We start from the raw sequence: 56,922 nt of genomic DNA, 5'->3' as shown, positions 1-56,922 counted from the left end.
GTCACGCTAATCTTCAAGGCAGAGTAGGTTCATCCCCGGACGTTTTGCCAACACAAGTCCTTTCTGCCGCTATAGCGTTTCCTTATGCCGGGGGCCGTTTCTGTCATTCCAGACGCGGTGCTTCGTTTTTTGCATGGCTTCCATGCAGGCAAACGCCTGTATTTTTTGCGTCTGAATGGACATATCTTGTGCAACACCATTGAAGGAACCTATGAAAATGAAACTTCACGACACCGTTCGCAACTACTTCCGCAATCGCCGCGCTATGGCCGAACTTAGCGCGCTCGACGATAGAAGCCTTTCCGACATCGGCGTTAGCCGCTCGCATATCCGTTCTGCCGTTGAAGGCCGCCGCTAAAAAAACAGGATGGCAACTGTATTTCCCAGTCGGTCTTCGCCGATGACGCAACGGCGTGCCTGACGTCTGCCAGTTCTCCGCCTGAACTGCGCGTTTAAGGGGTGACGCCGGTTCCCGGGGGTTACACGTTACGGTTCAGAGGCCGGAGTGGTGATGTAAAGTCGACTTCGTAGACCGGGCGGTACCAGTATGGTGCGGAGAGGAGGAGAAGTCGATGAGCCGGCCCGCCTGTTCAATCGTGGCCAAAATTCCATCTGTCGAGTAATATCTCCACCTTCGCGCTGTCTCCGGTTTGAGCCCGTTTTCGCGGTTTGCCGTCGAAAAGGGTTTTTAAGGCACAGTCTTTTCCATGCCCGCTCCGTTTCAGCCATGCATCGCGCCACGGCGAGGGTGCTGCACTAAGCAGATCCTCCGTAAAGCCCAAGTGACTGCGGTAAGCATTTTTAAGATTGGGATGGGGCTCGGCCAGTTCGATTTTCAGGCCAAAAGTTCAGGCAATGCAAGACCCAGGCTCCCCAGTTCCTCCGGCAGCTGCAGCCTGTAGACGCCCGCCCGTTTCACTTCGTACGCTTCGAAACGAAGCTCGCGGTTAAGATCGTCGCGTATAGCGTCTCTGCCAATTTTGGGAAAAAGCCGCCGAAATTTAGTGGCAATTGTATCAAAGTGTTCGCTGGGTGCCGAGCCTCAGGCCTGGCGAATTCCTGTCTCAATAAACGTTGGCGAAAATCAAGTCGGCCTAGGCGGCTGCCGCTTCGACACCCTGTTCGAAGTCGTGCAGATGAAGAGCGATTTCGAAACCGCGACGTTGCAGCCAATGCGCCACGACCCTGGCGCGTGCACCAAGCAGGTCGTCCACGAGAATGACCCGCGCTCCGCGCACGGCAATTGTGCGATAGGCAACACCAAGAAGCTGCCCGCCTTCCGACGAAATCGAACCTTGCAGATGGGACGCCGCGAACTCTTCCGGCGTTCGAACGTCGAGAAAATAAGTCGTTCGGGTCGTGTCACGCCGCCAAGTTTCGGCTGTTGCCCGATCGATAAACAGCAGTTTGTCATTGTGGGAGAGTGTTTCCAGGCGCGCCCTTGCGGCATCTTTCGCGTTGTCACTGGCAAGCGCATAGATCCGTGAACGCCCCTTTTCCAGTTCAAACCCGTCATCTGTCCAGCCGCGCGTCCCATCGTGCAAATAGCTGACATCGTTTTCAACACCGGCGTCGATCAATGTCTGCGCCCCGAGGATAGCGCGCGGAAGGCCCGCGCAGGAAACGACAACCCTTGTGCCGGGTGATGGCACGAGGTCGGAAAACCGCAGCAGAAGTTCGGCACCGGGTACGCCGATGGCGCCCGGCACGTGCGCCTTTTCATATTCCGCTATTGTGCGGGTGTCGATGACGACAACGTCCTCGCCGGCTTCCTGCCACGCCTTCAGTTCACGGGCGAAAACCACTGGCGTGTTCTTTTCACTTCTCACCTTTTGGGCGAAAGGAACGCCGGGAATATCGAATGTCGGCAGGGCGTCTAGGCCGCCCTCGTTCCACGCCGGGATTCCACCACGGAGAAAATGAATATCGCTCCATCCTTTGGCGGCAAGCCGTTCCGCCGCCCGCTCGGCACTGCCCTCCCCGTCATCAACAAGAACCGTCCGCACGGCAGGGCGCGGAATGAAGCGGTCGATTTCGGTATCCAGGCTTTCACCCGGAAGGTTGGTCGCAAACAGCGGCGAAGCATACCCCACCTCCCCTGCGGAGCGAATGTCGAGAACGGCAAGTTCCTTGCCATCTCTCAGCCACTCGATGAGGCGGTCTTTGGTTACAGCATGTACGGACATTGCATATCCTCCTGACAAATTCTGGTTTTTCGCATCTGGTTTCAAGCTGTCGGATCGAGCCATAGGTCCCCGAAACTCCAGTTCAGCCCTTGCGCGCCGGTGACGTAGTTCCTGACCCGCTTGTGCGCCACGATCTGGCTTCCCGCCGCTACGAGATCGACGGAGGCGACGTCGTCATGGATGAGATGCTGGAACTTGCTCCAGGTTACCCAGCGCTTCTTGGGATCCGGTTCGATGGCGGCCGCCTCAAGAAGCGCATCCGCCTCTGGATTGGCGTAGTTTGCCGCATTGGAAAATGGCAGTCCGATCTTGAAATTCTTGCTCCAATAGGCACGCTGTATGCCGAGCGACGGGTCGAAGGTGTTGGAGAGGGATTCCACCACCAGATCGAAGGCACGGTCCGTGTAGACAGTTTTCAGATAGGTCGGCAGGTCGTATTTGCGGATTTCGACGGCAATCCCGATCTTTTCGAGCTGGCTGCGAAGAACATCGGCATAGCCCGGCGTCAGATACGAATTGTAGGTCAACCGCACGGGAAAACGCTTGCCGTCCTTCTTGCGCGGATATCCCGCCGCATCGAGTAACTTTTCCGCTTCTTTCGGGTCGTAGGCATATGCCTTGACCGAAGCATCATACCAGTTGGGAAGGGCCGTGCTGACGGGGCTGGGTGATATCTGCGCATAACCGAAGAGCGCCACATTGACGATTTCATCGAGGTTGATCGCCTTCGCAATGGCGAGACGCACATCTTTCTTGCGGAAGATTTCGTTATCGTAATTGAAGAACAACTGCTGCTGCGGACCCGCATAGGCATAGGTGTTCGTATCCAGAACGAGATCGGGGTTCTGCTTCAGCCGTTCGAGATCCGCCAGCGGCACGGGGTTGTCGCCAAGATCGACTTCACCCGTTTCCAGCGCCACGGCCCGTGCGGCCGGGTCGGTGATGATGCGAAGGATGATACGGTCGAGATAAGGTTTGCCCGGATCCCAATAATCGGGATTTCGATCGAAGATCAGATGGCTCCCCGGCGTCCATTCAGTCAGTTTGAAGGGGCCGGTGCCGACAGCGGTCTGAAGCGTCTGGCCATCGGCCGGCTTCAGCTTTTCGAAAATATGCTTCGGCACGATAGGCGATTCCGAACTCGATTGCGCAGCAATCAGAAACGGTGCCGGTTTGGACAGAACGATAATGGCGGTGAGGGGATCCGGCGTCTCCACCGCCTGAACGTTCTGGTACGTGATGCGGCCTCGCGGATGCGCCTCCTTGAGGCGGAAAATCGAAAAGGCAACGTCTTCCGATGTAAAATCTTTGCCGTCATGCCATTTCACGTTGGGCCTGAGTTTGAACGTATAGCGCAGATGATCGTCGGAAACGGACCATTCCGTTGCCAACAACGGCTGCGGATTGAGGTCGAAATCGAATGTCAGAAGACCTTCAACGATCTTCGGGCCGATCGCCTGCCCCGTGCCTGACGATGTGTTGATGGCGAAAAGTGCGTTGCCGGGATCGACACGATAGAGCAGCTTAAGCGTGCCGCCGGAGACGGGCCGGCTCGCATCGCCACTTGCGGCGAAGACCGAACCCGGCAGGGCCGTTCCTGCCGTTGCCAGAAGAAGCATTTTGTTGAACTGGCGGCGTCCTATCGTCATGAAAATCCCCGTTTGAAAACGTCGTTTCGATGAGGAAAGCATCAGGGCAAAGCAGCGCATTACTAAGAAGAAAATTCTTCCTGTCGCCCAAAGAAATCGTTACTTGCGGAATTTTATTCCGATACATAGGGAACGGGGCACCAAAACTTGCGCTGGATTACGGCATTGATCTGGATCTTCGTTGCGTCTCTGGAACCCATGGTGAAATGCGAATAAATCTTGCCGACGGTCGTTTCAGACCTCCTGCGGAAATGTTGTTTCATTGAAAAATCGCAAATGAGAAGGACATTGCTCGGCAGATACCTTGGCGAGGCATATCAAATGGCGGGTATTTCGCAGCTCTTCTAATCCGCACCTCGAGCCCATCCTCCCGCGCCCAACTTTATGGAGTTTCACCCGATGACCCTGTCCAGACCGATCACCAAACCGGAAATCCCAAAGCAGCGCGTCGAGGCTCGTTACGGAACGCAGGCCGATTTTTCTCCGCCTTTCTGGAATGATACGATCGACGCCTTGCTGAACCACCGTACCGCTCGCGCCTATTTGCCGAAGGCTCTGCCGGAGGGCAGCCTGGAACTTCTGGTCGCAGCCGCGCAATCTGCCCCGACATCATCCAATCTTCAGGCGTGGAGTGTGGTGGCGGTGCAGGACAAGGAGCGCAAGGCACGACTGGCGGGTTTCACGGGCGGCAACGCCCATATTAAGGATGCACCTGTTTTCCTCGTCTGGCTAATAGACCTCAAGCGGCTGCGAACGGTCGCTTCAAACCATGGCAACAACGCAGAAGGGCTGGATTACCTGGAAAGCTTCCTAATCGGTGCCATCGATGCGGCACTGGCTGCGCAGAACGCTGTTGCCGCTATCGATTCACTCGGTCTTGGTTCCTGCTACGTTGGCGGTATTCGCAACAGACCGGAAGACGTATCCCGCGAACTGAACCTGCCCGCCGAGACGGTTGCCGTCTTTGGCCTTACTGTGGGCTATCCCGACCCGAACGTGAAGACTGACGTCAAACCGCGCCTGCCACAATCTTCCATCCTGTTTCATGAAACCTATTCGGAGGCCGCACGGGATGATCTCGATTCGTATGACGCGGTGCTTAAGACGTTTCAGGAAAAACAGGGCCTGCCACAAAATGGCTGGACAGCGCCCATTGCACAGCGCGTCAAGGACACCGATGCCCTGAAGGGTCGCGCGGAACTGAGCCAGACATTGCGTCGCCTGGGGTTCGGTATCAAATAATGTCCGAAGAGATTGCTTCCGACTGGGTGTCGCCCCCACGATCCCTTGTTAGCCGTCGCGGTCGAAGACGCGGCCTGCCGATTTTTGCGCGTGTCTTAGGTGCGGTCATAGTTCTGGACGACGAAGCCAGCGCGCATTTCGCAGCGGCAATCGCGAGCCGAGCTCGCAAGCGCCCGGCTGAATGACGCGAAGCCCTCGCGGCTTATCGGGCGCGCAAGACCCCGGACTGTTAGACGCCCGGCCTTGGTCGGGCGTACAGAATGTCAGCTGAAGTCGGCAACAGGCAATCAGCGCTTGATGAAGACACCAGCCTTCATGATCATTGGCATATATGCGCCCTGATGGGTCAGCAATGTGAGATCCTCGAGAGGGTTGCCGTCGACCACAATCAGGTCGGCATAAGCCCCCGGCGAAACTGCGCCGATTTTGCCTTCCATGCGCAACAGGCGGGCTGCGATATGCGTTGCCGATGCGACAACCTCTACTGCTGGCAGGACACGCCCGCGAATAACGAATTCTTCCGACTGATAAACATGCATGCCGCCAAGCAGATCGCTGCCATAGGCCATTTGCAGCCCGGCCTCACGCATGATGGTCAGCGATTCCATGCCTGCCAGACGCACGTCATCTACCTTTGCGATGGAGGCGGCAGGCAGCCCCATGGCGGCGCCTTCGCTGGACAATTTGTCATAGGTAACGAGCGTCGGGACGGCGAAAGCACCTTTTTCGGCGGCAAATTTTGCCGTTTCGCTGCCGATGAGGTTGCAATGTTCGAGCGAGTGAACACCGCATTCCACCGCGCGGCGAATGGCCTGGTCAGTATAAAGATGGGCCGAAACATAGGTTCCGGCATTTTCAGCTTCCTCAACGACGGCAAGGATTTCTTCACGGGAAAAACCGAGGAAATGAATGGGATCCGTGGGCGAAGATACGCCGCCATTGGCCATGATCTTGATGAAGTTCGCGCCGCTCTTCAGTTCTTCGCGCGCCGCTTTTCGCACGTCCGGCACGCCGTCACAGATGCGGCCCAACGCACCGAGCGCAAAGCCGCGTGTGCGCGTCTGGTCGTCATTATAGGGACCGCGATAATCACAGTGGCCGCCCGTCTGGGCCAGCGCCTTGCCGGAAATGTTCAGGCGTGGTGTGGGCCACGCGGCCTCAAGGGTTGCGGCGACGAGACCGGAGGTTGCACCGCCAACATCGCGAACGGTAGTAAACCCTCGCGCCAGCATCTCGCCCATGATTTTGAAGGCGCGCACCGTCACCAGCGCATCTGGCAGCATACCATTCTGGCCGAGATCGGCGGTTGAGGCAACGACGTGAACGTGAGCATCGATCAGGCCTGGCATCAGCGTCTTGCCTGAAAGGTCGATGCGCTGCGCCGAGGCAGAGGCAATGTTCTTTTCCACCTCGCGGATGGAACCGCCCTCAACTAGAACCTGAACGGGTTCGGACGGGCGGTCGGCGGTGCCATCGACGATGCGGGCATTTTCGAAAATAATAGCAGTCATAGGTTCATTCCTGGGAAAGTATCAGCGACGACGCGCTTCCAGATAGGCGGGGATGAGAAGCGGCGCCACGGCCTGCGCCTGGCGCAGATGCTCCTGCGTGTAAGCGCCGCTTTTGTCGAGCAGGTTCATGGTGCCGATTGTCTCGCCATCGTAAACGACGGGAATATTGATGACCGCGCCAAGTCCGAGGCTGAAAATCAGGTCGTGATCGTAAAAGGCCCAGATGATGGCTTCTCTGTCGGGACCCAGAAATGCCTCCTGGCGATCTATTACCTTTTCACCCCAAGGCGTTGGCCCCATCTGTTTGCGGCCGAAGACGGGGTAAGCCTCTTCGTTGGTCGAATAAACACGGGCGACCTCCTGACCGTCCCGGTAGAGGAGAGTGAAGAGGCCAAAGCCGATGGTTTCCGAGAGGTGTTTTTCCAGCGCCCTATACAACGTTTGCGGCTGTCCGGGGCTTGAAAGAGCCGCGAGAAGATTGGTCAAGGTGATGTCTCCGTTTTGGGTGCGGGGGCGATACGTTCGGGCAAAAGACCCTGCGGGCGAAGATGCAGCACGCCCAGAAGCGCCAGTCCGACGAGAATTTCGCGCACCGCGGCGACTTGTCCAGGCTGGAGGCCGGGAAAGATTTCTCCAAGGAAGCGTGTCGCCTCAAGGAAGAATACGACGAGGTAAGCGCCGGCCAGCGCGCCGAGCGGCCGGCCGACACCGCCTGCGGTGACAGCCAGAAAGATGTAAATGGTAATCAGCGGCTGGAAGTGGTCGGGCGAGATATAAGTCTGGAAATGTCCGTAGAGTGCGCCCGCAAGTCCGGCGATCGCCGCGGAAAGCGCGAAGGTCTGGATCTTGAAGCGGGTAACATATTTGCCCGCGAATGTCGCCAGTTCCTGGTCCTCGCGAATAGCTTTGAGAACACGCCCGAAGGGCGATCCATCGATGCGTCGCATGGCGAAGAAGACGATGAGAACGATGACGCTGACGAGCGCAAGATAGAACAGGTTGAAACCGTCTATGCCGAGTTCGGCCCGGAAGGGTGCCGGAATGCCGGAAATGCCGTCGGAACCGCGGGTAAGCCAGCGTTCGTTCAGCGCGACCATGCGCACCACTTCCGCAAAGCCGAGCGTGACGATGGCGAGGTAGTCGCCGCGCAGGCGAATGGTTGCAAAGGTGGCGATGACGCCTGCCAGCGCGCCGATGACGCAGGCGAGCAGCATTGCCAGCGGTAGCGGAACCCCCGCTATCGCCACCAGTGCCGAAACATAGGCACCCACGGCGAAAAAGCCGGCAAGCCCCAGATTGACCATGCCCACGCCACCCCAGATGAGATTGAGGCTGAGCGCCAGCAGACCGTAAATGCCGCCGAGCGTGAGCGTGAAAAGCAGATACGACAGCATCACGTGTTCCTTTCACCCAGTATTCCCGCAGGCCGCAGCGACAGGATAAGCAGGATTGTCGCGAAACCGACGGCGGAACGATAGGTGGCGGGCAGCACGAGAACGGCCAGTTCCTCGCCGATGCCGATCATCACCGCGCCGACGACGGCGCCGGGGATCGAGCCGAGCCCGCCCAGCACGGCGGCGGCGAAGATGGACAAGAGCAGGCGCGAGCCGGTCATCGGATCGATGGCCGTATCGAGGCCGAGCAGCACACCGCCAACGCCCGCCAGCCCTGCACCGAGAGCAACGGTGATCATGGCGATGCGCGAGGGATCCATGCCCAGCAATCTGCCGAGATCGGGATTATCTGCCACTGCCCGCATGGCTTTGCCGAAGCGTGTGAACCGCAGCAAGAGAAACACCGCCGCCATGATGGCAATGGCGATCGCCGCCGTCTGCAGCTGCTGCGGGCCGAGGCGCAGGCCGGAAAAACGCCAGTCGCGTGCGACAGGCAGATCGAAGCCCTGAAGATCATTGCCGAAAATGAAGCGGATGACATTTTCGAGAATGAGATTGACGGCAATTGAGGCGATGGCCACGGCCAGTGCGCCCGATGGCCGAAGCCTTGCGAGCGCCGTCTGCTCTGCCACGAGACCGACGATCCCGCCCGCCACGAAGGCGACGAGCGCCGATGGGAACACACCTAGCCCCAGCCTGGTATTGACATACCAGGCTGCAAAAGCGCCAACCGTGGCATAGGCCCCTATGGCAAAGTTGACATAACGCAGCACGGCAAAGATCGCCGTGAGGCCAAGGGCGGGAATAGCGATGAGCATTCCCGTCATCATCCCGTTGAGTATCGCCTGAGCGAGGGTTGTCATCAATGCCTCACGCGATTTTCAGCAGCTTGAGCTTGCCGTCTTCCACCTGTTCGTAGCGGAACTGGCTGTCGGAAATGTCGCCGGTGTCGGTAAAGTCACAGGGGCCGGAGGCGCCCTCGTAATTGACGGCCTTGCCGGCGGCGATCAGCTTTAGGCCATCGAGCGCGTTATCCACGATTTCGCCGTCCTTGCCCTGGGAGACCGAACGGATGGCGTCGCGAATGGATTTTCCGTCCGCTGCACCAGCCTTCGCCATCGCCATGATGATGAGATTGGTCTGGTCATAGACCTGCGTTGTGTAGGGATCGGGATTTTCGACGCCGATCAGCGACACAAGCCGCTTGTAAGCGGTGGACGACTGCGCGGGTGAAGGCGCAATTGTGTAGATGCCTTCCACTATTTCCGCCGGGACACTGTCGATCAGCTTCTGGTTCACCGAATAGGCGAAGGCGATTTTTTTGCCTTCGTAGCCGGAGCGGTAGATGTCCTTCAGCAGAACGGTCGTATCGGCTGCGTAACCGCCAAGCACGATGACGTCAGGCTCATAGGCGAGCATCTCGTCGACCTCACTGCGATAGGAGGGCTTCTTGTCGTCATAGATCATCGATTTGGTTTCACCGCCCGCAGCTGTCACGGCGGCGGTTATGTTGTTAAACTGGCTTTCGGCAAACGGCGTCTGTGGCGAGAAGAAGAATAGCTTCTTCACGCCCTGTTCGACGGCGAATTCGCCGAATTTGCGGCCCTGAAGAATGGTCGTCGGCTGGGTGCGGATGATGTAACCCTGGTGCGGCAGCGCGGTGATGGCGTCGGCACCCGATACGGTGGCAAGCAATGTACCGGATTCCCAGCAGATCGGCGCAACGGCTGTGGTGACGGAGGATGCCCATGTGCCGAGGATCGCCGAAACCTTGTCGACATCCACCAGTTTGCGGGCGGCGCGCACCCCCGCCTCGGGGTTGGTCTGGTCGTCTTCGGAAATGATTTCGATCTGACGACCGAGGACACCGCCTGCATTGTTGACCTCGGCGGCAACAGCCTGGATGGCCTTGACCATGACCGGGCCGTATGGACCGCCGGAACCGGTCAACGGCGTCAGCGCGCCAAGCCGGATCGGGCCTGTCTGCGCCAGAACGCCCTGCGGCAACAGGCCGGTTGCGGCCAGACCAGCGACGCTGACCATGAAACCACGACGATTGATTTTAAAGCTGCTCATGCGTTGTTCCCTTATTTTTAATAATGAATGTCAGGCAATTCGATGTCAGCCACCCAGAAACAGGCGACGGATTTCGGGGTCGGCGGCGAGTTCCGGGCCGCCGCCGGTGGCGGCGTTGCGACCGGTGACGATGACGTAGCCGCGTGTGGATATTTCGAGCGCCTCAAGCGCGTGCTGCTCGACCATCAGCACGGGCAGGCCGGACTGGTTCAGTTCGATGATAGCGTGAAACAGCTCTTCAGCCGCCTTCGGGGAAAGCCCGGCCGTCGGCTCGTCCAGCAGCAAAAGCTTCGGCTCGGTCATCAGGCCCATTCCCATTGCCAGCAATTGCCGCTGGCCACCGGACAGTGTACGCGCAAGCGCTTTGCGCTTGTCAGCAAGGATGGGATAACGACCATAGACGCTCTCGCGCCTTTGCGACATGCCGGAAGGATTACCGAAGCTGGCGATCTCGAGATTTTCCGCCACCGACATGGTACCAAAGACGTTTTTTTCCTGCATCACAAAGGCGAGGCCGGCTTTCGATCTGCCCAACGCATCTTTTCTGGTCAAATCCGCACCATTCATCACCACGCTGCCGCCTTTCAGCGGAACCAGCCCGGCGATCGCCTTTAGCAGGGTTGATTTCCCCGCGCCGTTGGGGCCGATGATTGTAACGATCTCGCCCGCATGCACCTCGACCGATGCGCCTTTGAGAATTTCCTCGGCGGCCCCGTAACCGGCCACCAGGCCTTCTGCCTTCAACATCGTCAATGCCTTCCGCCCAGATATGCTTCCTGAACCCGCTCGTCGGCGACGACGGTATCGAAACTGCCCTCGGTCAATTTGCGCCCTTCCGCCATGACGATGACCGGGTCGCAAAGGCTGCCAATCAGCTTCATGTCATGTTCGATGAGGCAGATTGTGACACCCTCGGCATTGAGGCTGCGCAAGTGATCGGCAATCTCCGCCGTCAACGTCGGGTTGACGCCCGCCATCGGCTCGTCAAGCAGCACGAGCCGGGGCTTCGCCATCAGCGCACGGCCTATTTCCACCAGTTTTTTCTGCCCGCCCGACAGGGCAGTGACCGGATTGTCCAGAACGTGGGTGAGGCGCAACCGGCGGGCAATCGAGATGGCTTCCTCGGCAAGCTGCTCCTCGCGCCGCTTGCCGGCCGCGCTGCCGGTGATGCTGGCAAACAGGCCTTCGCCCGGATGATCCTGACCATAAAGCATCAGGTGCTGGAAAACGCTGAGTTTGGGAAAACCACGGGCAAGCTGAAAAGTGCGCACCAGGCCCGTCGATACCCTTTCCTGCGGGCTGAGGCGGGTTATGTCGACGCCTGCAAAGCTCACGGAGCCGCTGTCAGGCATGTAGAGACCTGAAATGCAATTAAAAAACGTCGATTTCCCGGCACCATTCGGCCCGATCAGCCCGGTAATCGACCCGTCGATCACCTCGATGTCGACGCCGTTCAGAACCCGCACTCCGTAAAAAGCGCGCTCGAGATTTTTTACCTGAAGAAGAGGCTTCATGGCTGGCGCTCCGCATCATCGGCAAGCGTTGCAAAATAAGCCCTCACCTGTTGTTTCCAGAACGTCAGAAGGTTTTCGTAATAGGTCGGGTCTGCCGGTCGCAGCACCGTCTGGGCAATCATGCCCCGGATCAGGCACATGGTTGCGTTCATGACGATGCGCACGCTGGCCGGATCGACGTTGCGATAAGTCGCAAGCGCCGTCCAGATATCGTCCAGCCTGTCATGGAACTCCTGCACGACCGGAATGAGTCCGTTGCGAAAACCGGTATTGTGGCGCGCTTCCGGAAGGTATTCGAGCGTGACATAGAACAGTCGGTCGAACATCGTCTTCCAGAGATAATCGACGATTTCGTCGGTCGAGCCGCTACCGGACCCGAACGCGTCAGCAAAGTCTGCCAGCCGCCGATTGACGCTGGTCAGGTCATCGGCCACAGCGCCGATGACAAGGTCTTCCTTGCTGCTAAAATGATGGGTTAGCGCGCCGCGAGACACACCCGCCCTGCGGGCAATTTCGGGAGTGGACGTCTTGTTGAAACCCGTTTTGTACAGGAGATTAATCGTCGCATCGAAAATGGCCTTGCGCGTATCCTCAGACCGCTCACTTTGCGTGCGTTTACGCCGAGCCGGCTGCTGCAGCTCCTTCCCAGTTACCATCAGTTCCCTCGTGTCGTTCCGACTACTTTTTGTGCATTTGTTTTTGCTGCCGCATTCCGGGCATAACTCAAATCTGCATTAAACTTACAAACAATCAAGCCTGTTTTTAAAGTGCGCGATTTCTTATTTGAAGGCATTGGGAATTGGCGACAGATCGTCGGGTTCTGGTGGGGCTGAAATCTGCATAGCGTCAGCGCCAGTCCGTTTTGACGCCGCAACACAGACGGCCTCGTTGGCAGGGACGAGGCGTTCTATTTTACGCAGGATCGCAAGGAGTTATGTCTTGTCACGACTGCGCGTTTACATGAAAAGATCTTTGGCTTTTGCCGCATAAGGGAGCGGGACGGCCAGGATTTTTCCTTTGGATTTGACGCGCTTTAGATCTGATTTTTTGCGCTCTACGAGCAGATCAAGTTCATTTTAGCTCAATGGCGCGGGACAAACATGCCGGTGCTTGAAACCTAACGCGAGACGTCGACTCGAGTTCGGGCGAGGGTATCCTCCCCGATAGGCGGGTTTCTCTGCTATGTAACTTTGCCTTGTTTGGCCAGGAAATCAAGAAGAGCGCGCACTCTGGAAGGCAGCGGGCCACCCTGCCCTATATGAATGGCATGAAACTCCTCCCGGTCCCCAGGATTATACTCGTCGAGCACTGGCACCAGTCGGCCGGCCCTCAAATCATCGCGCATCGTGAAGTTGGCGAGGCGGGCAATTCCATTTCCAGCGAGTACCAGCTGGCGCAGCGCCTCGCCGTCATTGGCCTGGACACGGGCGACGACTGGGGCAAAAATCGTCGCGCCTGCCGATATTAACGGCCAGCCATCCATCGAGCGGGTGTAACCAAGGCCCAGCCTGTCATGCCTTTCAAGCTCCTCGATAGTCCGGGGCAGGCCACGCCGGTCGACATAGGAGGGAGCAGCGACGATCGTCATTGCAGTATCGCCAAGCCTGCGCGCGACGAGGCTCGAACTTTTAAGCGGGCCTGCTCGAACCGCAACGTCCATTCGCTCCTCAAGCAGATCGACGACAAGGTCGCTTTGTACGATATCGACGGTAATTTCAGGATATCGCTCCAGGAATTCCGGGAGTATGCCGGCGAGGACATGGGTGGCATAGGAGGCGCTGGTGCTCAGGCGGAGGCGGCCACTGGGCACCTCTCCCGCACTGGCGATCCGCTCGGCATCTTCGATGTCTGCCAGGATACGCGTAGCGCGCTCGAAAAAGACGCAGCCTTCCGAAGTCAACTTGAACACGCGCGTCGAGCGATTGATGAGACGGGTACCCAGCCGCGCCTCCAGTCTCGCGACCAGTTTACTCACCGCCGACGGTGTCATTCCGACGCTGCGAGCAGCTGACGAGAAGCCACCGCGCTCGACAACCTGCACGAAGACTTCCATTTCTCCGGATCGATTGACTTCCGCTCGAGCCATCTGGTCCCTGATTTCACAAATGTTGTTCCCGCCCGCAATCTATATCACGAAAGCCGGATCTCCTATCTCTTCCCCATCAGGTGGCGCAAGTCGCTTCCATTTCTCAAGAAAGGAAGACCAGATGGAATATCGTTCTCTTGGCCGATCAGGCCTCAAAGTCTCGGTCCTGAGCTTTGGTGCAGGCACGTTTGGAGGGGCAGGTCCCCTTTTCAGTGCGTGGGGCACGACCGATGTCTCCGAGGCAAGGCGACTTATCGATATCTGCGTTGAAGCAGGCGTTAATCTGTTCGATACTGCAGATGTCTACTCGAACGGTGCATCGGAGGAGGTGCTGGGTGCAGCGCTGGAAGGTCGTCGCGAGACCGTGCTGATATCGACGAAGACCAGCCTGCCTATGGGAGATGGGCCGAACGATGCGGGTTCCTCCAGGTTTCGCTTGATCAGATCGGTCGAAGACGCACTTCGCCGGCTTCGGACGGACTATATAGACATTCTGCAACTTCATGCCTACGACGCCCGGACACCCGTCGAAGAAGTCTTGTCGACCCTTGATACGCTCGTTCGGGCGGGAAAGGTCCGCTACGTCGGCATTTCGAACTTTTCGGGATGGGAAATCATGAAGTCGCTGGCGGTTGCCGACACGTACGGATGGCCTCGCTACATTGCCAATCAGGTTTACTATTCCCTTCTCGGCCGAGACTACGAGTGGGATCTGATGCCACTGGGTATGGATCAAGGCCTTGGAGCACTCGTCTGGAGTCCGCTTGGCTGGGGGCGGCTTACGGGAAAGATCAGGCGCGGCTCTCCCCTGCCGGAGAGCAGTCGTCTTCACGAAACCGCAAGTTTTGGTCCTCCGGTCGATGAGGAGCATCTCTACCGCGTCGTTGATGCCCTTGAAGACGTTGCAAGACAGGTCGACAAAACAGTTGCGCAAGTGGCGCTCAACTGGCTTACAGGCCGGCCCACGGTGTCTTCCATTATCATGGGAGCGCGAAACGAAGAGCAGCTCCGGCAGAACCTCGGAGCGGTTGGTTGGCATCTCACCGACGATCAGATTGCTCTCCTGGACAATGCGAGCGTCTTGACGCCGCCATATCCGCATTTCCCCTATCATCGTCAGGAGGGCTTTGCCCGTCTTAATCCGCCGATGGTAGGTTCCAAGATGCGTGGATGTTGAGCGTAATGTTGCGATTAATGTGGTGGATCCGGCTGCAAAAGTTATGCAGAAAGACCAACCCACAACAGCTGTGAGAATACCAGCAGCTATTGGCGCTGCGTTACTTTGTCGGCTGAGATCGTGCGCTCAGTTTATGTCCGTCCGGATCACGAAGATAAGCGACGAAGGCCCCGTTCGGGCGCTCATTCGGCGGGCTCTCGATCGATGTGCCGCCGTGCATAACACCGGCGTCGTGCCACGCCAGAACATGCTCGCGGCTCAGGGCAGCGATTCCGATTGTCCCGCCATTGGCAACGGTCGCCGCCTTGCCGTCGATCGGTTTCGTGATCATCAGCCGTCCGCCTTCGTGGACATAAATCAGTCTGCCTCTCGCATCCATCTCGCCGGGCTTGCCGCCCAATGCACCGAACGTGGCGTCGTAGAAGTTTCTTGACCGCTCCAGATCATTACTTCCGATCATGATGTGCGTGAACATGGTCTCATCTCCCGTAAGGCAGCGCGCTGGCAGCAGGGGGCGAGCTCCCCCTGAGCCAGGAGCTCGTTTGTATGCTTTCACCGTACACCGTCCTGAGGGCCTCGCAAAGCATGGCGAATTTGATGGAATTATCGTCCCAAGGCTCTCTCAAAGAGTGGAAGAAATGTATTCAAGAAACCCCAGGCTGTCAGCCTTCCACCGTCTGGCCCGTGCGATGCGAAATCCTACATTCATCGATCAGGTCGCGAATACGCTGCGCGACGAAGATTGCATGCTCGGTAACCTGCGGCAGCCCCATCAGTTCTCCGAAAGTGCCGCGTGCAAGCGGCCCGGCAATAAACAGTGAAGGCGTGCTTTCGCCTGAAGCCGATACGGGATTAGACTTGGCATCAACCAAGATGCCAAGCCCGGTCGGGCAGGGTTGCAACAGGCCCGCCTGCTCAAGTTCTCGAAGCATGGCTTGGCTTTGAAGAATGCCGCCATGCGCCGGGCCCGTGGTGACGACGATCGCATCGACGTCAAGCGTTTCGAGAGACTTGGCGCGCTGGGGTCGCAACGTCACCCTGTAGCCGGCGTCTATCCGTGTCACGGAAGAAAGCGAGGCAGCCCGGACATCCATTTGGCCGCTCGCGATCGCCTGCTCCACAGCAGCCTCGACTTGCGGCGCGATGCGAAAGCGATGCACATCCCAGACCGGCCGCAAGTGTCGGGCAACGCGCCGTCTCTCAATGACAGGCAGATTTCCCCATATGTCCCTCCCCTGCGCCCTCAGCGCATCCGCGACGCTATGCCACGTCATTCCCCGTTCCTCTGCTTCTCGCAGCGTTTGGCGAACCTTATGGAGCAACTTGCTTGCAGAGGTGAACGGTTCAGACAGGAAATCGCCGAAAGGCTCCTGCCCGACGGGGCCATGGCCGCGAGACCGCAAGCCCCTGCGAGAGAACGACGTTATCTGGCCGACATGGCCCCGTCTCTTGAGCGAGGCAACCACATCGGCGGAGGTCAAGCCATTTCCGACGATGAGAACACGATCTCCAGTCTCGACGGCGTCGATCGCATCGGTCACGGTGACATCCGCAATCAGCTTAGGATCATCTTTGAAGGGCTGAAGCACCCGAGGCAAAGAAGGTGGTGGATGGCTGACGGCCAGCACGACTATATCCGCAATGAGCGCTGTACCGTCAGACCCCGCAATCTCATAGCGGTTTCCTTTTTGTGACACCGAGATCGCTTTGGTCCGCCAGTGTCTGATACGGCCGTCATCCAAAAACGGTTGAATCCGTGCCGAGACGTATTCGCCGAAGACAGAACGCTTGGGATAAGGCAAGCCATCGTGTCCTATGAGCTCGGCATCGTCACGGGTCGGAATACCGCCAACATAACGCTCGAAATCATCGGGAATATCCGGAAACAACGTCATTCTTGCAGCGGGAACGTTGACCCGATGCGCCGGATCGGTTGCGCTATAGGCCAAGCCACGGCCCAACTCCGATCGAGGTTCGATGACGACAACGGATGTATCAGTCGGGTATCCGATACCCGCTACCAGATGCATTGCCATTGCCGCGCCGGTGAAGCCACCGCCGACAACTGCCACGGTCAGGCGCGCAGAAGCTATGGGAACAAGAGAATTCATTGCCTCTACGTTCTCCCCAAGGAGATCTGTGCCCTGCACGATTGGAAGGCCCTAAAAAGCGTTTTCCGCTTCCTGCGCTTAAGGCTCATCGTCACCACTATTCTATGTTCCCGAGGTTTCCGGCAAAGCTCCTCGTTACGGGGCGCTTGATTGGAAACGCGCTTGAGGGGCACCGTCTCATCACGTCACTATATCTCATTACTGCTGGCGGATGTAGCAAGATCAATTGCCAACCGGGGCGCCTTGCGCGCCCCGGTCTCCAGAGTTTTCTCAGCTCCAGGCGTGAAGTGGCGGCTTCTCGCCATTGAGGAAGTACTTGCCGAGGATGGAATATTTCCACCGGACCGGATCGTGCAGCGTGTGGGTACGGGCATTGCGCCAATGGCGATCGAGGTGGTGCTCTGCAAGCGTGGAGCGGGTGCCTGCAAGTTCGAACAGCTTGTTGGTCGCCGCAATGGCTATCTCTGTCGAGAGAATTTTCGCCTCGGCCGTCACGATCTGTGCTTCGGCGACCGTGTCAGCATTCGGGTTCCGGATGGCGCGATCGATGGCATAACCGGCTTTTTCAAGCAGCGCCTGGGCCGCATGCAGTCGCAGCGTCAGATCGCCGACAGCCTGGATCGTGTAGGGGTCATCCCAGGCATGATCTACGCCGCTATCCACCCATGCACGGCTCTTGGTGCGCACGAAGGAGATGGTTTCATCGATTGCCGCCTGCGCTATACCCGTATCCACCGCGACCTGGATAATCTGGAAAATCGCACCATCCGCAGTGGGTTCCGCATAACCCTTGTAGCCGGGAACCAGATGGGTTTTCGGCACTTTGACATTGTTCAGGATCACCGTACCGGACAGCGTCGTGCGCTGCCCGAAGGATGACCAGTCGTCGATGACGGTCAATCCGGGTGCATCCCGCTCGGCAATCGCATACCAGGCGCGGCCTTCATCATCGAGCGCAACGATGGGCACGAGATGGGCGAGAAGTGCGCCGGAGGAGTAGAATTTCTGGCCGTTGACGATCACATGGTCGCCCGCATCGACGAACTTCGTTTCGAAGTCCGCCGCCCGCTTGGAACCGAATTCGGAGAAGGCATTGCCGAAGCGTGTGCCGCGCAGCACTTCTGCGAAAAGCAGCGTCTGCTGAGCCTCATCGGAAACCGTGCGGATCGCGGCAACGACGCCGAGATGGTTCTGCGCGATCTGGCCAATCGAGGAATCGGCCGCGGAGACGATCTCGATCACCTTGGCGAGCGTCGCATAGGAGACTTCAGGACCGCCGAACTTCTTCGGCACGGTGATCGACCAGAGCCCGCTTTGCGAGAAGGCATCGAGTTCCTTTACCGGCCAGATGCGATCGCGATCGCGAATGGCTGCGCCGGGGGCAATTTCGGCGGCGAGTTTCTTCGCGACTTCGATCGCTTCGGCATCGCTCTTGATGATGTGTGCCGGCTCACTCGGCCGCGGCACGGCGGGAACGCCTTGAGCCGCATCTTTCGTCTTCACGTTGGAAATGGTCATGCCATGTCTCCTCTTTCCTTTGATTTTCAGTGAATATGCGTGACGAGCACGGCTGGCTTCTGGCCCAGATAGAAGGCTTTCACGTCATCGCGCGCCTTGAGTTCGGCGGCCGTGCCTGACAGCACGCTCACGCCGTTTTCCAGAATGATGGCCCGGTCGGCATAGGTCAGCGCGACTGCCGAGTTTTGTTCAGCGACCAGGATCGAAAGCCCTTCTTCGCGATTAAGGCGCTTCAGCGTGCGGAAAATATCCTGCACGATGAGAGGCGCCAGCCCCATTGACGGTTCGTCGAGGACAAGCAGCCGTGGCCGTGACATCAGTGCCCGGCCGATGGCCGTCATCTGCTGCTCGCCGCCCGAAGTGAGGCCGGAAAGCACCCGGCGCTTTTCCTTAAGTCTTGGGAAATGCGTGTAAATTTTCTCAAGGTCGGTCGCGATTTCAGTGCGCGTGGCGGATCGGCCAAGGCCGCCGGAGACCAGGTTTTCCTCGACCGTCAGTGTCTTGAAGCAATGGCGACCTTCGAGCACCTGCACGAGACCGCGACGGACAAGGCTTGCTGGGGTTTCGCGCGTGACATCACGACCGTCAAACAGGACATGACCGGCGAGCACCTGCCCCCGTTCGGCCGGAAGGAGGTTGGAAACCGCCTTCAGCGTCGTCGTCTTGCCAGCGCCGTTCGCACCGAGAACGGCAAGGATCTCCCCCCGTCCGAGCGAAAAAGTGACCCCATGCAATGCGGTGATGGCATGATTGTAGGTTGCGTGGAGCCCCTCCACGGCAAGCAGCCTGTTCCCCTCGGTCATCACGATCTCCTTGGCGCTTTTCGGGATGTTGTGGCCGGACACGGGGAGACCCTTGCCCGACCACGCGAACATCAGTTCGTCACGGAATTCGCATCTTCCGACGTGCGAAGCTTGATGCCCTTTTCAGCCGCATAGGCCTCGGACGACTTCTCGATGATCGGGCGCAGCAGGGCCCAGTCCGGTGCGATCCAATCGGAAACCACGTTCCACTTCTTGCCGTCCCACTGCTGGAACGTCACGTAGCCGTTACCCTCATGGTTATCCCAGGTTACATTGATCGAGTGGAAGAGATCCTTGGCGCCCAATGCCTCGACACGGGCTGGATCAAGCTGCAGATGCTCGAAGCCCCAGCGAACTTCGTCGCCTGTCAGGGTGCGCTTGCCGAATTTCTCCTGGGCGATCCGCACCGCCTCGACATTAAGGATACCGTTGACGATACCGAGATTGTGATAGACGGAGCCGATGCGGCTCTTGTCATCAAGGTTGCCCTTGCCGGCGTCATAGACGGTTTTCACTATTTCCTTGACCACCGGATATTCGGCACCGGATGCCTGGGTGGTGATGGCGGTATAGCCTTTGGCAGCGTCGCCGGCGGGAATAACGTCCTCTTCCGAGTTGGACCAGACATTGCCGATGATGTGATCCACCGGGAAACCGGTTTTCGCCGCCGTCTTCAACGCCACCGGGTTCATGACGCCCCAGCCGCGCAGCACGACATAATCCGGCTTGGCACGGCGGATCGTCAGCCACTGCGACTGCTGCTCGTTGCCCGGATGCGGGACTTCGATCTGCTGGAGGTCGAAGCCATACTTCTTGGCCAGCAGGTCATAGATCGGGATCGTTTCCTTGCCATAGGGAGAGCCGTGGTAGAGCACGACGATCTTCTTGCCCTTCAGTCCTCCAACCCCGCCTTCCTTGGATGCAATGTAGTTCACGATGCCGGAGGTTTCGCTGTAGGGATTGAGCAGCAGCGGGAAAACATAGGGAAAAACACGGCCATCAGTCGAATCCGTGCGGCCGTGGTTGATGGTAATGAGCGGTACCTTGTCTTGGGTGATGCGGTCGATCATGGCATAGGCTATGCCGACCGACAGCGGGTTCCAGGCGGCAACGCCGGGGTTGCTCTTCAGGCGTTCATAAGCTTCGACCCCTCGCTCAACTTCGTACTGGGTTTCGGCTTCGGACCATGTCAGCTTGACGCCGTTGATACCGCCGTCCCTGATGTTGATGAGATTGAGATAATCGATGAATCCGCCGAAAAAGCCCGTGCCACCGGCTGCATAAGGCCCGACGCGGTAGCTCTGCAGGGGGAAGTACTGTTCATCGGCCATGGCCGGGGAGGCGATGGCGGCGAGGCTGATGCCGGCAGCAAAGGCTGCTGCTTTGATTTTCGTGTAGAAGGTCATATCTGGACACACTCCGTCTGTCGGCTGGCGCTCGGCCATCCGTGTTGGTTTCAGGAATTCATTGCTGATAAGCTTTTCTTGTTGGAAGCCTTTGCCTGTCAGGGCCGGCTTCGAGGGGTTCACGCCCGCCTGACGGCAGCCGTAATGCGTAACTTCAAGCGATCCCACAATGACACGAGGCCGTCAGGTTCCAGGATCAGAAACAGTATGATCAAGGCGCCGAGAACGATGCGCTGCGTCATATCGAGCACTCCGGAATTAAAGACATCGCCTAATAGCAAAGAGCCAAGCCGCGAGAGGAAGAGCGGAAAGACGACGATCAAAGCCGCGCCGAAGAAGGCACCCCGGATCGAGGCAAGCCCGCCGATTATGACGATGAAGAGTATTTGGAACGAGCGGTCGAGATTGAAACCGGCCGGCTCCACCGTGCGAAGATAGGCAAAAGCCCAGATTACCCCGGCAACCCCGACGATGAAGGACGAGATTGCAAAGGCGAGCAGCTTGGTGCGAAGCACCGGAATGCCGATGATGCGTGCGGCGGTCTCGTTGTCGCGCACAGCGATGAAGTTGCGACCGGTCTGCGACGACACCAGCCGATACGCGAGGAACGTGAGGACGGCGACAATGGTCAGCGCGAAGAGATAACGCCCGATCGGCCCTTCGAAAGAAATGCCGGCCAGCGATAGCGCTGGCGCATCGATCACGCCGGATGCGGATTCGTTCGAGAACCAGCTGAATTTCGTCAACGCCCATTGCACGAAGAACTGCGCCGCAAGAGTCGAAACGGCGAGGTAGAAACCGCGCAGTCGCAGGCTCGGCAGGCCAAAAACTATACCGATTGCTGCGGCGGAAAGACCGGCGAGCACAATCGAAACAATAAGCGGCAGCGCATCGATACGCAGATTGAAATTGTATGCCGCGAAGGCACCGACGGCCATGAATGCGGCCGAACCAAGCGAGACCTGACCCGCATAGCCAGTCAAAAGGTTGAGACCAACCCCGGCAAGGCTGAGCGCAAGAAACGGCAGCAGGATTGCCTCGAAGAGGTAACTGGTGCCGACGAACGGCACGACGAGATAAGCAACGGCGAGCACTGCGACCGTGCCGGCATGGCGCGGCAGGGAGAACGACGATGAAAGATCGGCTGTAACGGCGGACATATTAGACCCTTTCCACGAGCTTTTGACCGAAGAGTCCGGACGGGCGGATCAGCAGGAAGGCAAGGGCCACGACATAGGCAAACCACCCCTCGATGCCGCCGCCGAAATATTCGCCGATATAGACCTCGGCGAGCTTTTCCGACGCGCCGACAATCAGACCACCGATGATCGCGCCTAGAATGGAATCGAAGCCGCCGAGAACGAGCACCGGCAGAGCCTTCAGCACTACCAGCGACAGCGAGAACTGCACCCCGAGCCGCGCACCCCAGAGCAGCCCGGCGACCAGGGCAACGAGGCCTGCCGCCGCCCAAACGCTCGCCCATATCCAGGGCAGCTTGAGACCGACGGCAAGCGCCGCGAACTGGTCATCCGCGACGGCGCGGAAGCCGAGGCCGATGCGGGTGTAGCGGAAGAAGGCCGAGAGAGCCGCCACCATGCCAGCCGCGACGACTGCGGCAAAGATGTCGAACTGGCTGATGAAAACGCCACCAACATCAAAGGGAATGTCCTCGATACCGAGATCAAGCCCATGAACCTGCGTACCCCAGAGGAGTTGGGCCGCTCCCTCGATGATGTAGGAGAGGCCAAGCGTCGCCATGAACAGCGTGATCGGTGGCTTGTTGGTGAGCGGCCGAAGCACCGTACGCTCGATCGCAACACCGATGACGACCATGATGGCAAAGGTAATGGCAAAGGCAGCCACAAAAGGCACGCCACGCTCGACAAGGCTGACAAAGGTCAGTGCCGCGAACAGGAGAAGTGCGCCCTGCGAAAAGTTTAGGACACCCGATGTCTTGTAGATCAGCACGAACCCGATGGCGACGAGGGAATACATGACCCCGGAGAGCAACCCGCCGACCAGCACCTCGGTAAAGAACAACCAATCAAACGCAGCCATCAGATACCCTCCCCGTCTTCGTTTTCCGGCGCAGCGCCGAGATAGGCATCGATGACACGTTGATCGCTGGCAATTTCCGCAGGTGTGCCATCGGCGATCTTGCGCCCGTAGTCGAGCACCGCGATGCGGTCGGAAAGACCCATCACCACGCCAATGTCATGCTCGATCAGAACGACGGTGACCGCATATTCGTCACGCGCGAGACGCACATAATCGGCAAGTTCGTTCTTCTCCGTCGCCGTCATGCCAGCCATGGGCTCGTCAAGCAGCAGAATGCGTGGCTCGGCGGCAAGCGCACGCGCCAGTTCCACCCGCTTCTGCAATCCATAGGGCAGCGTGCCGGCAAGCCGGTCAACATGGGGCGTCAGATGCAGAAAATCGATGATCCGCCCTGCCCGCTCGCGGGCATCGGCCTGCTCGCGACGAGCGCTCGGCAGACCGGCTATCTGGCTCAGGAAATTTGCCCGCTCGGCGTAAGCCCGCCCCGTGGCGACATTATCGAGAACACTGAGACCCTTGAACAAGGCGAGGTTCTGGAACGTCCGCGCCACGCCGAGACTGGCGAGCTTCTCAGTCGGCACTGGACGATAGGCTTTGCCATTAATCGCTACATGGCCACGATCCGGGCGGTAGACGCCTGAGATAACATTGATCAGCGAACTCTTGCCGGCGCCGTTGGGCCCGATAATACCCAGGATTTCGCCCTGCCGCACGGCCAGGTCGATATTCTCCAGAGCGACGACGCCTCCAAAGGAGAGGTCAATACCGCGAAGCTCCAGCACGAGTTCTTTGGCGGCGTCCAGCGCGTGGCGTTCTTGCCCGGCATGCTCGCTGGGCAAGGCAATGTGTTGGCGAATGTCCGTTGGGATCGCCACCTCCGCGCCAAGACTTGCAACCAGAAAACTCGATGCTGACATCGTTCAGTCCATGCTCCGCCCAATGGGCACAGGTTTCCAATCACGAAGGCGGTCCCGCCCGTGGTCCAAGCGGCGGCCAAAGGCCGCTGCCGTCCGATTTGCGACATTACTCCGCAGCGATTGCTGCGCTGATTTCCGCCTGTTCCAGTTCGCGCACGAGCGGGATGACATGCTTGCCGAAATACTCGACTTCTTCCTGAAAATGCAGGAAGCCCAGCAGGATAAGGTCAGCCCCGGCGCGTTTGAGGTTCACCACGCGTTCGGCAACCTGCCGCGGCGTGCCGATCAGGTTTGAGCGGAAGCCGTCATTATACTGAACGAGGTCTTCGAAGCTCGACTTCGCCCAGTTGCCCTCGCCTTCGGGAGAAGACTTGCCGGCATTTTTTACCTCATGGCCGAAGGCATTGACCGCTTCCGGATTGGCCTTTTCGATGATCTCGGCAAGCACGGCTCTCGCCTCTTCCTCGGTCTCGCGCACGATGGCGAAGGCATTCACGCCGACTTTGACCGCATGGTTGTTTTCTTTGGCCTTGACGCGAATGTCATTCACCTGCTTGGCGATTTCCTCCGGCGTGTTGCCGTTGGTGAAGTACCAGTCGGATACGCGGGCCGCCATATCGCGAGCCGCACGCGACGAACCGCCCTGGAAGATTTCCGGCTGCGGATCAATCGGCTTCGGCTTGAGGGAGTAGTTGTTGAAGCGGTAGAAATCGCCGCGGAAGGTGAAATTGTCTTCCGTCCAGATGCCGCGCAGAGCCCGGATGAATTCTTCCGAACGGCGGTAGCGTTCGTCGTGATCGAGCCAAGGCTCGCCGATGGCGTGAAACTCGCCGCGGAACCAGCCGCTGACGATGTTAACGGCAACGCGACCGTTAGTGAGGTGATTGATCGTGGCAATCTGTTTGGCGGCAAGCGCGGGGTTCCACGGACCAGGCAGAATGGCGGCGATGACCTTGAGCGTCGTCGTCGATTCCAGCAGGGCGTGACTGAACGACACGGATTCATGTTGGAATTCGGCACCGTAGCCGGCGGTGAAGCGGATCTGGCTCAGCGCGTAATCGAAGCCGCTCGCTTCGGCGATCTGCGCGAGCTTGCGGTTGTAGTCAATTGTCCAGCTGGTGCGCTGCTCGATGTTCGAGATGACGAGGCCGCCGGACACATTCGGCACCCAATAGGCAAATTTCACGGGCTCGGCGTGGTGTTCAGTCATGGAAATCTCCTCTTTTCTGATGTCAGTTCGCGACCGCGTCGTGTGAAACGAGACGAAGGGGCGAACGGTGATCGTCGGCGACAAGGTTTCTGGCCGGCAGTAGTTCGATCAATTCGGCAACGGCACGCTCGACGCGCGCCTCAACCACGGGGTTCGAGAGCGTGTATCCGGTGAAATCCGCCTCGACGGCGTAGACCGTTGTTGGCACTGTAACGGCGCCAAAGAAGCCGAACAGCGGCCTGAACTGATGCTCCAGCATGAGGCCATGCAGTGCTGTACCGCCCGTTGCCGCAAGGATCACGCGCTTGCCTTGAAGCGCACGGAAATCGACGAGATCGAAGAGATGCTTTAACGCGCCGGTGTAGGATGCGCGGTAGACAGGCGAACCGACGACAAGTACGTCGGCACCTTCCACAGCATCAATAATCCTGCGGCCGGCCTCATCCAGTTGATCTGCGCGAAGAGCCCTGAACAGGATCGGTGCCGCCACAGCCAGATCGACCGTGTCCACAGAGACGCTTGCCCGTCTCTCGATCGACTTCAGGATGTCCGAGACAATGCGTGCCGTGCGTGACGGTTGTTTAACGCTGCCGCTTATTCCAAGTACGTTCATTGTTCGCCTCACTCTTGTTACCTTTAATTTCTATAGTTTTCATAGATAATCAAAGATGCAAATTCCAAAGTGAGGGCATTTTGAGGAAACCAATCTTGTGCATTCGCCCTCTGACGCAAAGGACTAAGCAGGCAGTGCCAGTGAGCAGCGAAGCGTTTAGGCGCCACGTCGCTCGTTTGTCGTGACCGACATACAAAAACAGTCGCGTTCTCCCTCACCAGAATTGAATATGAGGGTGTGGCTCATTTCACTGTATTAATGGCATGCCAGCCATCGAACCGCCCCGCATCGATTGATGAATGACTGACGAGCGATCTACGTCGATAAAATGCACACTTCGGTAGCGCCCAAGTCAGCGCATGTGCGAAGGATAGGTGTCATCGACTGCGTGCGGTCTTTCCGGCATGGCATTTTGCGGGTCGCCGCCATAAACCGGCCGAAAACGGACCATTTACCGGATCTCTCTGCACAGAGAAGCCAAACCTCCGGCATGTATGGCGTCGACTGCGTTTTAGCGACAATCAGCATTCGAGGTCTTGTTGGAGGCACGCGACCGATTGAGAGCAAGAAATTAAATGGTCTTGGTCGCGGTTCCGATATAGTCGGTTATCGTAGACCTAATCTGCAGGGCGTTGCATGGACCAGATACTCGCCATACGAACATTCGTTCGCGTCGCCGAAGCCGGATCTTTTACCAAGGCTGCGGACACAATGAATCTCCCACGGTCGTCAGTTAGCAAGCTCGTGCAGGATCTTGAAGCACATCTCGGGACAAAACTCGTTGAGCGGACCACCCGGTCGGTGACAATGACCACGGAAGGTATTGCCTATCACCAGCGCGCCCTTCGCCTGCTTGCAGATCTGGACGACATGGACGGCACCGTCGCTGGCGCCCGCAGCGCGCCCAAAGGAAGGCTTCGGATTGATATTGGTTCTGTCCTGGCGAACCGGATCCTCATCCCGTCCCTTTGGGACTTCCAGCGCCAGTATCCGCAGATAGACCTGCTTCTCGGCGTCAGTGATCGATCTGTCGACCTTATTGGCGAAGGGATCGATTGCGTCATTCGTGGTGGTTCACTTGGCGATTCATCCCTCAGGGCGAGGAAGCTATGCGAACTCGACTATGTGCTCTGCGCAGCGCCAGTTTATCTCGCCGGAAAAGAACTGCCGATGCATCCAGACGACATTCAGGCGCATCGTGTCGTCAGCTATTTTTCGGCGTCATCCGGTAAACGGTTCCCGCTGCGCTTCCAGCGCGGCAACGAGCAGACCGAGTATATGCCGATGTCAAGCGGCATTTCCCTCAACGAAAGCACGGCGCATTTGAATGCGTTGCTAGCCGGGTTGGGTATCGGCCAAAGTTTCGGATTCCTGGCAAGACCTAATATCGACAAGGGTTTGCTGATCGAACTGCTTCCTGACTGGAAGCCTGAAAACCATGTTTTGCACCTGGTCTATCCCGCTGACAGATTTTCAAACCCGCGGCTGCGGGCATTCTCGGACTGGGCGGCGAAAGTGTTTGAAGGCGTCGACGCAAGGCGCGGCGCGGCGATGCAGACTGTCCATACAGATGGATAATGTCTCCATACGAACTGGCTTCTCCCTGCAGGGCTGAGGAATTACGTTCTGCACATCGGACGGCGACGACAGGCCCAAGGCCGGCGCCACCTCCCGCATAGCTTTAGACCGTCAACAGGCCGCGAATTCGGACTGACCCTTTCGCGCGCCCAGCCTTAGGAGAATAAAATGACCAAGAGACTAGCAAATAAGATTGCAATCGTGACCGGTGCAACGAGCGGCATCGGCCTGTCGACCGCCAGGCTTTTCGCAGCCGAAGGAGCCCGGGTCTACATTACGGGTCGCCGCAAGGACGCTCTGGACGAGGCCGTCGCAGCGATCGGCCACGGCGCCGTCGGCATACAGGCGGACTCGGCAAAGAACGACGAACTCGACGACGTCTTCGCCCAGGTGAAGTCGCAACAGGGACGCCTTGATGTCCTGGTCGTCAACGCCGGCGGCGGCAGCATGCTTCCCCTCGGCGAAATCACCGAAGAGCAGGTTGACAACACGTTCGCTCGCAATGTGAAGGCGGTCATCTTCACTGTTCAAAAGGCTCTGCCACTGATGGGTCGGGGTTCGTCGATCGTTCTAACGGGTTCGACCGCCGGCACAGAAGGCACGGCCGCATTCTCGGTCTACTCAGCCTCCAAAGCGGCCGTCCGCAACCTCGCCCGCTCCTGGGCTCTCGATCTCAAGGGCACTGGCATCCGCGTCAACGTCGTCTCCCCCGGAGCAACGCGCACGCCCGGACTCGTGGAGCTTGCTGGTGATGACAAGGAGCAGCAGCAGGGTCTGATCGACTACCTAGCTTCCCGTATTCCGCTCGGTCGCGTCGGTGAGCCCGACGAAATCGCCAAGGCGACCCTCTTCCTCGCCTCCGACGATGCGAGCTTCGTCAACGGCGCCGAACTGTTTGCCGATGGTGGCCAAGCCCAGGTCTAAATCCTTGGACGGGAGCGGGCCGCACCCGCTCTTTTTTCTCCTGGGGCACCAGCGTTCACAGACCCATCAGAATGCACCAATCTGTTTCGATGAAGTCGCTCTGGTTCAAACTGCCTCCAAAAAGCAGCGTTGAATCGCTGACTGTTCAGGACTTCAATGAATGAGATACGTTGGCTTCGTTTGTCGCGGAAGACGATGATAAACTTATTCTGATGATTGAGAGAAAATATGGAAATTGAATCCAATACCGACATCGTATCCAATGAGTTGGGATCCTTTACCATTACTCGGGTCGAGGCCAAGAACCCAAAGTGCATTGCTTTGTTCGCAGTCGGTCGTGGCGGTAATCCGTCACGCCACCGTCATTTGCTGCAGACCTTGGCTAACGGGAATTGCACGGTCATCGCACCACACTTCGAAATGCTGACCTCAATCGCCCCGACCAAGGCCGAGTTGGACATGCGCATCCGCAGGCTCGAAGCATCTATAGACGATTGCACCTCCAGCAATCTCCCCATCGTGGGTATCGGGCATTCCATTGGAGCTACGGTTATGCTCGCCCTTCAAGGTGCCGAGGGCGAAACCCTTGATGAGCAGCAACTGATTACAGGCTCCACGCCACGCCTCGAGCGACTGGCAATCTTGGCTCCGCCAACGGACTTCTTCCGCCGTCCAGGTGCGCTTGACCGTATCAAGATGCCGATGAAAATCTGGGTGGGAGCCAAGGACACAATCACGCCCCCGGCCCAGTCTCGTTTTCTCATGGATGTACTAACCGCCCAGGCATCTGTGGCGCTCCAAGTTGATCCCGATGCCGGCCATTTCACATACATGGACGAATTGCCACCAAATGTCCCGGAACCTCATCCAGATCGACACACTTTTCTCGCTGGCTTGGCCGATGAAGTAACCGCGTTCTTAGTCGCATAGCGGCTAATGCGGTTAGCAGATAACCGTCATGCCGCGACCGTGGGACAAGCATTGCTTTTAAAACACCCGGTAGGTCCGCATGCTGTCAGCGATTTGTCCACGCGCCCTGGCAGATAGCCTTGAAAAGGTCGTTGACGCGTCAATCGACGCCAACGTCTTTCCACTTGGTCTACTGGTCGAGGCAAGTGGCTCGCTTCGTTGCCTCAATGCTCGCTGATAGTGTGGCGAGTTGCGAGGGCCGGCCACCAGTCGCGCTCAGATTCGCATGGGCAAAATGATCGAACAGACCGTGATTGAATAAACTGTTAGCTCTCACGGAGCCGAGAGCTCGATCCACTGATGTGGAATATCGGGCACGTCAGTTTCAGCTTTAAGGCCAGCTCAGCCACCCTGGCACAGAGAAAGGAGAAAAAGCCAATCACTCAACCAAACCCTGATCAGAAAATCGTACTCGGAGGTTGCGCAGTTCTCCTTGGAAATCGGCTCGGTTCCTCGTTGAAACCGATGTCCAGGGGTCAGGCACGGTCGTAAGTGAAGGACGTCAGCAATGTCGTCACGAAGTTGCTCGCCCGTTCCTTTACAAGCACTTCAGTCCACTCGTCGGTTCCTCGAAGTCGAAGATCGGAGTGGATGCTGTCGACCGCAGCTTCTTCAATACGTTTTATATGGGCCTTGAAATTCGCTTCTCCACCGTCATGGTACATGTCGCGAATGACCATGCGCAGGATTTCCTGGATAGCGATTTGCCACGACGTGTTGATTGCCTGGAGCTCGTTATTATCCGGTGCCATGGGGCTGCTTTCGTTAGAGTGTCACTAGCATGACGCCGTCATGTTGTGGGTCGGCGTGCAAGGGCAAGGTTAGGCTTGTCTTGCCTTGCGGTTAGCGTAGCGCCGGTCGCGTTCAGCCTTTCGCATCGTCTCATCTTCAATGACCCGGGCTATACGTGCCTTTTCGGCACTCTCCCGCGCTTCAATTTCTGCGACTGCGACCGCCTCAATCGCTGCCTGGCGCTCCAAAGCGTCGGTCTCGATACGCTGCTGTTCCTCTAGCTTCGTGCGCTCGCGTTGAAGACGTCGCTCTTCTCGAGCTGTGGCAATGGCTGCTCGTTCTGCCTGTCTTGCCAGCCTGGAAGGTTCTAAAGCGGTCTTTGCCGCGCGGTACGCATTGAGCAGAGCAGCTTTGGCTTCGGTAGATGCGGCGCGACGGTCGGCGACGTCATTGTTTCGGGCGTTCTTCATGGATATCCTGATAATGAGTGGAAGAGAGATCATCGCGTTTTGGCGCGTTTTATGACCGGACTGATGGAGCAGTGCCCTGCCTTCTTGGCAATACGTGCCGCTGGCAGCCATTCGGTCTACGGGGCGTGAGCGCCGTATTCCGACACTACCGCAAGGTTGCTTTTGACAGAAAACAACATCTGGATGCCGGTGAGGCAGATCGTCGTCTGCGAGCCGAATCCATTTTGTTTTTCTGCTCTTGCAATCTCAATTGGTTCGGCTTGAAACCGAAACGAAAAAGGCCAGGCAAAATGCCTGACCTTAATGAAGCAGCTTCCGACAGTGCCAGTACATCCGTGGTCAAAGGGAAGCAAATCTTGATTTATGCGGCCTGCAGATTGGTAGCAGACATCTTGCCCGACTTGTTGTCGCGCTCGAGTTCGAAGCCGATCTTCTGGCCTTCGACGAGCTCGCGCATTCCGGCGCGCTCGACAGCGGAGATATGAACGAACGCATCAGCGCCGCCATTGTCGGGCTGGATGAAGCCGAAGCCTTTGGTGGAATTAAACCATTTTACTGTGCCAGTGGTCATGTTGAACCCTTTCAAAGCATAGAGTGTAGGACCGCGAAGCTGATGCTGCGCAGCGAGGAAACCGACTATTTTTGAAATGGAAGTTCGCTTAAAGCGCGGTGCCAATCGCGCGGTAGACAAAGCTCGGCAAGCAAAAGATCGATGGATTATGTATAACGGACAGAAGTCGTCGCGTCAACGATTAGTTTTCAAATAATGTAAACTCACCTTTAGGTTGTGCGGCGCGTCGCGACGCAGGGTGCCAACTCCTGCCCGCGTGGTGCCGGTTTTTCTATGCGTGGCAACGGTCTGATTGTATCTCTGAACCCTAGGTTTTCTCCAGGGTCCGTGCAGCCGACAAGGGCATTAGCCTCATGTGAGAGACCGGACGGGCGTTTCCATATCAATAAAAAATGCCGGCCGCGGCGGCGGCCGGCTCATTTTGGCGATATCTGCCTCACATTGCTCAATTCAAGGGGAAACGCTCAGGTCGGAAGGTTGCGAGCATGGGATGTTCGGTGCCTGTCGCAACCTCGAACGCGAGCAGCTCGCCCACGATGAGGCCGAGTGTAGCACCGCTGTGGCTGAAGGCCACGTAGTAACCGGAAATACTCTTGATGGCTCCAATCACCGGCTCGCCATCGCCGGGGATCGGTTTGCCACCAACGCCGATGGAAGCCACCTCGAGTTTCGGATTGCCTTCCATCACCCGCGCAGCCTCAACCAAAAGCTCTGAAACCACGCTGTCGTCGATATCATAGCTGCCGTCTGCGCGCACTGTCACACCCTCATCGGCCGCCCAGTCGGCATCCAGTGAGAATGTGCGGCCCGGCGCCGGGCGAACGGCGACGCGCGGTGTATTGAGAACAGCGCGCAGGGGATGGGCGAGCGGCCTCGTCTGCACCAGAAGGGCGATCGGTGTCCCGTCGGCAATGGTCTGTCCGCTTTCCGCAGCCATCTTCGGGACGGCCGGACCGGTGGCAAGCACGACGGCGTCCGCCCGATGGAGAACAGCATTTGCAGTTTGCGCGCCAACGACACGACCACCCTCGATCACGACCCGTGCAGCACCCTGGTCCGTTACCAGAATGCCACCGAGTGCGAAAAACTCCTCAAGCAGCACACCAATCAGCGTCGGCAGATCGACCCAGCCTTCGCCGGGATTGTAGATTGCGCCCTGTGGAGTGATTGCGCCGGCGTCGACACCGGGCACGACGCGGGCGACTTCGGCTGCGGAAAGGCGCTGCGCATCATAGGCAAGCGAAACTTCGTGGCGATAGGCCGCGTCGATCTCATTGCACTCGTCATCGGCGTCCCAGGTCAACCCGCCATCAAAGCGAAGCCATTCTGCGCCGGGATTCTGCGCCGCGAGTGTGCGATACCGCTCGATGCCGGCCATGCGCAGCCGATGATAGGGCTCAGAGCGCATGCGTGCTGAGTTCAGCCAGGACAGCGAGCGGCCGGAGGCACCATTGGCCGGCGGCCCGTCATTGAGGATCGTCACCTTAATGCCGCGCCGCGCAAGCTGTACGCCAGTGGAAACGCCGAAGATACCGGCGCCGATGATGACGGCCGAAGAGATGGTGTTGTCGGTCATGGAATTGGCTTTCAATCAATTGTCATACGGATGGGGGTAAGGCATCGGGGATCTCCCAGCGACCGCTGGCTGCGGAGCGGAACAGCGCGTCAATCGCCGTCATATTCGCGATTGCGTCGCCAAGCCCCGTCTCGAGTGGCCCGCCGGAGAGAACAGCCTCGGCGAATGCATCGGCCTGTTCGCGATACTGGTCGACAGGCCCGATCGCGATCTCCTCGCGGCCGCCGCCGGCAAGATCGCGACCATCATCAAAGACAAGGATGGTCGGCTCATCAGCTGGTGCATTGAAGGGAATAGGGATTTCCAGACGCCCGCGCGTTCCAAGCACCGTGACCTTCTGCGTGAGGCAGAGTTGTGTGGAACAGGTGAAGGCAAGCTGCCTTCCCTCTGGAAACGCCAGCAGCCCGCTCGTCAGCCGGTCCGTGCCGAAGACGGGATCCCGCTCCATGAGGGCGATCGCCCTTACCGGTTCCGCGTCGAACAGGAGCCGCGCCGTGTTGATGGCGTAACAACCAACGTCGAACAGACCGCCGCCGCCAATATCAGCCTGGTTGCGTACATTCCCGGGGTCGTCGAGATAATAGGAAAAGATCGTCTGGATGGCCCTCACCTCGCCGAGGCGCCCCTCGGCAATCAACGCGCGCGCCTTTTTCCATTGCGGATGGTGGCGCACCATGAAGGCTTCCGCGACCGGCAGGCCCGCCGCCTTTTGTGCCGCTGCCAGTTCCCTCGCCTGCTCGGCATCAAGCGCGATCGGTTTCTCGCAGAGTACGGGTTTGCCCTGCGCCAGTGCCTTTATCGTCAGTGGCACGTGCAGGTGATTGGGCAAAGGGTTGTAGATTGCGTCTATTTCCGGATCGGCAAGCAGTTCCTCGTAGCTGCCGTAGGACTTGGCGATGCCGAAGCGGGCCGCCATCTCCTTCGCCTTCGCGGCATCGCGCGAGGCGATTGCCGCAACGCGCCCCAGGCGGCTGGACTGGATGGCGGGAATGACCGCCTTGGCAGCAATGCCTGCGCAACCGAGCACACCCCATCGTATCGTTTGTGTCATTGGTTTCTCCTCCCGGCGCTCAGAGCACTTCCGCAAGGAAGCGTTGGAGACGCGGGCTTTGCGGGTTGTCGAATATTGCCTCTGGCGTGCCGGCTTCAACGACGCGCCCCTCGTCCATGAAGACGACCTGATCGGCCACCCGGCGGGCAAATCCCATTTCGTGCGTAACGACGACCATGGTCATGCCACGCGTGCCGAGCTCGGCCATGAGGTTGAGCACGCCCTTGACCAATTCCGGATCGAGCGCGCTCGTCACCTCGTCGAAGAGGATAACCTCCGGTTCCATGGCAAGCGCACGGGCAATGGCAACGCGCTGCTGCTGCCCGCCGGAAAGACCGCCCGGACGGTGGTGCTGGCGGCTCGCAAGGCCGACATCGGCAAGCCTTGCCTTGGCGATGCGCTCGGCCTCGGCTGCGGGCAGGCCCTTGATCTTCGTAAGCGACAGCATGACGTTTTCCAGCGCCGTGTGGTCGGGAAAGAGGTTGAAATGCTGGAATACCATGCCGACCCGGCGGCGCAGCGTTTCCGGCTTCATTGCGAGAATGCTTTCGCCATCGATAAGAATATCGCCGCTCTTCGGCTCGACCAGACGGTTGAGCCCACGCAGCAAAGTCGATTTTCCGGATCCGGACGGGCCGATGATGCAGGTGACGCTGCCTGGCTTGACTAAAAGATCGACACCCCTCAGCACATCAAGATCGCCATAGGCCATACCGAGACGGCGCACATCAAGGCTGCCGCCCTTGAACGAGACGCCAGTCGCGCGAGCTGCACTGTCGAGTTCACTGACTTCCTCCAGTCCGCTGGTGATGACGGAGGGGCGCTGCTTGCCAACCCGCAGACGATTGTCGATCGCATTGACGACATGGGTAAGCGGCACGGTAACGACGAGATAAAATACGCCTGCCAGCAGGAGCGGTGACAGATTGCCGGTCACCACCGCCTGGTCCTGTCCCACGCGAAAGATCTCACGCTCTGAGGCGAGAAGCCCGAGGAAATAGACCAGGCTCGAATCCTTGACGTTGCCGATGAACTGGTTGACGAGGGCCGGCAGAACGCGGCGCACGCCTTGCGGCACGACGATAAGGCGCATGCCCTGGCCATAGCTCATCGACAATGCCCGGCATGCCTCCATCTGCCCACGGTCGACGCTCTGGATACCAGAGCGGAAAATCTCGCCGATATAGGCACCGGCAATCAGGCTGAGTGCCAGAATGCCGAGCGGATAAGGCGATGGACCGAAGAGCTCGCGGCCAATGCGGGCAAAACCCTGGCCAATGAGGAGAATTGTGACGATGGCCGGCAGGCCGCGGAAAATATCGGTATAAAGACGAGCGGGAATGCGCAGCCAGGGCGAGCGGGAAATGCCCATGATCGCGAGCATCATGCCGATGGCGACGCCAAGCACAGTCGAGGTCGCAGCCAGGATCAGCGTATTCTTGAGACCAACGGTGATCATGGTCGGCAGCACTTCGGCCATGGCATTCCAGTCGAGGAAGCTACGGCGCAGGTTTTCAAGCCAGTTCATCAGGATATCCCTTGAAAGAAAGGCCGGTCCGACCGGTAAAGGCCGGACCGGAAGGTGGCATCACTGCTTGGGAAGATATGCCTGCGGCATCGGCGTGCCGGGGAACCATTTTTCGTGCAGCTTTTTCCAGGTGCCGTCCTGCATGGCCTCTTTCAGGCCCTTGTTAAGCGCCTCGCGCAATGCATCGTTACCCTTGCGGATGACGAAGCCGGCGGGCGCGTCGAAGCTCGGAATGTTGACTGCGACTTTTAGCGCCGGATAACGGGCGGAATAGTCCTTTGCAGCCTCGAAATCGAGGAAATGTGCATCGACCGTCCCGTTGTTGAGTGCGGAAACGGCAGAATTGTTGTCCGGGAACTTCACGAGATCGGTGCCGACAAAATTCTTCTCGGCATAAATCTCCTGAAGTGTACCCTGCACCACACCAAGACGCTTGCCTTTGAGACCCGCTGCATCGGTGATGCCTGGCTCCGAAGTGAGGACGCTCAAGAAACCTGCAAGATAACCATCAGAGAAATCAATGGTCTCCTTGCGCTTGGCAGTCGTGCCGATCGCAGCGGCCGCAACATCGAAGCGGCCGTTGGCGACAGAGGGCATCAGGGCCGAGAATTCCTGGCCGGTGAACACCACCTGTTCCTTCTTGAACCCAAGACGTTCGGCTACGTTGAGGAACAACTCTATGTCGAAACCGGTAAAGTTGCCGTCGGCGGTGGTGAAGGCATAAGGCTTGGCATCGCCCATCGTGCCGACACTGATGGTGGCGGGATCGATGAGGCCAAGCGGATTGTCGGCAAGTGCGGGCGTAGCCGCGCCTGCAAGGACACCGAGTGTGATCGCGGCCGTGGTCGCGCGAATTTTTGCGAAGGCGGATGTTAAGGCTTGGGTAAATTGCATTGGTTTCTTCTCCTCTGGTGTCGTTGTCTGCGATAAATTCAAGGCGCACGGGTCCCACCCGGTCGGCGCATGATGTCACCTACCCGGCCCACGCAGTTCGCATGTCGGAAGTCTTTTTATTTCTGAGACCGGTCTCAATCAGAAAGAGACCGGTCTCTTTGGGTATTGGCAATTGTTATCTTCGCATTTGCCAGTCGTCAAGTTCTCTTGTAAGGCTACCGCTTATGGACAAGAACCCACCTAAAACTCCTTCCGTTACAGTAGCTGACGTCGCACGCCAAGCCGGCGTCTCAAAGGCAACGGCTGCACGCGTGCTGGGTGGCTACGGAACCGTCAGCGACCGGGTGAGAGAGGCGGTCCTGGCAGCGGCTCAGTCCCTCGATTATCGCCCCAATGAGCTTGCTCGCAGCATGACGACAGGTCGTTCAGGCACCATCGGCGTCGTGGTGGGAGATATTGAAAACCCCTTTTTCAGCCTTGCCGTGCGAGGCATCACGGATATTGCCCGGCAGGCAGGCTTCACCGTCATCCTCATTAACTCGGGTGAAGACGTCGTTGCGGAAAGAGCGGCCATCCGCACTCTGCTTGCCAAGCGTGTCGACGGTCTCATCGTCTCGCCGGCCAAGGAAAACGATGTCGAGCATCTGCATGAGGTTATTCGCTCGGGGCTGCCGCTCGCGTTGCTCGATCGTGGAAGCGACACGCTCGATGTCGACACCGTTATTGCCGACGACCGGCATGCCGCCGAGAATATTACACGCCGGCTGATTGCGCTCGGCCACCGCCGCATCGCCTATTTAACCGCCTGCGACACGCCGGATCATCGGTTCCGCAGTGCAGACGACATCAGTACCGGTTCGGTCAGGCGACGCATCGAAGGGTATCTTGGTGCGTGCAGTGAGGCTGGTCTGACCAACATGGAAAGCTGGGTACAGGTCGGTGCCGTCACGCAGCAAGAGACGCATCGCATCGTTACCGAAATGCTCCAGTCGGCGCAGCGTCCGACGGCAATCATTGCATCGGACAGTATAATCGGCCTGGAGGTGTTCAAGGTTCACCGTCAACTGGGGCTTAGCATCCCGGATGACCTGTCGCTGGTATCGTTCCATGATGCGGATTGGACGTCTGTAACAACGCCTCCCGTGACCGTCGTGCGCCAACCCGTCTACGATCTCGGTGCGACGGCGGCCAGGTTGCTGGTCGACCGGCTAAATGGCAAAGGTCAGACGGTCCGCAAGGTCGTTCTGAAAACCGAAATCGTTGAACGTGCCTCCATGCGGGAAGCACTTTGACTCGGTAGACGGTGTTGAAAAGCTGCTTTGATCCCTCCGTCGTTTTGTGACGGCCCCTCGCCGATCGATCCGCTGTCACTATTATCGCTAACGTAAAAACGGCGGTGGTCGCCGGTCAGACAGAATCCGATAGATCGGCTCGCAGCCGGCCCCTTTTAGTATGGCCGAGTGGTTGCCTCTTGAGATCGAATGTCGTTCGATTCGCCATGGGGTAGATTTTTTGTATTGAAAATCTCGTTTCGACCAACGCTGATGACCTTGATTGCCGAGCAAAAATGCAGTTGCCCCGCAGGGTCAGGATGCCCGAAATATTCTATAAGTATCTGATTATAATTTATAAAATGGGCGCGCCTATTCCCCTCTCAACCATGGACGTCAAGATCCGGTTAACCGTAAATAACTGGACGGCGAAACAGAATCATGTTGTACCTTTGGCGGACGATGGTCGGCAAACCGGCGAATGCCCGCCAAGAGGAAAATATGGCGATAGCAAAACACGCAGAAATGACGAGCGGTCAGAAGGAAGACGCGGGCGCCAAGATCATGCGCCATGCGGGTCTTCTGTCTCAGCAGTTGCAGGACCTTCGCACCCGCATGTATCCTCCGAAGTCGGAGAAAAGCCTGCGACCGTTCCTCACCAACGAAGTCTCCAAGCTGACCTCAATACCCGATTCTACGCTGAAACTCATGTCGAGCGAAGGCCGTGGACCGATCCCTGGCCGGCTGGAAAATAACCATCGTGTCTATACGCTTGCTCAGATCAATGAATTGCGCGAGCTCTTTGCCGCCCAGAAGCCTTCTGAAGCGCTGAGATTTTCTCCTCGCCGACGCGAGGGCGAGCATCTCCAGGTCGTTGCGATCGCCAACTTTAAGGGCGGCAGTGCCAAGACCACGACCTGCGTCCATCTTGCGCATTATCTCGCCCTGCAGGGCTACCGCGTCCTTGCTCTTGATCTCGATCCGCAGGCATCACTTTCTGCACTGTTCGGCGCGCAACCTGAGTTTGACGTTGGTGCCAACGAAACGATCTACGCTGCTCTTCGCTACGACGACGCCGAGCGCCGGCCAATCCGGGATATCATCCGCAAGACCTATTTCGACGGGATCGATCTGATACCCGGCAACCTCGAAGTGATGGAATATGAGCATGAAACGCCGCGGGTTCTGGCGCAGAAATCGGGCTCGGGAGCGATCTTCTTCGAACGGTTGAAGCTTGCTCTTGCCGAGGTTGATCAGGACTATGACGTCGTCATTCTCGATACTCCGCCGTCTCTCGGGTTTCTGACGCTGAGTGCGATTTATGCTGCGACCAGCATGATTATCACGGTACACCCGGCGATGCTCGATGTCGCATCCATGAGCCAGTTTCTCCTGATGATGGGGGACCTGATAAGCGTGCTCAATGAGAGCGGAGCACAGCTTGATCAGGATTTCATCCGCTATCTCATTACCCGCCATGATCCCAACGACGCACCACAGTCTCAGGTCGTTGCGTTGATGCGCCATCTCTTCGGAACGGATGTGCTTCTTCCGACGCTGATTGAAAGCACCGCTGTCGAGGCAGCAGGACTTGCAAAGCGCTCGATCTACGAACTCGAAATGGGCCAGATCGGCCGTGACACGCATAAACGCGCACGCGAGGCGGTTGATGCCGTCAACGAAGCGGTCGTGAAACTCATCAACACCAGCTGGGGACGCACATGACCAACAAGTCATCGCGTAAATCCATCGTTGCAAATTTTGGCCTGCTGTCGGCGGAACTTGAAAACCGGCTGGCGACCGATGCTCCTGTCTCCCCGCAGCAACCTGCACCAACTGCCCGTGTCGGTGCCGGCGTGATCGGTGCGGCGCACAGGGCGATCGACGACATCAAATCGGAACGCGACCGCCTCAAGGCGCTTGTTGAATCGGGTGGTGGTGCGATCAGAGAGCTCGACCCGTCAAAGGTCGATCCCTCTCCCTTTCCCGATCGTCTTCCAGATGACGACGCATCGGATTTCGAGTCTTTCAGGAACTCGATAAAGTCCGAGGGGCAAAAGGTCCCGATCCAGGTCCGCAAGTCACCAGCATCGCCCGATCGCTATCAGGTAATCTACGGCCATCGCCGGCTTCAGGCAGCGCGCGATCTTGGAATTCCGGTCAAGGCGATCGAAGTCGAGATTTCCGACGTCGAACTTGTCATTGCGCAGGGTATTGAAAATGCCGATCGCCAGGATCTGACCTGGATCGAGCGCACCCTGTTTGCTCGCCGTATGGATGATGCCGATGTGAAGCCTCGTGATATCAAGGCGGCATTGTCTATCGACGATCCCGAGCTTGCACGAATGCGAGCGGTTTATCGCGCACTTCCGCTCGATATCGTCGAGACAATTGGTCGGGCAGCCAAGGTCGGTCGTCCAAGGTGGGTGGAGTTTGCAAAGGCTTTCTCCGAACAGCCTGACCTGCATGATGAAGTGCGCAGGGTGCTTTCGGCCGCTACGCAAAGCCGGCTTGGATCCGATCAAAAGTTTCTGGCCGCCTTTAACGCCCTGAAACCTGCCGCACCGTCGAAGGCCGGCAAGATGATTGCCGGCGCCGCAGGCGAACCACTTGGCAGCTTTTCGCGCACGAACAAGGATATCCGTATTTCTGCGGATACACCGGCCGGAGCAGAATTCCTGCGTTTCATCGAAGCGCAGCTGCCATCACTGGCTGAGCGGTTCACGCGCGAAAGATCAAAGATTTGAACTGAAGCTGAGAAACAGACTTCGGAACCACTTTAAGTAAGGAAAACGCGCAAAAGAAAAAGGCCCCCGAAACGTTGCCGTCATGGAAGCCCTTCTCGTCGTGTGAGAGCTAGAGAATCGCATTTCCATGAATCCTAGTCAAGAGTCTTTGGCACCGTTTTGGTGAGCGTAATTCTTTTGCCTTTTTGAAGAGGCGAGGGACATGGAAGGTGGACAAGTGACGACGCCGTTTGGGCGGCGGTCGGTAACGCTTGCGCTTGTGAAGCAGCAGATTGCCACGACCAGGATCAAGGAAGGCAAGTCGGCAGACAAATGGAAAGTCTTCCGCGACACATCGGAGGCGCGAGAGGTGCTTGGTCTGCAGGATCGCAGCCTTGCGGTGCTCGATGCGCTTTTGAGTTTCTATCCTGAAAATGAGCTGCGCCAGGACGCACAGCTTATCGTTTTCCCGTCGAACATCCAGCTGTCAATTCGTGCGCATGGCATTGCGGGCGCTACCCTGCGGCGTCATCTTGCCCTGCTTGTCGATGCAGGACTGATCATCCGCAAGGATAGTGCAAACGGCAAACGCTACGCCCGAAAGGATGGTGAAGGCTCGATTGAGCACGCCTTCGGTTTTGACATATCGCCGCTTTTGATGCGCGCCGAGGAACTGGCATGCCTTGCCCAGCAGGTGGCTGCCGATCGGATCGCGTTCCGCAGGGCAAAGGAGAACCTAACGATCTGCCGGCGGGATATCCGCAAGCTGATTACGGCTGCCGTCGAAGAGGGAGCTGCAGGCGATTGGGACGAGCTGGAAGAACAATATCTGGCCGCTGTCAGGCGAATTCCTCGAAACCCGACGCTCGACGAACTGAGAGATTTGGGCATCGAGATGGATAATTTGCGGCAGAACATCATCAACCAGTTGAATTCCGATGATTTTTCTTCAGAAATGACCACCAATGATGCCCAAAATGAGCGTCACATACAGAATTCAAATACCAACCTCCTTAATGAACTTGAACCTAGCTCTGAAAAAGAGCAGGAGGCGAAGCCGAGCCAGAATAAGCAGGCCGAACATGTGCCGATTAAGGCTTTTCCGATTGGTCTCGTCTTGCGCGCCTGCCCCGAGATTTCAAACTACGGGCCTGAAGGCCAGATCAGAAACTGGCGAGAACTCATGACGGCCGCCGTGGTGGTCAGATCGATGCTCGGGGTGAGCCCGTCCGCATATCAGGAGGCCTGTGAGGTGATGGGTCCGGAGAACGCGGCAGTGACGATCGCCTGCATTCTCGAGCGGGGCGGCCACATCAATTCGGCCGGCGGGTATCTCAGAGACCTAACCAATCGGGCCAAGCGAGGTGAGTTTTCGCTGGGGCCGGTGCTGATGGCGCTATTGCGGGCGGCCGGTCATTCGGTGAAGGCAACGGGGTGACTTTGACGTAATGGATGAGGGTTCCCGTTGCGCCGGTGTTTCCATCTGGAGACTGGAGCATTTGAGGCATCCACATCCAGGTTTGGGGGCTTTCCCTTCATTTTCCGGCCTTCCATATCAGTTCCTTCCGCCTCAATGTTTACGACCCAACGACAGCTGAACTCTTGTTGGATTGCAGCCAGGTTAAAAGGCCGAGAGAGACTGACATCAGCTACCGGACGTTGTTCACGGAGCTGATGCGGCGGACGTTGGGTGACTAATTTGCGGCGGACTTCCGTTTGGAAGGGTAGTTCGTGACTGTGACGGTCAAATAACGCGACTATTGGTATTTCGATCTCCCTATTCCCGTGGACAAGGATGAGCGAAGCTATTCCGGGTCACACTACGATAAGCAGATCACAGTGCGGTGTGATCATATCTTGACTAGGGATTGATCACTTTCACCCCGGCAGCCTCGAAAGTGCTTGTATAAGGAATGTCGAGGCAAGAAGTTTTTTCATGGCACTTCCTCCCAAGGTGGGAGGTTGAATATCTAACCCGTCAACGCCATCGCGCACTTGGACGGGCCGCAAGTGGCTTCGGTATCCTCCTCAGGGCACGAAGCTACCGTTTCCTGCTAAGTCGGCAGATACTCTGCGCTCCAACTCTCGCTGATCGTGCCGGATGCAATCAACCGATCGATCTCGTTATCGGTGTAGTTCAGGTCGCGGAGAACGGCGCGCGTGGAGGCGCCGTACTTCTCCGCTGGCGTTATAGCCGTCACCTTGCCGACTGCCGGACGGATGGCGAAGGGGTCGAGCTGAGTGACGGTGTGCCCGCTCGGATGGTCTGGAAAAACCGAGAATGAATAACTGCCCCGGTCGATCCCCGGCGTGTCGTCGGCAATGCGGGCGCTGCGGCTGCGGATCTCCTCGATGTTCTCGCAGAGAGATACGCCGATATCGGCTTTCTGCAGGCGCTGTTGCCAGGTTTCAGCAGGTGCCGTCATGAAGGCTTTCGCCAGATAGGGCTCGCGATCGGATGCGGCCATCTCGACAATTGCCTCAAGCCCCTCCGCCCTGCCGAAGCGTGGCAAATCAACTTCCGAAGCACAGAGGAGAATATGATCCCCCGACGCCGTTTCGTAGAGACGCGACAGGGCGTTATATCCCTTGGTCTCGCGACCGGAAGGCTCATCGAAGGGACCTCGGTTGGCATAGTCATAGCAGAAGGGTATCTGGGCGAGACCGGTAAGCGCTGACAGCGAGGTCCGCGGACGGCCGATGACCCCGGTTCTGGATTTCTGATACAAAGCCGCTGCAATGCCGAGCGCAGCGCCGAAACCGCACATTACGTCAATGGTACCGACATGGGCGTGTTCCTCCGGCGTGTCCATGGAGCCGCCGAAACGTAACATGATGCCGGTTGCCGACTGCACGAGGTCGTCATAGCCGAGATAGTCGGTACGCGGACCGGTGCGCACGCCGCCGAAGCAATCTAGCTGGCAGAAGATCGCTTGGGGGTTGAGCGCTTTCAGGCTTTCGGCATCGAGACCCATCGCCTTGACCTGACGGTCGGTGGCGTTCCAGACAACGACATCGACTGAGCGCACCAGTTCTTCGAACACGATGCGGCCATCGGGCGAACCAATGTTCAGCAGCACGGACTGTTTCCCGCGCATGTGGGACATGCCGAAGATCACGGTGTTCCAGCAGTCATAGAGCGGCTTGGCCGGATCGATCTTGATGACCTCCGCACCGAAGCGGGCAAGATAGGCGACCGAATGCGGACCGGCGATCACATTGCACAGATCGAGAACCTTGACGTCGTCCAGCCAGCCGCCGGGGGCCTCATTCGCTACAACCGGCAAGGAAGGGTGCTCCATGCCGGCGAGCAGTGCTAGCGCCTCCTTGGCCGTTCCCCAACGTCTCGGGCTTGGCGTTAACATAGATTCGGCGCTCTCCTGCAGCCAGGCCATAGGCCCCGGCTGGGTCATGCGGCCGAAGATCGGATCGTCCACTTCGATCATGAGGCCGGCAGCCTTGGCATGATCGTCGGCGATCCATTCCTTCAGCCAGCGTTGCGGCGCACCCGGAAACAGCCCTTCTCCGAAGACACGTTCCCATTCGGAAGCCGTTTTGGTCAGGAAAACATCCTTCATGCGAGCCGCGATTTTGTCAGCCCAGAATTTTGGGAGCGGATAGACACCGAGCGAAACGTCCGAAGACCACTGCGAAAATGGACGATAGGTGTCTTCCTCCTCGCGCAGTCCTTCAGCAACGAGCTCGTCGTAAATGCCAAGCGCTTGCAGGCAGCGTTTGGCATGGTTCTTGTGGCTGGGGCAGACCACGTAGAACATCCGCCCGTCGGCGCACCTATAGCTGCGATAGAAGGGATCGAGAAACTCCTGGAGGTCGTCAAAAGACATGTCCATTTGCAGGTCCTCGCCGCGCCGACGCTCGATTTCCCGCTCGCGCTGGGTTTTATAACGCAACGGATAGTCGTCAATCAGAATGGAATTGTAGGACAGGCCCTCCATGACGGCGCTTGCCAGCGGCACCTCAATATGATCGCCGTGGCCGGTGCGCTCACGCGCCTGAAGCGCCAACACCGTCGCGGAGGCCGCAAGCATCGTACCATATGCGGAAGAGAGTGGGAGCGGCGAGAAAGACGGGTTGATACCCATAAGAACGCGGTTTAAGCCCATATCCGTAAAGACGCCCGACGAGGCTGCGATGACTGTCTCGAAGGCTCGCCAGTCCCGGCGGAGTTCATCGTCGGAGGCGAAACCTGGGATAGACAGGGTGATCAGCTCAGGCCGCGATTTACGCAAAGTCGAAAAATCGATCCCGAGCCGGGCAAGCATACCGGGGCGGAAGTTCTCGATCACAATATCAGCCTCGGCCACCAGCGCTTTCGCCTCAAGCAAACCCTTCTCCGTTTTGAGGTCGAGTGCGACGATCAGCTTGTTGCGGTTGAGGATGGCGTTGGCGGGATTGTCCCAGAGCGGCCCGCTGGGTGGATCGATATGCACGACGGTCGCGCCGAGATCACCAAGGATCATGGCCACGGCCGGGCCAGCAATATACTGCCCAAAATCAACCACTCGAACGCCGGAAAGCGGAAGCGTTGAACGTGCTATTGATGTCATCCTGTAACCTCCCCCCAATAGTTTTCTATGCGTGTGCGTCAGCAACAATCCAGCCGGCTGCCTTTTCGGCGATCATCAGCGTCGGCGCATTGGTGTTACCACTGGTGATCTTCGGCATGATGCCCGCATCGACGACCCGCAGTCCCGCGATTCCTCGAACCTTGAGGCGACTATCGACAACCGCCATAGGATCGTCATCCCCGCCCATCTTCGTCGTACCAACCGGATGGAAGATGGTATTGGCAATATCGCCCGCAAGCCGCGCCAGCTCCTCATCGCTTTGGAACTGCGGGCCCGGTTTCCACTCCTCCGGCCTATATTTCGCCAATGCTGGCTGCGACACGATTTTGCGCACTTGCCGCAGACTTTCGGCAGCAATCCTGCGGTCTTCGTCCGTGCTGAGATAGTTCGGCGCAATCGCCGGCGCGTCCGACGCCTTATTGGAGCGAATACGAACGCTGCCCACGCTCGATGGATTGAGGTTGCAAACGCTGGCTGTGAAAGCGGGGACAGTGTGCAACGGTTCGCCGAAGGCGTCGAGGCTGAGCGGCTGGACGTGATACTCCAGATTGGCGTGGGCCTGGCGTTCGTCCGAACGGGTGAAGGCGCCCAGCTGCGAGGGCGACATGCTCATCGGACCACTGCGTTTCAACGCATATTCGAGCCCTATCATCGCTTTACCAAAGACGCTGTTGGCGAGCGTATTCAGCGTTTTCGTATTACCGACCTTGAAGACGGCACGGATCTGCAGATGGTCCTGAAGATTTTCTCCGACACCTGGCAGGTCGTGTTTGACCTCAATACCGAAACGCTTCAGCAATCCCGCTGGACCGATGCCAGATAATTGCAGGATTTGTGGTGAGCCGATGGCGCCGGCCGACAGAATGACTTCTCCCCGCGCCTCAACCTCCGCGCGCTGCCCTTGACGCTCAACAATAGCACCGATGCACCGCTTGCGACCAGATGCCTCGTTCGCAAGGATCAAACGCTCGACATGAGATTGCGTCCAGATCGTCAGGTTTGCGCGGTTTTTCGCTGGGCGCAGGAAAGCCTTGGACGTGTTCCAGCGCCAGCCCGAGCGCTGGTTCACCTCGAAATAGCCGACGCCTTCATTGTCGCCACTGTTGAAATCGTCCGAACGCGGAATGCCCGCTTCCACCGCGGCTTCTGCAAAGGATTCGAGGATATCCCATTTCAGCCGCTGCTTCTCGATGCGCCATTCGCCGCCATGGCCATGCATGTCGGAAAACCTGCTGTTGCCACCAGTCTTCGGGTCTGCGCCATGGTCCAGCCGGTAGTGGTCCTCATGCGCCTTGAAATCGGGCAGGCAATTTTGCCAAGACCAGGCATCGTCGCCGGTTGCCGTTGCCCACCCGTCAAAATCGCGTGCCTGACCACGCATATAGATCATGCCGTTGATCGACGAGCAGCCACCAAGCGTCTTACCGCGAGGATAGCGTAGCGAACGACCGTTCAGTCCGGCGTCCGGCTCGGTTTTGTAAAGCCAGTCGGTGCGTGGGTTGCCGATACAATAAAGATACCCGACCGGGATATGTATCCAAGGGTAGTCGTCCTTGCGGCCGGCTTCCAGCAACAGGACACGTTTTGACGGGTCACGACTGAGGCGATTGGCAAGCAGGCAGCCTGCAGAGCCACCACCAACAATAATGTAGTCAAAAACGTCGTGAAAATTGCCGGAACCACCATTCCTCATTGGGTTACCCTCCAATCGCGATGGAACACCACACAATTATAAGACTGGACACTTTGCAGTGGCATGCCATGCTTCCTCCCTGCTTTATATGCAGGCATAGCCAACATTCGCTCGTGAAATCCAATGACAAATTCGACCAAGCATTATAAGTGAAATTAATATGCTGGAAGGTATCGATCTGAGAACATTGCGAGCGTTTGTTACCGTGGGGCGAGAAGGGAACGTCACCCGCGCCGCCGAGCACCTGCACGTCACGCAGCCTGCGGTGACGCTTCAGTTGAAACGCTTGGCCGCTGACACCGGGCTAACCCTGTTCCGGCGGACCTCGACAGGTTTGGAGTTGACACAGGAAGGTGCACTGTTGGCGGCAAAGGCCGAGCAAGTGCTGGCGGCGCTGACGGACTTCGGCCAGACAGCCGGGCGTTTATCGACCGGCGTCCGGGGAAAATTGCGGATCGGTACGATCATCGATCCAGAGTTCACACGATTAGGGGCGTTTCTGAAAGCACTTATCGAAAACGGGCCAGGTATCGAGACAACGCTGCGTCATGGCATGAGCGGCGATGTGCCGGAGAGGCTGAAGCGAAACGAACTCCACGCCGGTTTTTATCTTGGTGATCCAAGGGACTATGACCCGCCGACCGATATTACTGGAGGGAGTACCGCGTCGCTTTTTCACTCTCGCGCACTTGCGCAATTGACCTATTGCGTTGTCGCGCCGCCATCGCTCGCCAGCTTTGTTCGAGGGGCCAACTGGTTACAGCTTGCCTCCCTCCCCTGGATCGGCACCCCACCCGCATCGGTCCATAACCGGATGCTGGCACGCCTGTTCACCAATCTTGGCGTTCGCCAACAGATTGTCGCCCAGGTGGATCAGGAAGCGTCAATGATTGCCATGACACGCACAGGGATAGGGCTGAGCCTTTGCCGGGAATCGATTGCCCTTTATGAACAGCAGTCTCATGGACTGGTCATCGCTGATAATGTGAAGCTCTCGACGACCTTAAGTTTCCTCTGTCTGGAAGCGCGTATGAGCGATCCTTCTATCGTCGCTGCATTTGACGCAATCAAACGAGTTTGGGTTCAGTAAACAGACTTAGCGGTCTAAAAAGTCCCTCCTTGATTTAATAGACCCACCGGTCTATTAAAAGCCATGCCTCAGCAAAACCCTTCACTCGCCCAAAGTCAAAAGCCCAAGCGCGGTCGCCCGCGCCTGGCACCGGAGGAATCGACAAGACGGCAAAATCTCGTAAGAGCCGGGCTCGAGCATTTCACCGAGAAGGGTTATTCCGCGGTCGGCATCGATGAAATCCTGAAGTCTGCCAGCGTGCCCAAGGGTTGTTTCTACCATCATTTCAGCAGCAAGGCCGATTTCGGCCTAGCGCTCGTTGCAGCATATAACGACTATTTTGTTGAGCTGCTCGACCAAACCCTTCTCCAGGAAGCAAGGGCACCCCTCGATCGGCTGCGAGACTTTACGACAAGGGCAGAGGAAGGCATGGCTCGTCATGGCTTTAGACGCGGCTGCCTCGTCGGCAATCTGGGACAAGAGATGGGGGCGTTGCCAGACGATTTTCGCGCCGCGCTCACCAGAACTCTGGAGGGATGGCAGGCACGCACGGCGCATGTGCTGCGTCAAGCGCAAGCGGAGGGCATGATCGATCCCGAGCAGGACCCGGATATCCTTGCCGAGACCTTCTGGATCGGCTGGGAAGGCGCAGTGCTTCGCGCCAAGCTTGAACTGCGTCCGGAGCCCCTCCGCCGCTACGCCATGACTTTTTTTCGTCTGATCGAAAGCCGATCTCTTCAACCTTGAAAGGAACCCGCTTTGAAAGCCATCCTGATTGAGAATGTCGACGATAATCAGACCGTATCGCTAACCCAAGTCGATGAAGCGCACCTGCCTGAAGGCGATGTGCTGGTAGACGTCTCCTATTCGACTCTCAATTACAAGGATGCGCTGGCGATCACTGGCAAGGCGCCTGTGGTTCGGCGCTTCCCCATGGTACCGGGCATAGATTTCACCGGCACGGTCGCAGACAGCACCCATCCGGACTTCAAGGCCGGGGACCAGGTCATCCTCAATGGCTGGGGCGTTGGCGAAACCCATTGGGGCGGATTGGCCGAGCGTGCTCGCGTCAAAGGAGACTGGCTGGTGCCGCTGCCTGATGGCCTCGACTTGCGGCAAGCTGCTGCGATCGGCACTGCTGGCTACACGGCGATGCTTTGCATGCTGGCTTTGGAGCGGCATGGCATCACGCCCGACAAAGGCGAGATTATAGTCAGCGGCGCAGCTGGAGGTGTCGGCAGTGTTGCCACCGCGCTGTTGGCGGCAAAAGGCTATGCCGTGGCAGCCGTGACCGGCCGCGCCTCTGAAGCAAACTACCTGCGTGAGCTTGGTGCGTCCTCCGTGATCGACCGCGCCGAGCTGACCGGAAAGCTAAGGCCGCTTGGCAAGGAACGGTGGGCCGGCGGGATCGACGTTGCAGGAAGCACCGTGCTTGCAAACATGCTTTCGATGATGAGCTATCGCGGCGTTGTGGCGGCCTGCGGTCTGGCGGCGGGCATGGATTTGCCCGCCTCTGTCGCTCCCTTCATCCTGCGCGGCGTGACTTTGGCAGGGGTCGACAGCGTGATGTGTCCGAAGCCCGATCGTCTCGAAGCGTGGACACGGCTCTCCTCGGACCTCGACATGGGCAAGCTCGAGAAGATGATCACAGCAGTGCGTTTTTCCGACGTCATCGAGACGGCGCCCAAGTTTCTCGACGGGGCTGTGCGCGGGCGGGTTGTTGTGCCGGTGGCATCCTGACGGAGTTCATGGGGCGGCAGACGACACGTTCCACAAACTCATAAAACCGGCACGAAATAGATAATTGGAGACGCTTTCGCGAGACGGCGCTCGCGCGGCGATCTGGGGCGCAAAATCCTGGGAGTGATGCTTTTGAGTTGGCTACGTGTCGGCGAGAGATAGTCATGTTTCAAAATGTGACCCAAGGCTCAAAGGATCCAGTGAAGCTCTTGAAAGGATACGAACCTGCCTCGCTTCAAAAATCCGACTAGGAGTTATTCATACACCTAGCTTTGACTCTTTGCTTGAAACATAAAACGGGTTTCAACTTCGTCCGATCTCACCTCAATCTGCCCGCTATGTGCATGGGCAATCTGAGACGCGATAAACAGCCCGAGACCCAGGCCCTGTGCACCCGACCGACCTTCACCACGCCTGAACGGAAGAAACATACTGTCGATCTGGCCTGGCGGGATTGCGGAGCCGCCGTTCACGACGCAAATCCTCAGGACGCCACCTTCATCCTCGCCCGTGATCTTCACTGGCATCATTTCACAGCCGTGCACGACAGCGTTCGACAGCAGATTTGATACCATTTGGGCTATTCGCGGATGATCAACCGTGATGGCGTTAGGAAAAGCGAAAGACGCGTTTATCTCGCGGTTAGGATGAGCCACGCGCAGCTCATCAACCACGTGCTGAAGCGTGTCGCTCATATCGCCCTCTGACAGCGTCAGCGAGAGACCCCCACCCATCCGCACTCTTGCCAGATCCATGACGTTGTCAACAAGTCCCGACATACGAGATATGCTCGTTTTCATGAGTTTTAGAATGACTGAACTGCGTTCGGTCCATCCCTCCTTCATGAGCCGGCTGGTACCTGCGTTCAAGGCAGCGATCGGATTACGCAAATCATGTCCGAGAACAGCGATAAACTGTTCGCGCAGTTCGGCGATTTCACGCTCGCTCTCCAGCGATGCCGCGGTCGCTCTCAACCGTTCCTCAGTGTCGAGATGATGGGCAATGAGTTCTGCAAACAGCTTGAACGTTTCGAGAACCTGCGGGTTTTTCACCTTCGCGGGGTTTGGGTCGATCGCACAAAGGGTTCCCCAAAACATGCCATTCGAGAGTATGATGGGTTCGGATATATATCCCCTGAGGCCGTAAATACGAGGTGTGTGATGGTCGCGATACATAGGATCTTCGGCGGCGTCATCAAAAGCGATGGTCTGGCGGTGCCCTCTGATCTCATTGCAAAGGGTGCTTTCGATCGGCAACTCGTCGCCCGGTTTTAGACCGAACCCGACCGGGTCAAGGACCTGGCACGCGATCCAGCGGGTTTCGGTTACGCGTGCAACCGCTGCAAATCCCATCCCCGTCATTTGCAGCACGACGTCGAGGACCCTCGGAACCGCAGCTATCCCCGAGACGCGGCTGATGTCTTCAGAAAAGTCGCTCTGCTGCACCAGAAGATGCGGAATTGCAGGCTTAATGCGCGGTCTGGTGAGAGCCGCGATGAACTCGGCATTTTCGAAAGCGGCCGCTGTAGCTTCCGCAAGCGCCTCAAGTATTCCGATCTCCCACTCTGCAGGAGAATATGGCTGCGACCAATATGCGCCAATCGCAGCTATCGGCTGCTCTGCACGAACAGGCGCCATTGCTAGCGCCCGCACGAACGTGTTCGCGTACAGTTCCTGCGGTATCCGGTCGTCAGTCGAGATATCGGGAATGACTGCCGTCTTCCTGTTGATCATCGACCACCCGCTGACGCAAGCGACCGCTGGAAATGTGTGACCTTTCCAGAGAGGACCGATCCCATCCTCCTCCACGTAGCGGCAGAGGTCGCCTTCCCTAAGGATTACCGCCATGCCTTCACATCCGATGAGGGAACGTGCGCTGGTTCGGATTGTGTCGACTGCCTCATCCACACTCCGTGCGCGCGCTATTTTCGCAAGAGCTTTAGAGAGCGAAGACAAGGGTGTAGAATGTCTTGTGCTTTGATCCATCGACCATCGCCTTTCCGGCACTGCCGCGGAGTTATGGGCACGATCTCATATAGGGACTTTAATAGCCGTAATGATGCCCTTGCCGCAAATATAAATCATGCAGGTTCAAATGGCGACCTGCATCAGTGAAGAGAGAACCTCGCGTTCCGAATAGGGCTTTCCGACGAAACCGATGGGATGCCACTGTTGTGCCTCGGCGCGCGTGCGCTCATCAAGGTTTCCGCTGACGAACAGGGATGGAATGTTCCAGCGCTGGCGAAGAGCTGCGGCGGTTTCGACACCGTTTGTTCCGCGAGCGAGATTGACGTCCATGATGGCGACGTCTACCCCACCGCTTACCTTCTCGGCGAGCGCAATGGCTTGCGGCATGTCGGACGCCTGCCCGACGACCGTGTAGCCCGCATCAAGAAGCATGTCTTCCAGGTCGAGTGCCAGCAGCATTTCGTCTTCAACGATCATCACCCGTAGAGGCATCAGGTGCCTTTCCCTGGAAAAGTCACGGTTGCTCGAAGACCATCATAGCTTATCTCTTCGTGAAACTCACCTTCGATCTGCGCTGTCATGTTTGCAATGAGCTTCGACGACAGTTGGCTCGCTGGAGCATCTGTCGGAGAAGCGTGCTGATCGTGGACCGTCAGCGCGATAAAACCCGAGGAAAGCTGCTTTAGCGATAGATGAACGGGAGACGGGATGTCCTCGGTTCGACGTGATCGCTCGGCGATGAGTTCGTTCACGATGACAGATACCGGTATTGCGCGTTCGGTCGTCAGCGCAATCGAATCGACATCGACTTCGATTTGACGACTTGTAGCGGAGCTAGTCAGATCAAGGCACAGCCTGGTAAGGTGGTCTGCCATATCCACCGATAGGGAATTGTCTGTCCGGTAGAGCCCCTCGTGGACTGAGATGATCGCCCTGACCCGGCCGATGGCCTGCTCGAAGGCTTCGATCACGTCTGGATTTTCTAGTCGGCGGGCCTGCAGTCGAAGCGTACTGACGACCAGCTGGAGACTGTTTTTAACGCGATGGTTCACTTCCGCCAGCAGGGTATCCTTCTGCTGCAAAAGTTCTTCTTGGGCTTGGACTGAATTGGAAAGCTTCGCCTCCCGAGCACGATCCGCGGTTACGTCCATCAACACACCGATCATCCGGACCGTGCCGCTGGACGTTCTCAAAACTTCGCCTCGCGAGGCGACATAGCGGATGTTGCCCGTTGGCAAAACGATCCTGTAGTCAAAATTCAGCACCGTCAAATCAGGACTGCCGATCGCACTCTCAACGATTGCTCTGACTCTCGGAAGATCGTCGGGATGCATCTTTGCAAAATACGGCGCGGCGACGGGCCCCCCGGTACCCGGTTCAAACCCAAACAACTCATCGACAGAATGGCTCCGCCGCCAGATATCTGTCTCAGGCTCATATTCCCAGGATGCGAGGTCTGCGGCGTGATGGGCAATACGCAACCGAGCATCGGCTTCGCGAGACTTGACGACACTCTCCGTCACATCCATCGGGTTTTGAATGATATATTCGATCACTCCGTCGTTCCCGGCAACAGGGGTATGGACGGGAGTCCAGAACTTCTGCACAAAACCGCCCTCTGGTCGAGGAATGTCGTACTGGATGACAGCCATCTCGTGCGACTTGCCCGTGGCCAAGACATGTCGCAACGAGACTTCCAAAGGACCCTGCTCTACTGTGCCAACAGCGTCGGGATTTTCGGGAAAAGCCTCGATGATATGTCGCCCGACGATGTCATCGCGTGTGCGATCCGTAAGGCGGAGATAGCTGTCGCTTGCACCCACAATCCTCAAGTCCTGGTCCAGGATGAGGTAGGGCTGCGGCATTCCCCGGACAATTGCAGCGAAGTCGGCTATTGGTTGCATGAGGGTCAATAGGATGAAAACTCCGCCAAGCGGATGATCCACGACGAAAGATTGCCTGCCCGAAGTACGTTCAATTACAGAACTCTTTCATTTTCGCTTAGATCGATGACCCTAAACTCGATTTCGACCAAAAAGGTTCCGCGTCAAAAACTAAAAAAGAACTCATTTCAAATAAATTCGGTCGTCGCTAAATACGCGAGGCTCCCTCAAAGCGAGTGCCATTGAATTGTATCGAACGAGAATGCGCACCAACCAGAAATAAAGTGCGACCGGCGTGCCAATCAAGAGAAGTCGATTCACTGCAGCCATCGTAACCTGAGCTGCATTCGGTGAGGCACCCAGCTCGCTGCTAATTTCGCTGTTCACCGACTTCAGGAACAGTAGAATTTCGGGTAGGTACGAAAATCCGAGTATAGGCACAAATATCAAGAAGAAGGGGATCAGCAATAGGGATACACCAAACCCAATGCTGTTAATCACAACGCCTCGTGACCAATGTTGACGGCTCTGCGATTGCCCGGCCCTCTCCTGCGCTGCCTTCTTGAATGCAGCAAATTTTCGTCATTAAGACTGAGCGAACGGTTCGTCGGCTCTCCCACTACGCCGACTTTGTACTTAGGCTACTGACCAATATTTCGATATAAAAATTGGTCAGTAAAACAGCGGTGGTTGCTAGTGACCAAAGTTTGTATATAATCTTCGGTCAGAAAGTAGGACAACCATGCCGGATCCCACATCAGACACTCTTAAGCGCATTCACGATCGCATAGCTGCCGCGTCCCCCGGAGGCGTATGGTCGCGTGACGACTTCCTCGATATCGGAACGCCCAATGCGGTCGAAAAAGCGCTGCAGAGGCTCACTACCCGCGGAGATATCCGGCGCCCATATCGAGGCTTCTACGACAAGCCAGGCATCAGCCAGCTGACTGGGAAAATGGTATTCCCACCCCGGGCCGCGTTCGTCGACGCGATTGCGCGGCGTGACAAGTTGCGGGTCCTGGTTGACGGCATGACAGCCGCTAACGACCTTGGCTTGACGACAGCTGTCCCCGCCCGTTCGACGATCTATGCGGATACCTACCCCCGCACGATAGAGATCGAAGCCAACTCCGGCGATCCGAACGCAACGAAGCCGGTAATCTACCGGCTCGATTTCAAGAGAATAGCGGCAAAAACGGCCTTTTGGGCGGGGCGACCTGCGATGCGAATCGTCCAGGCCCTGACCTGGTTTCGAGATGAACGATCTAATTTCGAAACCATCATCGACGGCGTGGTCCGTCATCTCGCGCAAAGCTCGCAAAAGCGATTAATCGTCGAGGATCTGCGCGATAACATTCGCGCACTCCCTGCCTGGATGTATCCCGTAGTGGATACAATAACGCGCGACACTCGCGTCACAGAGGAAGAAAATGCGTCAGGGCTTCATTAATGTGCTTCGCAGTAGCGCCGATGAGCGCCGGGCGTTGTTTGAAACAGTGGCTTCCGAGCTGCAGACGCGCGCTGAGAATATCGAAAAGGATCTCTACGTCTGCTGGGTCCTCGACTTCCTGTTTAATGGGCGCACCGGCGACCCGATCGGCCTCTACTTCAAGGGTGGAACCAGCCTCAGCAAAGCCTACGGCCTGATCAATCGCTTCTCCGAGGATATCGATATCGGCATTTACAAAACCGATCTCAAAGTGCCGACTGAGAGTGAAATCGCCGCTCTCTCCTCGGTGACCAAGCAGCAAAAGGCGCTGGCGGAAGAAGTCGACGAGGCCGCGCGTCAGTATATCTCCGGGCCCCTCAAGGAAAGTCTTGGCCAAGAGATTGCTGCGGTCGAGGCCGAGATCGGACAAGCCGGGCATCTCTCTCTCAAATTCGGTTACGATGCCTACCGGAAGAAAGATGCCCTCGACGTTCTCGTGGTCGGATACAAAAGCGTTTTCGATACAAGCGCGGGCTATGTTGAGCCATCAGTTCGTATTGAGGGCGGAGCGCGTCCAGACCCACTCCCGGCAGAGGCGCGGACGATTCTGGCCTATGTCGCCACGGAGATGGGAGAAAGCGATTTCACTGTTCCCTACGTCACGACCGTCAGGCCGGAGAGGACGTTTTGGGAAAAGGTTCTCATTCTGCACGCGATGACGGAAACGACCGAAAAGCGCAGCGCAGAAGTAGACCCGGAGAGAAGGATCCCGGACCTCAATCGATATTCACGCCACTATTACGACGTCCACCAGATTTGGACACACCAGGACTACGGACTGGCAACGGCTTCGATGCGTGAACTCGCTGAGGCGTGCCGACAGCATAAGGAACTGATGTTCCGATCTCCCGACCACCGATATGATCGGGCCGTGCCAGGAACATATCGCCTCGTACCGACACCAGACATGCGCAAGAAACTCGCCGTCGACTACGAAAGGATGTCGGCGATGATCTTTGCAACGCCGCCTAGCTTCGAAGCGATGATGAAAAGTATTGAAGAGCTCGAGGCAGCGGTCAACACGACCAAATAGCCCATCTCCTCTAAAAATAAGCCTCGATGCCGCTATTGCCCTGTTGGCGGTTGTTGATCAAGCAATCGCGCTATAAAAAGCCTATTGCATAGTCAAATGGCTGCGGGAATTGGAGAGGAACTGTCATGCCCACCGGTACTGTTAAATTTTTCAATGATGACAAGGGATTTGGTTTCATCACGCCGGAGAATGGCGGAACGGACGTGTTCGTTCACGTGTCCGCTTTGCAGCAAGGCGGCTCGCTCAGAGAAGGCGATAAAGTCAGCTTCGAAGTCGGCCAGGACCGCAAAACCGGAAAATCGAAGGCTGAGAACGTCAGCGTGCTCTGACATGCGGGCCGCGAGAGCAGCCTGACCGATAGATTCGGGCAGGCTGTTCTCGTGGGCGCTCTACGGGGCTTACTGAAAATTCCAGCTCTTCATCTTCAACGTATCGATGTGCAAATCGGGCAAGAATATAACCAATGATCCTGTGATCAGGCCGCGCGCATGAAACTGCTCTCCCCTCCTCCCTGCAGACGTAAGAGATGTATAGGCGAGTCGCTGAAACCCTTGATTGTGTTGGTTGCTCGTCTCGCGTTAAAAAGGGTGGTTCGCTCGAGTGAAAACTGGCCAATCACCTAGCTCACCATCACCTAATAGACCTGACAAACTCTCTTGTAGAAATTGGATGGAAATGGATGGATAAATAGAGCATGACAGCGCCTCAGGTATCGGATGAGAATGGATGGGCAAATGCGCGATAGTGATCGCAGCCTGATTAGATCACTTGCGCGCCGATTGGCCGAAGATGGCCCGGAAGCAGCCAATCTACGAGCCTTTGTAAGCGAAACTCTCGCTGGAGAGCCGCCAAAAAAGGGAGGGATTGTCGCGGCACTTCGCCGAACACAACTGGTTGGAGCAGATCTCGACACACACCGTTCACGCGAAGAAGGTCGCGAGATCGATTTGTAGTGCGCTATTTGCTCGACACCAACATTCTCAGCAATATCACGAAACCAGAGCCTTCAGCGTCATTGTTGACATGGATGGCTGAACAATTTGACGGTGATTTGTTCATCGCGTCTCTCGCTATCGCCGCGATACACCGAGAAATATTCGAGAAGCCGGCGGGTAAAAAGCGAACTGCTCTCGAAACTTGGTTGGAGGCAAGGAGGGGCCGCTGTCACTCTTCGCAGGTCGCATCCTTTCGTTTGACGAGAAGGCAGCCCTCGTTTGGGGAGAGCTGATGGCACAAGGGCAACCGGCCGCCCGCGTAGTGCGCTGGACATGATTGTGGCTGCCATCGCCCAATCCAATAGCTGCGTTGTTGTCACCGATAATGAACGAGATTTTCACGGGATCGAAATCATCAATCCTGTCCGAGGGAACGCAATCTAAAACAATTGCTAGATTTAGCTCTTGAAAGGATAGGAACCAAGGACGCCTTTGTTTTTATTTTCTCATCGCCACAAAATTTCTAGGCACGGGAACGAAACATCAAATGTAACTCGCGTTATCGGTCAATATGAGTGTGCGGTAGCGATGCGGAGATTACGCTTGCTAATCTCTGCATCTGAGCCCGATTATGAGCCATGACCGATATCTGGCAGTCGCCCCTTGAACTGCCCCCCATTTCGACCGGACAGTCGGCATAAGCAGAAAGGCTCAAGCACAGGCTTGGGTATAGGCTTATGGCTAACGACTATCGACACGTTGA

50 protein-coding genes and 1 pseudogene are annotated in these 56,922 nt (G+C 57.5%); 18 read left to right on the top strand and 33 right to left on the bottom strand.

The window, feature by feature from the left end:
- Positions 1-217: 217 nt before the first annotated feature.
- Entirely contained in the window at positions 218-358 is a 141-nt protein-coding gene (locus tag ACQZ5Y_RS26830) for a DUF1127 domain-containing protein (RefSeq protein WP_102024263.1), read from the top strand.
- A 736-nt stretch (positions 359-1,094) separates the two neighbouring features.
- Here ACQZ5Y_RS26830 and ACQZ5Y_RS26825 read toward each other — a convergent pair.
- Positions 1,095-2,186 carry a rhodanese-like domain-containing protein gene (locus ACQZ5Y_RS26825; RefSeq protein WP_060641952.1) on the bottom strand — a complete coding sequence of 364 codons (1,092 nt, stop codon included), beginning with the start codon at positions 2,184-2,186 and terminating at the stop codon, positions 1,095-1,097.
- A 41-nt stretch (positions 2,187-2,227) separates the two neighbouring features.
- Positions 2,228-3,835, bottom strand: a complete 1,608-nt coding sequence (locus tag ACQZ5Y_RS26820; protein WP_112402037.1) for an ABC transporter substrate-binding protein — start codon at positions 3,833-3,835, stop codon at positions 2,228-2,230.
- 399 nt (positions 3,836-4,234) lie between these two features.
- Between ACQZ5Y_RS26820 and ACQZ5Y_RS26815 the strand changes: the two genes are divergently transcribed.
- Positions 4,235-5,077 (top strand): NADPH-dependent oxidoreductase, encoded by an 843-nt coding sequence (locus ACQZ5Y_RS26815; RefSeq protein WP_112524616.1) that lies wholly within the window; start codon positions 4,235-4,237, stop codon positions 5,075-5,077.
- 287 nt (positions 5,078-5,364) lie between these two features.
- Here ACQZ5Y_RS26815 and ACQZ5Y_RS26810 read toward each other — a convergent pair whose 3' ends face one another.
- The 9 genes from ACQZ5Y_RS26810 to ACQZ5Y_RS26770 all read right to left on the bottom strand — a co-directional run bounded on the left by ACQZ5Y_RS26810 (position 5,365) and on the right by ACQZ5Y_RS26770 (position 13,658).
- Positions 5,365-6,588, bottom strand: a complete 1,224-nt coding sequence (locus tag ACQZ5Y_RS26810) for a metal-dependent hydrolase family protein (RefSeq protein WP_112524619.1) — start codon at positions 6,586-6,588, stop codon at positions 5,365-5,367.
- A gap of 21 nt (positions 6,589-6,609) precedes the next feature.
- Positions 6,610-7,074: a GAF domain-containing protein gene (locus ACQZ5Y_RS26805; RefSeq protein WP_019567208.1), complete on the bottom strand. Its 465-nt coding sequence runs from the start codon at positions 7,072-7,074 to the stop codon at positions 6,610-6,612.
- Entirely contained in the window at positions 7,071-7,982 is a 912-nt protein-coding gene (locus ACQZ5Y_RS26800) for a branched-chain amino acid ABC transporter permease (RefSeq protein WP_019567207.1), read from the bottom strand. Before ACQZ5Y_RS26800 ends, ACQZ5Y_RS26805 begins: the two co-directional genes overlap by 4 nt.
- Entirely contained in the window at positions 7,982-8,845 is an 864-nt protein-coding gene (locus ACQZ5Y_RS26795) for a branched-chain amino acid ABC transporter permease (protein WP_112524622.1), read from the bottom strand. The genes ACQZ5Y_RS26800 and ACQZ5Y_RS26795 overlap by 1 nt, the downstream gene beginning before the upstream one ends.
- A 7-nt stretch (positions 8,846-8,852) precedes the next feature.
- A complete protein-coding gene (locus tag ACQZ5Y_RS26790) occupies positions 8,853-10,058 on the bottom strand; it encodes an ABC transporter substrate-binding protein (protein WP_112524625.1) in 1,206 nt (401 codons plus the stop codon).
- Positions 10,059-10,103: 45 nt separating this feature from the next.
- Positions 10,104-10,805 carry an ABC transporter ATP-binding protein gene (locus ACQZ5Y_RS26785; RefSeq protein ID WP_019567204.1) on the bottom strand — a complete coding sequence of 234 codons (702 nt, stop codon included), beginning with the start codon at positions 10,803-10,805 and terminating at the stop codon, positions 10,104-10,106.
- 2 nt (positions 10,806-10,807) lie between these two features.
- On the bottom strand, positions 10,808-11,572 hold the full coding sequence (locus tag ACQZ5Y_RS26780) for an ABC transporter ATP-binding protein (protein ID WP_019567203.1): 765 nt from the start codon (positions 11,570-11,572) through the stop codon (positions 10,808-10,810).
- Entirely contained in the window at positions 11,569-12,228 is a 660-nt protein-coding gene (locus tag ACQZ5Y_RS26775) for a TetR/AcrR family transcriptional regulator (RefSeq protein WP_003519311.1), read from the bottom strand. The genes ACQZ5Y_RS26780 and ACQZ5Y_RS26775 overlap by 4 nt, the downstream gene beginning before the upstream one ends.
- A 524-nt stretch (positions 12,229-12,752) precedes the next feature.
- Positions 12,753-13,658, bottom strand: a complete 906-nt coding sequence (locus ACQZ5Y_RS26770) for a LysR family transcriptional regulator (RefSeq protein WP_060641947.1) — start codon at positions 13,656-13,658, stop codon at positions 12,753-12,755.
- A 121-nt stretch (positions 13,659-13,779) separates the two neighbouring features.
- On the opposite strand from ACQZ5Y_RS26770, the gene ACQZ5Y_RS26765 reads away from it, so the two are divergent.
- Positions 13,780-14,835 (top strand): aldo/keto reductase, encoded by a 1,056-nt coding sequence (locus ACQZ5Y_RS26765; RefSeq protein ID WP_080802186.1) that lies wholly within the window; start codon positions 13,780-13,782, stop codon positions 14,833-14,835.
- 100 nt (positions 14,836-14,935) lie between these two features.
- Here ACQZ5Y_RS26765 and ACQZ5Y_RS26760 read toward each other — a convergent pair whose 3' ends face one another.
- From ACQZ5Y_RS26760 to msuE, 10 genes are all read right to left on the bottom strand, one after another.
- Positions 14,936-15,310, bottom strand: coding sequence for a VOC family protein (locus ACQZ5Y_RS26760; RefSeq protein WP_112524631.1), 375 nt, complete (start codon positions 15,308-15,310; stop codon positions 14,936-14,938).
- A 187-nt stretch (positions 15,311-15,497) separates the two neighbouring features.
- Positions 15,498-16,946, bottom strand: coding sequence for an FAD/NAD(P)-binding protein (locus ACQZ5Y_RS26755; protein WP_112392118.1), 1,449 nt, complete (start codon positions 16,944-16,946; stop codon positions 15,498-15,500).
- A gap of 270 nt (positions 16,947-17,216) precedes the next feature.
- On the bottom strand, positions 17,217-18,464 hold the full coding sequence (locus ACQZ5Y_RS26750; RefSeq protein ID WP_112524634.1) for an SfnB family sulfur acquisition oxidoreductase: 1,248 nt from the start codon (positions 18,462-18,464) through the stop codon (positions 17,217-17,219).
- Between the two features lie 26 nt (positions 18,465-18,490).
- The gene (locus ACQZ5Y_RS26745; protein ID WP_025591740.1) at positions 18,491-19,267 is read right to left on the bottom strand and encodes an ABC transporter ATP-binding protein; all 777 of its coding nucleotides are present in this window, start codon (positions 19,265-19,267) and stop codon (positions 18,491-18,493) included.
- Positions 19,268-19,338: 71 nt separating this feature from the next.
- Positions 19,339-20,673 carry an ABC transporter substrate-binding protein gene (locus ACQZ5Y_RS26740; RefSeq protein WP_025591741.1) on the bottom strand — a complete coding sequence of 445 codons (1,335 nt, stop codon included), beginning with the start codon at positions 20,671-20,673 and terminating at the stop codon, positions 19,339-19,341.
- 119 nt (positions 20,674-20,792) lie between these two features.
- Positions 20,793-21,833, bottom strand: coding sequence for a branched-chain amino acid ABC transporter permease (locus ACQZ5Y_RS26735; RefSeq protein ID WP_025591742.1), 1,041 nt, complete (start codon positions 21,831-21,833; stop codon positions 20,793-20,795).
- 1 nt (position 21,834) lies between these two features.
- Complete coding sequence (locus ACQZ5Y_RS26730) at positions 21,835-22,731, bottom strand: branched-chain amino acid ABC transporter permease (RefSeq protein ID WP_065662859.1); 897 nt, start codon at positions 22,729-22,731, stop codon at positions 21,835-21,837.
- Complete coding sequence (locus ACQZ5Y_RS26725) at positions 22,731-23,648, bottom strand: ABC transporter ATP-binding protein (protein ID WP_112524637.1); 918 nt, start codon at positions 23,646-23,648, stop codon at positions 22,731-22,733. Before ACQZ5Y_RS26725 ends, ACQZ5Y_RS26730 begins: the two co-directional genes overlap by 1 nt.
- Positions 23,649-23,754: 106 nt before the next feature.
- Positions 23,755-24,858 (bottom strand): dimethylsulfone monooxygenase SfnG, encoded by a 1,104-nt coding sequence (gene sfnG / locus ACQZ5Y_RS26720; RefSeq protein WP_019567191.1) that lies wholly within the window; start codon positions 24,856-24,858, stop codon positions 23,755-23,757.
- A 22-nt stretch (positions 24,859-24,880) separates the two neighbouring features.
- Positions 24,881-25,471 carry an FMN reductase gene (gene msuE, locus ACQZ5Y_RS26715; protein ID WP_162698039.1) on the bottom strand — a complete coding sequence of 197 codons (591 nt, stop codon included), beginning with the start codon at positions 25,469-25,471 and terminating at the stop codon, positions 24,881-24,883.
- A gap of 636 nt (positions 25,472-26,107) precedes the next feature.
- Here msuE and ACQZ5Y_RS26710 point away from each other — a divergent pair.
- The 3 genes from ACQZ5Y_RS26710 to ACQZ5Y_RS26700 all read left to right on the top strand — a co-directional run bounded on the left by ACQZ5Y_RS26710 (position 26,108) and on the right by ACQZ5Y_RS26700 (position 28,903).
- Positions 26,108-27,049, top strand: coding sequence for a LysR family transcriptional regulator (locus ACQZ5Y_RS26710; RefSeq protein WP_080850301.1), 942 nt, complete (start codon positions 26,108-26,110; stop codon positions 27,047-27,049).
- Positions 27,050-27,217: 168 nt separating this feature from the next.
- Positions 27,218-27,973, top strand: coding sequence for an SDR family NAD(P)-dependent oxidoreductase (locus tag ACQZ5Y_RS26705; RefSeq protein ID WP_080850300.1), 756 nt, complete (start codon positions 27,218-27,220; stop codon positions 27,971-27,973).
- Between the two features lie 228 nt (positions 27,974-28,201).
- The gene (locus ACQZ5Y_RS26700; RefSeq protein WP_112524647.1) at positions 28,202-28,903 is read left to right on the top strand and encodes an alpha/beta hydrolase; all 702 of its coding nucleotides are present in this window, start codon (positions 28,202-28,204) and stop codon (positions 28,901-28,903) included.
- Between the two features lie 515 nt (positions 28,904-29,418).
- Here ACQZ5Y_RS26700 and ACQZ5Y_RS26695 read toward each other — a convergent pair.
- The 7 genes from ACQZ5Y_RS26695 to ACQZ5Y_RS26665 form a co-directional block, all read right to left on the bottom strand.
- Complete coding sequence (locus ACQZ5Y_RS26695) at positions 29,419-29,694, bottom strand: hypothetical protein (RefSeq protein ID WP_003519315.1); 276 nt, start codon at positions 29,692-29,694, stop codon at positions 29,419-29,421.
- A 69-nt stretch (positions 29,695-29,763) separates the two neighbouring features.
- Positions 29,764-30,144, bottom strand: a complete 381-nt coding sequence (locus tag ACQZ5Y_RS26690; RefSeq protein WP_003519316.1) for a DUF6481 family protein — start codon at positions 30,142-30,144, stop codon at positions 29,764-29,766.
- 361 nt (positions 30,145-30,505) lie between these two features.
- Positions 30,506-30,715, bottom strand: a complete 210-nt coding sequence (locus ACQZ5Y_RS26685) for a cold-shock protein (RefSeq protein ID WP_003519318.1) — start codon at positions 30,713-30,715, stop codon at positions 30,506-30,508.
- Between the two features lie 445 nt (positions 30,716-31,160).
- A complete protein-coding gene (locus ACQZ5Y_RS26680) occupies positions 31,161-32,291 on the bottom strand; it encodes an NAD(P)/FAD-dependent oxidoreductase (protein ID WP_174051775.1) in 1,131 nt (376 codons plus the stop codon).
- A 22-nt stretch (positions 32,292-32,313) separates the two neighbouring features.
- Entirely contained in the window at positions 32,314-33,342 is a 1,029-nt protein-coding gene (locus ACQZ5Y_RS26675; protein WP_174051777.1) for a Gfo/Idh/MocA family protein, read from the bottom strand.
- A gap of 19 nt (positions 33,343-33,361) precedes the next feature.
- Positions 33,362-34,870 carry an amino acid ABC transporter permease/ATP-binding protein gene (locus ACQZ5Y_RS26670; RefSeq protein WP_013637619.1) on the bottom strand — a complete coding sequence of 503 codons (1,509 nt, stop codon included), beginning with the start codon at positions 34,868-34,870 and terminating at the stop codon, positions 33,362-33,364.
- Between the two features lie 60 nt (positions 34,871-34,930).
- Complete coding sequence (locus ACQZ5Y_RS26665; protein WP_003518685.1) at positions 34,931-35,764, bottom strand: ABC transporter substrate-binding protein; 834 nt, start codon at positions 35,762-35,764, stop codon at positions 34,931-34,933.
- Positions 35,765-35,988: 224 nt separating this feature from the next.
- On the opposite strand from ACQZ5Y_RS26665, the gene ACQZ5Y_RS26660 reads away from it, so the two are divergent.
- The 4 genes from ACQZ5Y_RS26660 to repC all read left to right on the top strand — a co-directional run bounded on the left by ACQZ5Y_RS26660 (position 35,989) and on the right by repC (position 41,199).
- On the top strand, positions 35,989-37,056 hold the full coding sequence (locus tag ACQZ5Y_RS26660; RefSeq protein ID WP_080802245.1) for a LacI family DNA-binding transcriptional regulator: 1,068 nt from the start codon (positions 35,989-35,991) through the stop codon (positions 37,054-37,056).
- Positions 37,057-37,476: 420 nt separating this feature from the next.
- The gene (gene repA, locus ACQZ5Y_RS26655) at positions 37,477-38,760 is read left to right on the top strand and encodes a plasmid partitioning protein RepA (protein WP_003518687.1); all 1,284 of its coding nucleotides are present in this window, start codon (positions 37,477-37,479) and stop codon (positions 38,758-38,760) included.
- The gene (gene repB, locus ACQZ5Y_RS26650) at positions 38,757-39,782 is read left to right on the top strand and encodes a plasmid partitioning protein RepB (RefSeq protein WP_025591774.1); all 1,026 of its coding nucleotides are present in this window, start codon (positions 38,757-38,759) and stop codon (positions 39,780-39,782) included. The genes repA and repB overlap by 4 nt, the downstream gene beginning before the upstream one ends.
- Before the next feature lie 202 nt (positions 39,783-39,984).
- Entirely contained in the window at positions 39,985-41,199 is a 1,215-nt protein-coding gene (gene repC / locus ACQZ5Y_RS26645; protein WP_174051779.1) for a plasmid replication protein RepC, read from the top strand.
- A 616-nt stretch (positions 41,200-41,815) separates the two neighbouring features.
- On the opposite strand, the gene ACQZ5Y_RS26640 is transcribed toward repC, so the two are convergent.
- Positions 41,816-44,329, bottom strand: a complete 2,514-nt coding sequence (locus ACQZ5Y_RS26640; protein ID WP_174051780.1) for a CoA transferase — start codon at positions 44,327-44,329, stop codon at positions 41,816-41,818.
- Positions 44,330-44,354: 25 nt separating this feature from the next.
- Positions 44,355-46,043, bottom strand: a complete 1,689-nt coding sequence (locus ACQZ5Y_RS26635; RefSeq protein WP_112524667.1) for a GMC family oxidoreductase — start codon at positions 46,041-46,043, stop codon at positions 44,355-44,357.
- Positions 46,044-46,203: 160 nt separating this feature from the next.
- Between ACQZ5Y_RS26635 and ACQZ5Y_RS26630 the strand changes: the two genes are divergently transcribed.
- The 3 genes from ACQZ5Y_RS26630 to acuI all read left to right on the top strand — a co-directional run bounded on the left by ACQZ5Y_RS26630 (position 46,204) and on the right by acuI (position 48,852).
- Positions 46,204-47,133: a LysR family transcriptional regulator gene (locus ACQZ5Y_RS26630; protein WP_174051782.1), complete on the top strand. Its 930-nt coding sequence runs from the start codon at positions 46,204-46,206 to the stop codon at positions 47,131-47,133.
- A gap of 63 nt (positions 47,134-47,196) precedes the next feature.
- Positions 47,197-47,859, top strand: a complete 663-nt coding sequence (acuR, locus tag ACQZ5Y_RS26625) for an acrylate utilization transcriptional regulator AcuR (protein ID WP_112291723.1) — start codon at positions 47,197-47,199, stop codon at positions 47,857-47,859.
- Between the two features lie 12 nt (positions 47,860-47,871).
- Positions 47,872-48,852, top strand: coding sequence for an acrylyl-CoA reductase (NADPH) (gene acuI, locus ACQZ5Y_RS26620; RefSeq protein WP_065658955.1), 981 nt, complete (start codon positions 47,872-47,874; stop codon positions 48,850-48,852).
- A gap of 266 nt (positions 48,853-49,118) precedes the next feature.
- On the opposite strand, the gene ACQZ5Y_RS26615 is transcribed toward acuI, so the two are convergent.
- The 3 genes from ACQZ5Y_RS26615 to ACQZ5Y_RS26605 all read right to left on the bottom strand — a co-directional run bounded on the left by ACQZ5Y_RS26615 (position 49,119) and on the right by ACQZ5Y_RS26605 (position 52,765).
- The gene (locus tag ACQZ5Y_RS26615) at positions 49,119-50,837 is read right to left on the bottom strand and encodes a sensor histidine kinase (protein ID WP_174027656.1); all 1,719 of its coding nucleotides are present in this window, start codon (positions 50,835-50,837) and stop codon (positions 49,119-49,121) included.
- 105 nt (positions 50,838-50,942) lie between these two features.
- Positions 50,943-51,311 (bottom strand): response regulator, encoded by a 369-nt coding sequence (locus ACQZ5Y_RS26610; protein ID WP_065658958.1) that lies wholly within the window; start codon positions 51,309-51,311, stop codon positions 50,943-50,945.
- Positions 51,311-52,765 (bottom strand): histidine kinase dimerization/phosphoacceptor domain -containing protein, encoded by a 1,455-nt coding sequence (locus ACQZ5Y_RS26605; protein WP_174051784.1) that lies wholly within the window; start codon positions 52,763-52,765, stop codon positions 51,311-51,313. The genes ACQZ5Y_RS26610 and ACQZ5Y_RS26605 overlap by 1 nt, the downstream gene beginning before the upstream one ends.
- A gap of 679 nt (positions 52,766-53,444) precedes the next feature.
- Here ACQZ5Y_RS26605 and ACQZ5Y_RS26600 point away from each other — a divergent pair.
- The 5 genes and pseudogenes from ACQZ5Y_RS26600 (at position 53,445) to ACQZ5Y_RS26580 (ending at position 56,603) form a co-directional block, all read left to right on the top strand.
- Positions 53,445-54,152 carry a DUF6088 family protein gene (locus tag ACQZ5Y_RS26600; protein WP_065658961.1) on the top strand — a complete coding sequence of 236 codons (708 nt, stop codon included), beginning with the start codon at positions 53,445-53,447 and terminating at the stop codon, positions 54,150-54,152.
- Positions 54,133-55,224 (top strand): nucleotidyl transferase AbiEii/AbiGii toxin family protein, encoded by a 1,092-nt coding sequence (locus tag ACQZ5Y_RS26595; RefSeq protein ID WP_112524679.1) that lies wholly within the window; start codon positions 54,133-54,135, stop codon positions 55,222-55,224. The genes ACQZ5Y_RS26600 and ACQZ5Y_RS26595 overlap by 20 nt, the downstream gene beginning before the upstream one ends.
- A 125-nt stretch (positions 55,225-55,349) precedes the next feature.
- The gene (locus ACQZ5Y_RS26590; protein WP_065658963.1) at positions 55,350-55,553 is read left to right on the top strand and encodes a cold-shock protein; all 204 of its coding nucleotides are present in this window, start codon (positions 55,350-55,352) and stop codon (positions 55,551-55,553) included.
- Between the two features lie 387 nt (positions 55,554-55,940).
- On the top strand, positions 55,941-56,177 hold the full coding sequence (locus tag ACQZ5Y_RS26585; protein ID WP_236763227.1) for a hypothetical protein: 237 nt from the start codon (positions 55,941-55,943) through the stop codon (positions 56,175-56,177).
- A pseudogene (locus ACQZ5Y_RS26580) lies at positions 56,177-56,603 on the top strand (PIN domain-containing protein). Before ACQZ5Y_RS26585 ends, ACQZ5Y_RS26580 begins: the two are co-directional and overlap by 1 nt.
- The last annotated feature ends 319 nt before the right edge of the window (positions 56,604-56,922 follow it).

The sequence above is a fragment of the Agrobacterium sp. A3-95 genome (assembly GCF_053521785.1).
The sequence above is the reverse complement of the archived record's forward strand: the minus strand, read 5'-3'. Positions and strand labels throughout refer to the sequence as shown.

Coding starts and splice junctions, on each gene's coding strand:
- repC (WP_174051779.1), top strand. CDS start 39,985: ATGGAAGGTGGACAAGTGACGACGCCGTTTGGGCGGCGGTCGGTAACG.
- ACQZ5Y_RS26600 (WP_065658961.1), top strand. CDS start 53,445: ATGCCGGATCCCACATCAGACACTCTTAAGCGCATTCACGATCGCATA.
- ACQZ5Y_RS26705 (WP_080850300.1), top strand. CDS start 27,218: ATGACCAAGAGACTAGCAAATAAGATTGCAATCGTGACCGGTGCAACG.
- acuR (WP_112291723.1), top strand. CDS start 47,197: ATGCCTCAGCAAAACCCTTCACTCGCCCAAAGTCAAAAGCCCAAGCGC.
- ACQZ5Y_RS26615 (WP_174027656.1), bottom strand. CDS start 50,837: ATGGATCAAAGCACAAGACATTCTACACCCTTGTCTTCGCTCTCTAAA.
- ACQZ5Y_RS26585 (WP_236763227.1), top strand. CDS start 55,941: ATGAGAATGGATGGGCAAATGCGCGATAGTGATCGCAGCCTGATTAGA.
- ACQZ5Y_RS26740 (WP_025591741.1), bottom strand. CDS start 20,673: ATGACCTTCTACACGAAAATCAAAGCAGCAGCCTTTGCTGCCGGCATC.
- ACQZ5Y_RS26775 (WP_003519311.1), bottom strand. CDS start 12,228: ATGGTAACTGGGAAGGAGCTGCAGCAGCCGGCTCGGCGTAAACGCACG.
- ACQZ5Y_RS26685 (WP_003519318.1), bottom strand. CDS start 30,715: ATGACCACTGGCACAGTAAAATGGTTTAATTCCACCAAAGGCTTCGGC.
- ACQZ5Y_RS26730 (WP_065662859.1), bottom strand. CDS start 22,731: ATGGCTGCGTTTGATTGGTTGTTCTTTACCGAGGTGCTGGTCGGCGGG.
- ACQZ5Y_RS26630 (WP_174051782.1), top strand. CDS start 46,204: ATGCTGGAAGGTATCGATCTGAGAACATTGCGAGCGTTTGTTACCGTG.
- ACQZ5Y_RS26790 (WP_112524625.1), bottom strand. CDS start 10,058: ATGAGCAGCTTTAAAATCAATCGTCGTGGTTTCATGGTCAGCGTCGCT.
- ACQZ5Y_RS26735 (WP_025591742.1), bottom strand. CDS start 21,833: ATGTCCGCCGTTACAGCCGATCTTTCATCGTCGTTCTCCCTGCCGCGC.
- ACQZ5Y_RS26745 (WP_025591740.1), bottom strand. CDS start 19,267: ATGACCGAGGGGAACAGGCTGCTTGCCGTGGAGGGGCTCCACGCAACC.
- ACQZ5Y_RS26590 (WP_065658963.1), top strand. CDS start 55,350: ATGCCCACCGGTACTGTTAAATTTTTCAATGATGACAAGGGATTTGGT.
- ACQZ5Y_RS26785 (WP_019567204.1), bottom strand. CDS start 10,805: ATGTTGAAGGCAGAAGGCCTGGTGGCCGGTTACGGGGCCGCCGAGGAA.
- ACQZ5Y_RS26660 (WP_080802245.1), top strand. CDS start 35,989: ATGGACAAGAACCCACCTAAAACTCCTTCCGTTACAGTAGCTGACGTC.
- ACQZ5Y_RS26765 (WP_080802186.1), top strand. CDS start 13,780: ATGGAATATCGTTCTCTTGGCCGATCAGGCCTCAAAGTCTCGGTCCTG.
- ACQZ5Y_RS26675 (WP_174051777.1), bottom strand. CDS start 33,342: ATGACACAAACGATACGATGGGGTGTGCTCGGTTGCGCAGGCATTGCT.
- ACQZ5Y_RS26710 (WP_080850301.1), top strand. CDS start 26,108: ATGGACCAGATACTCGCCATACGAACATTCGTTCGCGTCGCCGAAGCC.
- ACQZ5Y_RS26795 (WP_112524622.1), bottom strand. CDS start 8,845: ATGACAACCCTCGCTCAGGCGATACTCAACGGGATGATGACGGGAATG.
- ACQZ5Y_RS26830 (WP_102024263.1), top strand. CDS start 218: ATGAAACTTCACGACACCGTTCGCAACTACTTCCGCAATCGCCGCGCT.
- ACQZ5Y_RS26670 (WP_013637619.1), bottom strand. CDS start 34,870: ATGAACTGGCTTGAAAACCTGCGCCGTAGCTTCCTCGACTGGAATGCC.
- ACQZ5Y_RS26815 (WP_112524616.1), top strand. CDS start 4,235: ATGACCCTGTCCAGACCGATCACCAAACCGGAAATCCCAAAGCAGCGC.
- ACQZ5Y_RS26825 (WP_060641952.1), bottom strand. CDS start 2,186: ATGTCCGTACATGCTGTAACCAAAGACCGCCTCATCGAGTGGCTGAGA.
- repA (WP_003518687.1), top strand. CDS start 37,477: ATGTTGTACCTTTGGCGGACGATGGTCGGCAAACCGGCGAATGCCCGC.
- ACQZ5Y_RS26750 (WP_112524634.1), bottom strand. CDS start 18,464: ATGACCATTTCCAACGTGAAGACGAAAGATGCGGCTCAAGGCGTTCCC.
- sfnG (WP_019567191.1), bottom strand. CDS start 24,858: ATGACTGAACACCACGCCGAGCCCGTGAAATTTGCCTATTGGGTGCCG.
- ACQZ5Y_RS26755 (WP_112392118.1), bottom strand. CDS start 16,946: ATGAATTCTCTTGTTCCCATAGCTTCTGCGCGCCTGACCGTGGCAGTT.
- ACQZ5Y_RS26690 (WP_003519316.1), bottom strand. CDS start 30,144: ATGAAGAACGCCCGAAACAATGACGTCGCCGACCGTCGCGCCGCATCT.
- ACQZ5Y_RS26780 (WP_019567203.1), bottom strand. CDS start 11,572: ATGAAGCCTCTTCTTCAGGTAAAAAATCTCGAGCGCGCTTTTTACGGA.
- ACQZ5Y_RS26695 (WP_003519315.1), bottom strand. CDS start 29,694: ATGGCACCGGATAATAACGAGCTCCAGGCAATCAACACGTCGTGGCAA.
- ACQZ5Y_RS26725 (WP_112524637.1), bottom strand. CDS start 23,648: ATGTCAGCATCGAGTTTTCTGGTTGCAAGTCTTGGCGCGGAGGTGGCG.
- ACQZ5Y_RS26800 (WP_019567207.1), bottom strand. CDS start 7,982: ATGCTGTCGTATCTGCTTTTCACGCTCACGCTCGGCGGCATTTACGGT.
- ACQZ5Y_RS26770 (WP_060641947.1), bottom strand. CDS start 13,658: ATGGCTCGAGCGGAAGTCAATCGATCCGGAGAAATGGAAGTCTTCGTG.
- msuE (WP_162698039.1), bottom strand. CDS start 25,471: ATGAACGTACTTGGAATAAGCGGCAGCGTTAAACAACCGTCACGCACG.
- ACQZ5Y_RS26760 (WP_112524631.1), bottom strand. CDS start 15,310: ATGTTCACGCACATCATGATCGGAAGTAATGATCTGGAGCGGTCAAGA.
- ACQZ5Y_RS26820 (WP_112402037.1), bottom strand. CDS start 3,835: ATGACGATAGGACGCCGCCAGTTCAACAAAATGCTTCTTCTGGCAACG.
- ACQZ5Y_RS26810 (WP_112524619.1), bottom strand. CDS start 6,588: ATGACTGCTATTATTTTCGAAAATGCCCGCATCGTCGATGGCACCGCC.
- ACQZ5Y_RS26635 (WP_112524667.1), bottom strand. CDS start 46,043: ATGAGGAATGGTGGTTCCGGCAATTTTCACGACGTTTTTGACTACATT.
- ACQZ5Y_RS26700 (WP_112524647.1), top strand. CDS start 28,202: ATGGAAATTGAATCCAATACCGACATCGTATCCAATGAGTTGGGATCC.
- repB (WP_025591774.1), top strand. CDS start 38,757: ATGACCAACAAGTCATCGCGTAAATCCATCGTTGCAAATTTTGGCCTG.
- ACQZ5Y_RS26665 (WP_003518685.1), bottom strand. CDS start 35,764: ATGCAATTTACCCAAGCCTTAACATCCGCCTTCGCAAAAATTCGCGCG.
- ACQZ5Y_RS26595 (WP_112524679.1), top strand. CDS start 54,133: ATGCGTCAGGGCTTCATTAATGTGCTTCGCAGTAGCGCCGATGAGCGC.
- ACQZ5Y_RS26640 (WP_174051780.1), bottom strand. CDS start 44,329: ATGACATCAATAGCACGTTCAACGCTTCCGCTTTCCGGCGTTCGAGTG.
- ACQZ5Y_RS26680 (WP_174051775.1), bottom strand. CDS start 32,291: ATGACCGACAACACCATCTCTTCGGCCGTCATCATCGGCGCCGGTATC.
- ACQZ5Y_RS26610 (WP_065658958.1), bottom strand. CDS start 51,311: ATGCCTCTACGGGTGATGATCGTTGAAGACGAAATGCTGCTGGCACTC.